Source organism: Scandinavium sp. NPDC088450 (assembly GCF_044900545.1).
Taxonomy (GTDB): domain Bacteria; phylum Pseudomonadota; class Gammaproteobacteria; order Enterobacterales; family Enterobacteriaceae; genus Scandinavium.
The window spans coordinates 232,485-288,937 of sequence record NZ_JBJDNI010000002.1 but is presented as its reverse complement, the minus strand read 5'-3'; the positions used below and the strand labels follow the sequence as shown (position 1 = coordinate 288,937).

At 54.8% G+C, this 56,453-nt stretch carries 55 protein-coding genes; 36 read left to right on the top strand and 19 right to left on the bottom strand.

The features are described from left to right. Positions 1–170: 170 nt before the first annotated feature. Positions 171–416 carry a sulfurtransferase TusA gene (gene tusA / locus ACI2I2_RS03915; RefSeq protein ID WP_330984139.1) on the bottom strand — a complete coding sequence of 82 codons (246 nt, stop codon included), beginning with the start codon at positions 414–416 and terminating at the stop codon, positions 171–173. A gap of 169 nt (positions 417–585) precedes the next feature. Between tusA and ACI2I2_RS03910 the strand changes: the two genes are divergently transcribed. The 21 genes from ACI2I2_RS03910 to acpT all read left to right on the top strand — a co-directional run bounded on the left by ACI2I2_RS03910 (position 586) and on the right by acpT (position 18,376). Beyond that, positions 586–1,251, top strand: coding sequence for a 7-cyano-7-deazaguanine/7-aminomethyl-7-deazaguanine transporter (locus ACI2I2_RS03910; RefSeq protein WP_404656713.1), 666 nt, complete (start codon positions 586–588; stop codon positions 1,249–1,251). Positions 1,252–1,324: 73 nt separating this feature from the next. Next, complete coding sequence (locus ACI2I2_RS03905) at positions 1,325–1,882, top strand: DcrB family lipoprotein (protein ID WP_330984137.1); 558 nt, start codon at positions 1,325–1,327, stop codon at positions 1,880–1,882. Between the two features lie 283 nt (positions 1,883–2,165). Next, positions 2,166–3,215, top strand: coding sequence for an AI-2E family transporter (locus ACI2I2_RS03900; protein ID WP_404656712.1), 1,050 nt, complete (start codon positions 2,166–2,168; stop codon positions 3,213–3,215). Positions 3,216–3,567: 352 nt separating this feature from the next. After that, complete coding sequence (locus ACI2I2_RS03895) at positions 3,568–3,960, top strand: hypothetical protein (RefSeq protein WP_404656711.1); 393 nt, start codon at positions 3,568–3,570, stop codon at positions 3,958–3,960. Positions 3,961–4,172: 212 nt separating this feature from the next. After that, on the top strand, positions 4,173–4,895 hold the full coding sequence (locus ACI2I2_RS03890) for a beta-ketoacyl synthase chain length factor (RefSeq protein WP_404656710.1): 723 nt from the start codon (positions 4,173–4,175) through the stop codon (positions 4,893–4,895). Next, positions 4,874–5,677 carry a lysophospholipid acyltransferase family protein gene (locus tag ACI2I2_RS03885; RefSeq protein WP_404656709.1) on the top strand — a complete coding sequence of 268 codons (804 nt, stop codon included), beginning with the start codon at positions 4,874–4,876 and terminating at the stop codon, positions 5,675–5,677. The genes ACI2I2_RS03890 and ACI2I2_RS03885 overlap by 22 nt, the downstream gene beginning before the upstream one ends. Before the next feature lie 33 nt (positions 5,678–5,710). Beyond that, positions 5,711–5,968 (top strand): phosphopantetheine-binding protein, encoded by a 258-nt coding sequence (locus ACI2I2_RS03880; RefSeq protein ID WP_330984132.1) that lies wholly within the window; start codon positions 5,711–5,713, stop codon positions 5,966–5,968. A gap of 13 nt (positions 5,969–5,981) precedes the next feature. Further along, positions 5,982–6,233 carry an acyl carrier protein gene (locus ACI2I2_RS03875; protein ID WP_404656708.1) on the top strand — a complete coding sequence of 84 codons (252 nt, stop codon included), beginning with the start codon at positions 5,982–5,984 and terminating at the stop codon, positions 6,231–6,233. A gap of 5 nt (positions 6,234–6,238) precedes the next feature. Continuing rightward, positions 6,239–6,820: a hypothetical protein gene (locus ACI2I2_RS03870; RefSeq protein WP_404656707.1), complete on the top strand. Its 582-nt coding sequence runs from the start codon at positions 6,239–6,241 to the stop codon at positions 6,818–6,820. Next, positions 6,817–8,169 (top strand): AMP-binding protein, encoded by a 1,353-nt coding sequence (locus ACI2I2_RS03865; protein ID WP_404656706.1) that lies wholly within the window; start codon positions 6,817–6,819, stop codon positions 8,167–8,169. The genes ACI2I2_RS03870 and ACI2I2_RS03865 overlap by 4 nt, the downstream gene beginning before the upstream one ends. Further along, entirely contained in the window at positions 8,166–8,519 is a 354-nt protein-coding gene (locus ACI2I2_RS03860; RefSeq protein ID WP_404656705.1) for a hydroxymyristoyl-ACP dehydratase, read from the top strand. Before ACI2I2_RS03865 ends, ACI2I2_RS03860 begins: the two co-directional genes overlap by 4 nt. Continuing rightward, on the top strand, positions 8,510–10,189 hold the full coding sequence (locus ACI2I2_RS03855; protein ID WP_404656704.1) for a glycosyltransferase: 1,680 nt from the start codon (positions 8,510–8,512) through the stop codon (positions 10,187–10,189). The genes ACI2I2_RS03860 and ACI2I2_RS03855 overlap by 10 nt, the downstream gene beginning before the upstream one ends. A 3-nt stretch (positions 10,190–10,192) precedes the next feature. After that, positions 10,193–10,615: an acyl-CoA thioesterase gene (locus ACI2I2_RS03850; protein ID WP_404656703.1), complete on the top strand. Its 423-nt coding sequence runs from the start codon at positions 10,193–10,195 to the stop codon at positions 10,613–10,615. Beyond that, positions 10,612–11,217: an outer membrane lipoprotein carrier protein LolA gene (locus ACI2I2_RS03845; RefSeq protein WP_404656702.1), complete on the top strand. Its 606-nt coding sequence runs from the start codon at positions 10,612–10,614 to the stop codon at positions 11,215–11,217. The genes ACI2I2_RS03850 and ACI2I2_RS03845 overlap by 4 nt, the downstream gene beginning before the upstream one ends. After that, positions 11,186–13,507: an MMPL family transporter gene (locus ACI2I2_RS03840; RefSeq protein ID WP_404656701.1), complete on the top strand. Its 2,322-nt coding sequence runs from the start codon at positions 11,186–11,188 to the stop codon at positions 13,505–13,507. The genes ACI2I2_RS03845 and ACI2I2_RS03840 overlap by 32 nt, the downstream gene beginning before the upstream one ends. Positions 13,508–13,615: 108 nt before the next feature. Next, a complete protein-coding gene (locus ACI2I2_RS03835) occupies positions 13,616–14,197 on the top strand; it encodes a DUF3261 domain-containing protein (RefSeq protein WP_404656700.1) in 582 nt (193 codons plus the stop codon). A gap of 1 nt (position 14,198) precedes the next feature. Beyond that, a complete protein-coding gene (locus ACI2I2_RS03830; protein WP_404656699.1) occupies positions 14,199–15,368 on the top strand; it encodes a beta-ketoacyl-[acyl-carrier-protein] synthase family protein in 1,170 nt (389 codons plus the stop codon). Beyond that, positions 15,365–15,841, top strand: a complete 477-nt coding sequence (locus ACI2I2_RS03825) for a 3-hydroxy-fatty acyl-ACP dehydratase (protein ID WP_404656698.1) — start codon at positions 15,365–15,367, stop codon at positions 15,839–15,841. The genes ACI2I2_RS03830 and ACI2I2_RS03825 overlap by 4 nt, the downstream gene beginning before the upstream one ends. Beyond that, positions 15,838–16,569 (top strand): 3-ketoacyl-ACP reductase FabG2, encoded by a 732-nt coding sequence (locus tag ACI2I2_RS03820; RefSeq protein WP_404656697.1) that lies wholly within the window; start codon positions 15,838–15,840, stop codon positions 16,567–16,569. Before ACI2I2_RS03825 ends, ACI2I2_RS03820 begins: the two co-directional genes overlap by 4 nt. Then, entirely contained in the window at positions 16,566–17,795 is a 1,230-nt protein-coding gene (locus tag ACI2I2_RS03815) for a beta-ketoacyl-ACP synthase (protein WP_404656696.1), read from the top strand. Before ACI2I2_RS03820 ends, ACI2I2_RS03815 begins: the two co-directional genes overlap by 4 nt. Positions 17,796–17,797: 2 nt before the next feature. Next, entirely contained in the window at positions 17,798–18,376 is a 579-nt protein-coding gene (gene acpT, locus ACI2I2_RS03810; RefSeq protein ID WP_404656695.1) for a 4'-phosphopantetheinyl transferase AcpT, read from the top strand. A gap of 81 nt (positions 18,377–18,457) precedes the next feature. Here the strand turns inward: acpT and arnF are convergent, their stop codons facing one another. The 7 genes from arnF to arnB are packed head-to-tail and all read right to left on the bottom strand — an operon-like array spanning position 18,458 to position 25,821. Then, positions 18,458–18,829 (bottom strand): 4-amino-4-deoxy-L-arabinose-phosphoundecaprenol flippase subunit ArnF, encoded by a 372-nt coding sequence (gene arnF / locus ACI2I2_RS03805; protein WP_404656694.1) that lies wholly within the window; start codon positions 18,827–18,829, stop codon positions 18,458–18,460. Next, the gene (gene arnE, locus ACI2I2_RS03800; RefSeq protein ID WP_404656693.1) at positions 18,829–19,167 is read right to left on the bottom strand and encodes a 4-amino-4-deoxy-L-arabinose-phosphoundecaprenol flippase subunit ArnE; all 339 of its coding nucleotides are present in this window, start codon (positions 19,165–19,167) and stop codon (positions 18,829–18,831) included. The genes arnF and arnE overlap by 1 nt, the downstream gene beginning before the upstream one ends. Continuing rightward, positions 19,164–20,819 (bottom strand): lipid IV(A) 4-amino-4-deoxy-L-arabinosyltransferase, encoded by a 1,656-nt coding sequence (gene arnT, locus ACI2I2_RS03795; protein WP_404656692.1) that lies wholly within the window; start codon positions 20,817–20,819, stop codon positions 19,164–19,166. The genes arnE and arnT overlap by 4 nt, the downstream gene beginning before the upstream one ends. 5 nt (positions 20,820–20,824) lie before the next feature. Further along, positions 20,825–21,721 (bottom strand): 4-deoxy-4-formamido-L-arabinose-phosphoundecaprenol deformylase, encoded by an 897-nt coding sequence (gene arnD, locus ACI2I2_RS03790; RefSeq protein ID WP_404656691.1) that lies wholly within the window; start codon positions 21,719–21,721, stop codon positions 20,825–20,827. Beyond that, entirely contained in the window at positions 21,718–23,700 is a 1,983-nt protein-coding gene (gene arnA / locus ACI2I2_RS03785) for a bifunctional UDP-4-amino-4-deoxy-L-arabinose formyltransferase/UDP-glucuronic acid oxidase ArnA (protein WP_404656690.1), read from the bottom strand. The genes arnD and arnA overlap by 4 nt, the downstream gene beginning before the upstream one ends. Then, positions 23,697–24,680, bottom strand: a complete 984-nt coding sequence (gene arnC / locus ACI2I2_RS03780; protein WP_330984167.1) for an undecaprenyl-phosphate 4-deoxy-4-formamido-L-arabinose transferase — start codon at positions 24,678–24,680, stop codon at positions 23,697–23,699. Before arnC ends, arnA begins: the two co-directional genes overlap by 4 nt. Before the next feature lies 1 nt (position 24,681). Next, entirely contained in the window at positions 24,682–25,821 is a 1,140-nt protein-coding gene (arnB, locus tag ACI2I2_RS03775) for a UDP-4-amino-4-deoxy-L-arabinose aminotransferase (protein ID WP_404656689.1), read from the bottom strand. Positions 25,822–26,333: 512 nt separating this feature from the next. Between arnB and ACI2I2_RS03770 the strand changes: the two genes are divergently transcribed. The 5 genes from ACI2I2_RS03770 (at position 26,334) to ACI2I2_RS03750 (ending at position 30,966) form a co-directional block, all read left to right on the top strand. Continuing rightward, complete coding sequence (locus ACI2I2_RS03770; protein ID WP_404656688.1) at positions 26,334–27,227, top strand: LysR family transcriptional regulator; 894 nt, start codon at positions 26,334–26,336, stop codon at positions 27,225–27,227. Between the two features lie 251 nt (positions 27,228–27,478). After that, positions 27,479–28,039 (top strand): LuxR C-terminal-related transcriptional regulator, encoded by a 561-nt coding sequence (locus ACI2I2_RS03765; protein ID WP_404656687.1) that lies wholly within the window; start codon positions 27,479–27,481, stop codon positions 28,037–28,039. A 415-nt stretch (positions 28,040–28,454) separates the two neighbouring features. Then, on the top strand, positions 28,455–29,372 hold the full coding sequence (locus tag ACI2I2_RS03760; protein ID WP_404656686.1) for a LysR family transcriptional regulator: 918 nt from the start codon (positions 28,455–28,457) through the stop codon (positions 29,370–29,372). Then, positions 29,365–30,219, top strand: a complete 855-nt coding sequence (locus ACI2I2_RS03755) for a LysR family transcriptional regulator (protein WP_404656685.1) — start codon at positions 29,365–29,367, stop codon at positions 30,217–30,219. The genes ACI2I2_RS03760 and ACI2I2_RS03755 overlap by 8 nt, the downstream gene beginning before the upstream one ends. A 231-nt stretch (positions 30,220–30,450) precedes the next feature. Next, complete coding sequence (locus ACI2I2_RS03750) at positions 30,451–30,966, top strand: NlpC/P60 family protein (protein WP_404656684.1); 516 nt, start codon at positions 30,451–30,453, stop codon at positions 30,964–30,966. Here ACI2I2_RS03750 and ACI2I2_RS03745 read toward each other — a convergent pair. Then, positions 30,959–31,138: a hypothetical protein gene (locus tag ACI2I2_RS03745; RefSeq protein WP_404656683.1), complete on the bottom strand. Its 180-nt coding sequence runs from the start codon at positions 31,136–31,138 to the stop codon at positions 30,959–30,961. The genes ACI2I2_RS03750 and ACI2I2_RS03745 overlap by 8 nt on opposite strands. Positions 31,139–31,281: 143 nt before the next feature. After that, positions 31,282–32,475 (bottom strand): NAD(P)/FAD-dependent oxidoreductase, encoded by a 1,194-nt coding sequence (locus tag ACI2I2_RS03740; RefSeq protein WP_404656682.1) that lies wholly within the window; start codon positions 32,473–32,475, stop codon positions 31,282–31,284. Positions 32,476–32,704: 229 nt separating this feature from the next. On the opposite strand from ACI2I2_RS03740, the gene pitA reads away from it, so the two are divergent. Continuing rightward, positions 32,705–34,204: an inorganic phosphate transporter PitA gene (gene pitA, locus ACI2I2_RS03735; RefSeq protein WP_404656681.1), complete on the top strand. Its 1,500-nt coding sequence runs from the start codon at positions 32,705–32,707 to the stop codon at positions 34,202–34,204. 65 nt (positions 34,205–34,269) lie between these two features. Here pitA and uspB read toward each other — a convergent pair whose 3' ends face one another. After that, positions 34,270–34,605, bottom strand: a complete 336-nt coding sequence (gene uspB, locus ACI2I2_RS03730; protein ID WP_330984106.1) for a universal stress protein UspB — start codon at positions 34,603–34,605, stop codon at positions 34,270–34,272. Positions 34,606–34,914: 309 nt separating this feature from the next. On the opposite strand from uspB, the gene uspA reads away from it, so the two are divergent. Then, positions 34,915–35,352: a universal stress protein UspA gene (gene uspA, locus ACI2I2_RS03725; protein WP_253381264.1), complete on the top strand. Its 438-nt coding sequence runs from the start codon at positions 34,915–34,917 to the stop codon at positions 35,350–35,352. A 93-nt stretch (positions 35,353–35,445) separates the two neighbouring features. Here uspA and rsmJ read toward each other — a convergent pair whose 3' ends face one another. The 3 genes from rsmJ to ACI2I2_RS03710 form a co-directional block, all read right to left on the bottom strand. After that, the gene (gene rsmJ / locus ACI2I2_RS03720; RefSeq protein ID WP_404656680.1) at positions 35,446–36,198 is read right to left on the bottom strand and encodes a 16S rRNA (guanine(1516)-N(2))-methyltransferase RsmJ; all 753 of its coding nucleotides are present in this window, start codon (positions 36,196–36,198) and stop codon (positions 35,446–35,448) included. Positions 36,199–36,205: 7 nt separating this feature from the next. Continuing rightward, positions 36,206–38,248 (bottom strand): oligopeptidase A, encoded by a 2,043-nt coding sequence (gene prlC, locus ACI2I2_RS03715; RefSeq protein WP_404656679.1) that lies wholly within the window; start codon positions 38,246–38,248, stop codon positions 36,206–36,208. Between the two features lie 203 nt (positions 38,249–38,451). Next, positions 38,452–39,717: a phosphatase PAP2 family protein gene (locus ACI2I2_RS03710; RefSeq protein ID WP_404656678.1), complete on the bottom strand. Its 1,266-nt coding sequence runs from the start codon at positions 39,715–39,717 to the stop codon at positions 38,452–38,454. Positions 39,718–39,874: 157 nt separating this feature from the next. Between ACI2I2_RS03710 and ACI2I2_RS03705 the strand changes: the two genes are divergently transcribed. Together ACI2I2_RS03705 and gorA are read left to right on the top strand one after the other, a co-directional pair. Next, positions 39,875–40,717 carry a 23S rRNA (adenine(2030)-N(6))-methyltransferase RlmJ gene (locus ACI2I2_RS03705; protein WP_404656677.1) on the top strand — a complete coding sequence of 281 codons (843 nt, stop codon included), beginning with the start codon at positions 39,875–39,877 and terminating at the stop codon, positions 40,715–40,717. 70 nt (positions 40,718–40,787) lie between these two features. Further along, positions 40,788–42,140: a glutathione-disulfide reductase gene (gorA, locus tag ACI2I2_RS03700; RefSeq protein ID WP_404656676.1), complete on the top strand. Its 1,353-nt coding sequence runs from the start codon at positions 40,788–40,790 to the stop codon at positions 42,138–42,140. Between the two features lie 32 nt (positions 42,141–42,172). Here gorA and ACI2I2_RS03695 read toward each other — a convergent pair whose 3' ends face one another. Then, positions 42,173–43,264 (bottom strand): serine hydrolase domain-containing protein, encoded by a 1,092-nt coding sequence (locus tag ACI2I2_RS03695; RefSeq protein ID WP_404656675.1) that lies wholly within the window; start codon positions 43,262–43,264, stop codon positions 42,173–42,175. Positions 43,265–43,642: 378 nt separating this feature from the next. On the opposite strand from ACI2I2_RS03695, the gene ACI2I2_RS03690 reads away from it, so the two are divergent. Further along, a complete protein-coding gene (locus ACI2I2_RS03690; RefSeq protein ID WP_404656674.1) occupies positions 43,643–45,298 on the top strand; it encodes an alpha,alpha-trehalase in 1,656 nt (551 codons plus the stop codon). A gap of 1 nt (position 45,299) precedes the next feature. On the opposite strand, the gene ACI2I2_RS03685 is transcribed toward ACI2I2_RS03690, so the two are convergent. Next, positions 45,300–46,889 carry an STY4199 family HEPN domain-containing protein gene (locus ACI2I2_RS03685; protein ID WP_404656673.1) on the bottom strand — a complete coding sequence of 530 codons (1,590 nt, stop codon included), beginning with the start codon at positions 46,887–46,889 and terminating at the stop codon, positions 45,300–45,302. Positions 46,890–47,035: 146 nt separating this feature from the next. On the opposite strand from ACI2I2_RS03685, the gene ACI2I2_RS03680 reads away from it, so the two are divergent. Beyond that, positions 47,036–47,566, top strand: coding sequence for a GNAT family N-acetyltransferase (locus ACI2I2_RS03680; RefSeq protein WP_404656672.1), 531 nt, complete (start codon positions 47,036–47,038; stop codon positions 47,564–47,566). Positions 47,567–47,663: 97 nt separating this feature from the next. On the opposite strand, the gene ACI2I2_RS03675 is transcribed toward ACI2I2_RS03680, so the two are convergent. Next, complete coding sequence (locus ACI2I2_RS03675; RefSeq protein ID WP_404656671.1) at positions 47,664–48,422, bottom strand: SDR family NAD(P)-dependent oxidoreductase; 759 nt, start codon at positions 48,420–48,422, stop codon at positions 47,664–47,666. 118 nt (positions 48,423–48,540) lie between these two features. Here ACI2I2_RS03675 and ACI2I2_RS03670 point away from each other — a divergent pair, with 118 nt between their 5' ends. The 3 genes from ACI2I2_RS03670 (at position 48,541) to ACI2I2_RS03660 (ending at position 52,133) form a co-directional block, all read left to right on the top strand. Beyond that, on the top strand, positions 48,541–49,440 hold the full coding sequence (locus tag ACI2I2_RS03670; protein WP_404656670.1) for a LysR family transcriptional regulator: 900 nt from the start codon (positions 48,541–48,543) through the stop codon (positions 49,438–49,440). A gap of 80 nt (positions 49,441–49,520) precedes the next feature. After that, positions 49,521–50,549, top strand: coding sequence for an inner membrane protein YhjD (yhjD, locus tag ACI2I2_RS03665; protein WP_404656669.1), 1,029 nt, complete (start codon positions 49,521–49,523; stop codon positions 50,547–50,549). 261 nt (positions 50,550–50,810) lie between these two features. Continuing rightward, on the top strand, positions 50,811–52,133 hold the full coding sequence (locus ACI2I2_RS03660; RefSeq protein WP_404656668.1) for an MFS transporter: 1,323 nt from the start codon (positions 50,811–50,813) through the stop codon (positions 52,131–52,133). 113 nt (positions 52,134–52,246) lie between these two features. On the opposite strand, the gene ACI2I2_RS03655 is transcribed toward ACI2I2_RS03660, so the two are convergent. After that, entirely contained in the window at positions 52,247–54,289 is a 2,043-nt protein-coding gene (locus tag ACI2I2_RS03655) for an AsmA family protein (RefSeq protein ID WP_404656667.1), read from the bottom strand. A gap of 67 nt (positions 54,290–54,356) precedes the next feature. Continuing rightward, complete coding sequence (pdeH, locus tag ACI2I2_RS03650) at positions 54,357–55,130, bottom strand: cyclic-guanylate-specific phosphodiesterase (RefSeq protein ID WP_404656666.1); 774 nt, start codon at positions 55,128–55,130, stop codon at positions 54,357–54,359. Between the two features lie 237 nt (positions 55,131–55,367). Between pdeH and ACI2I2_RS03645 the strand changes: the two genes are divergently transcribed. After that, on the top strand, positions 55,368–56,297 hold the full coding sequence (locus ACI2I2_RS03645) for a sugar kinase (protein ID WP_404656665.1): 930 nt from the start codon (positions 55,368–55,370) through the stop codon (positions 56,295–56,297). Positions 56,298–56,453 lie beyond the last annotated feature (156 nt).

Below are 56,453 nucleotides of genomic sequence, written 5' to 3'. Positions count from 1 at the left end.
TCGTCTCCAGAGGAATTAGTAAAACGCTGTTTTATTTTTGCGTTTAAAAAGTAGCCTGGAGAGAAGAAAGGGACGGTGAGAGGGGTCACAAAAGAAACAATAATGAAACGTCGGTTTAACGATTTGATAACGATATTTCAGGGCAGATCACAGAATCCGCCCTCACGTACTCAGTGGTTTTTACGAATCAAATACTGATAAGGCAGGCTGTCGGTTTGCTGAGCAATCAGTTCGTGTTCCATGAAACGGCAAAAACCCGGAATATCGCGGGTGGTGGCCGGATCGTCGGCGATAATCAGCAGGGTCTCGCCAACAGGCATGGTGCGTACGGTTTTACGCACCATCATTACCGGCTCAGGGCAACGCAGGCCCTGTGCATCCAAAGTGTGGTCCGCCGCAGAAAAAAGTTCGCTCATGGTGTACTCAGTTAGTCAAAAAAACCGCCCTAGTTTACCGCCACCGTTTTGTGAAGCAAGGCAGGTTAACGGTTGCGTGAAAATTAGCCATTGCAAAGCAGGCTAAACGCAGTATCATGCGGCGGTTTTTATTGGGTTCCCTCACCCCAACCACTAAAAAGGTCACAATATGACGTCGTTTTCTCAAACTCAGCGCGTAAAAGCGTTGTTCTGGCTTTCGCTTTTTCATTTGCTGGTGATCACCTCCAGTAACTATCTGGTGCAGCTGCCGGTCTCCATTTTTGGTTTTCATACCACCTGGGGCGCCTTCAGTTTTCCGTTTATCTTCCTTGCCACCGATCTGACCGTGCGTATCTTTGGCGCGCCGCTTGCCCGCAAGATTATTTTCGCGGTCATGGTGCCTGCCCTGCTGATTTCGTATGTCATCTCTTCCCTGTTCTACATGGGCGAGTGGCAAGGTTTTGCTGCGCTGGGTAGCTTTAACCTGTTCGTGGCTCGTATCGCGGCAGCAAGCTTTATGGCCTATGCGCTGGGGCAAATCCTCGACGTGGGCGTGTTCAATCGCCTGCGCCAAAGCCGCCACTGGTGGCTGGCACCCACTGCGTCCACGCTGTTCGGCAATATCAGCGACACCGTCGCCTTCTTCTTTATTGCTTTCTGGCGCAGCACCGACCCGTTTATGGCGACGCACTGGAAAGAAATCGCGCTGGTCGATTACAGCTTTAAGGTGCTTATCAGCATCGTCTTCTTCCTGCCGATGTACGGCGTGTTGCTCAATATGCTGTTGAAAAAGCTGGCAGATAAGTCTGAAATCCGGGCTTTTCAGCACGGTTAAGAGTTCATTACACAGGTTGTGATAAGATAGCCGGATGTGCCATTAATGGCCGTTTATCGAAAGGAAGATGTCAATGCGCAATTTGGTGAAATATGTCGGTATTGGCCTGCTGGTGATGGGTCTTGCCGCCTGTGATAACAGCGACAGCAAAGCCCCTGCACAGGGCGCATCCGCTGAGAGCAATGCAGCGGCTCAGCCAGTGAGTCTGCTGGATGGCAAACTCAGTTTCTCCCTGCCGGCCGATATGACCGACCAGAGCGGCAAACTGGGCACTCAGGCCAACAACATGCACGTCTATTCTGACGCCACCGGCCAGAAAGCGGTGATTGTGATTGTCGGCGACAACACCAATGAAGATTTGGGTGTCCTGGCTCAGCGTCTGCAAGAACAACAGCGCGGTCGCGATCCACAGCTGCAAGTTGTGACCAACAAATCCATCGAGCTGAAAGGCCACACCTTGCAGCAGCTCGACAGCATTATTTCTGCCAAAGGCCAGACCGCTTACTCCTCCGTTGTGCTGGGTAAAGTGGACAACAAACTGCTGACCCTGCAAATCACCCTGCCTGCTGACGATCAGCAGAAAGCGCAGACCGCAGCGGAAAACATCATCAATACCATCGTCATCAACTAACGCAGTCTGCTGACGACAAGGCCCCCGGTTTCACGACCGGGGGCTTTTTTTTGCTTTATCGCAAATAAGCGTGAACACATGTGACATCAGCGCTCAAGCCGGGTGGCGGCTTCGCCTTACGCCGGCCTACGGATTGTCGCTTTTGTAGGCCTGGCAAGCGTAGCGCCGCCGGGCAATTTACAGCCAAAAAAAGGTTCATCGGGCTTCCTTCGGCTTCGCTTTCGGATAGTTACCCCGCAGCAACGCACTACACTTAATGCCGATAGCTCATAAGGAAAGCACCATGAATACATCTGCCGCTGATAAAGCGGGCCTGCATATCTTGTTAAAACTTGCCTCACTGGTGATCATCCTCGCCGGGATCCACGCCGCCGCCGACATTATTGTTCAGCTCTTATTGGCGCTGTTTTTCGCCATTGTTCTCAATCCTTTAGTCACCTGGTTTATTCGTCGCGGCATATCACGCCCGGTTGCGATCAGCATTGTGGTCTTCGTGATGCTCTGCGTACTCACGGCGCTGTTCGGCGTACTGGCGGCGTCGAGCAATGAATTTATTGCCATGCTGCCGAAGTACAACAAAGAACTGACACACAAGCTGCTCGCCCTGCAGGATTCGTTGCCGTTTCTGCATATGCACATGTCGCCGGAGCGCATGTTGCAGCGCATTGATTCCGACAAAATGATGACCTTCGCCACCACCATGATGACCGGGCTTTCCGGGGCGATGGCGAGCATTGTCCTGCTGGTGATGACCGTGGTGTTTATGCTGTTTGAGGTACGTCATGTGCCTTACAAACTGCGATTCGCGCTGGTGAATCCGCAGATTCATATCGCCGGTTTGCACCGCGCGCTGAAAGGCGTGTCGCATTATCTGGCGCTGAAAACGCTCATTAGCCTGTGGACGGGCGTGATCGTCTGGCTTGGTCTGGTGCTGCTTGGCGTGCAGTTCGCGCTGATGTGGGGCGTGCTGGCCTTCTTACTGAACTATGTGCCCAACATTGGCTCGGTGATTTCGGCCATTCCGCCGATGATTCAGGCTTTCTTGTTTAATGGCTGGTATGAATGTCTGTTGGTCGGCGCGCTGTTTTTGGCGGTGCATATGGTGCTGGGCAATATCGTCGAGCCACGAATGATGGGACACCGGTTAGGGATGTCGACCCTGGTGGTGTTCTTATCGTTGCTGGTTTGGGGATGGCTGCTGGGCCCGGTCGGCATGTTGCTGTCCGTTCCGCTCACCAGTGTGTGCAAAATCTGGATGGAAACCACCAAAGGCGGCAGCAAGCTGGCGATCTTGTTGGGGCCAGGGCGACCGAAAAGCCGGCTTCCCGGATAGCCGACGGAGATAAACAAAACTACCTGTTCAGGTAGTTTTGTTTTCTCTTAATGCAGAAATGAATAACCCCCTAACTAAAATCCACCTTTATAAAATTTACATTTTACGTAATGAATATTAACCAGGATATTAACAGCCATTCTTGTTGCAGCGCCGCACACACTCACATATCATTTTACAACCCGCTATCATTGGCAACTGGGGATTAATAAAAGAAGACTTTATTAACCCTAAAATAACGAGAAAATCGCTAATGATGGGCAATGGGTAAATTTTCACCGGCCGTTGATAAAAGGTTTGGATATTGCCGGGTTTAATAACGCATCGATTCAGGTATGGAATGGAGTTATTGATGAAAAAGTTAGTGAAATGGTTTGCTGCCGCCCTGATGGTCGGCGTAATGGCGGGTTGTGTTTCCCGCACGGAGCCGATTGAAACCGTGCAAAGCCCGGTTACCAGCGGTCACACTGAAGCTCAGGTTCGCACCGCTATTTTAAAAGCTGGCCTCAACCGCCAGTGGATTATGACCGATGCCGGTCCTGGGGTAATTAAAGGCCGCCAGCAGGCTCGCGACCATACTGCCAATATTATCGTGCAGTATTCTGCCAACAGTTACATCATCAAATATGACAGCAGTATCAATCTGATGGCATCAGGCGGGCAAATCCACCGCAACTACAATCGCTGGGTGCATAACCTGGATAAAGATATTCAGCTTTATCTCTCTACCGGCGCACAATTGTAATCCAGATAAGAGGAATATCGGGCCTTATGGGGCCGATATTCATCCTCAGACTGAAACTGTTTGCGAGTTTAAGACCACTCTGCCTTATCTCTGATCGCTTACGCATCAATAACATTGTAGGATGTAGGCGCGAAGAACAATATGCCGCATGAATACACCAATAATAAGTGGCATCACTTTATTTAACGTACTGATAGCTCAGGCCCGCACCGATGAAATACTCATTAACCCTAACCGACTGGCAGGCCCGCGCGCCTGGCTTAAGCGACCCAGCCCACTGGCTCGACTGGGCACGTAGCACTGGCGAAATAGACTCAGCCGCCCCGCAGGGCAAACTGACTGCGCTGCCAATGATGACGGCTCGTCGCCTAAGTTCCGGTAGCAAGCTGGCTGTGGAATGCGGTCTGGCGATGCTGAAAAACCATGCCATTGATGCCGTGCTTTACACCAGCCGCCACGGCGAGCTTGAGCGCAACTACCGCATTCTGGAAGCGCTGGCAAAACAGCAGCCGGTTTCCCCAACAGATTTTGCCCTGTCGGTGCACAATTCTGCCGTCGGCAATCTGACTATCGTCGCACAGCAACCGATTGTTTCTTCTTCTCTTTCAGCCGGAAAAGATACCTTCCAGCAAGGGCTGCTGGAAGTCGTCAGCCTGCTTCAGGCGGGCTACAAACGGGTATTAATGGTTGATTTTGACGGTGCAGTGCCTGCGTTTTATCACCATGACTTGCAGGCCTCGATGCCAACGTGGGCCTACGCGGCGGCGTTCGTGTTTGAAGCTGGAAATCAGCTTAGCTGCACCACGCGAGCCGGTGGCGATGAGACAGAAAGCGGATTACCGCAAAGCCTGACTTTCCTGCGTCATTATTTGAATCAGGACCATGAATTTACCGTCAGCGGCGAAGTGGCCCAATGGTGCTGGAGCCACGCATGAAGGCGGTCAGTTCACCGTTCAACCGCGTCTGGCGCATCTTCGCCACCGGATTCTGCTTTTCACTGTTCGGTATCGGCGGCCTGCTGCTTTCGCTGATTTGGTTCAACATCCTGCTGGTGTTGGTGCGTGACAGCACACGCCGTCGCCGCATCGCCCGTCGCAGCATCTCGGCCAGCTTTCGCTTTTTCCTGTGGGTGACCAAAGTGATGGGCGTGCTGGATTACCGTTTTCACGGCGAAGCGATCCTGCAAAATGAGCGCGGCTGCCTGGTGATTGCCAACCATCCTTCGCTGCTCGATTACGTGCTGATTGCCTCTGTGATGCCCGAAACCGACTGCATGGTGAAAAGCTCGCTGCTGCGAAACCCATTTATGAGCGGGGTTATCCGCAGCGCTAACTATCTGATTAACAGCGAAGCCGACAGCCTGCTGCCCGCCTGTGAAGAACGTTTGGCTCGCGGCGACACCATTTTGATTTTCCCGGAAGGCACCCGCACGCGCGTGGGCGAACCGATGACGCTGCAACGCGGCGCCGCCAATATTGCCGTACGCTGCACCAGTGATGTCCGAATTGTGACGATTCGCTGTAGCCAACGTATGCTGGATAAACAAAGCCAGTGGTATGATGTGCCACCGGTAAAACCCATATTTGACGTGAATGTTTGCGAGCGTATCGCCATCACTGACTTTTATGATGCAAACTTACAAGAACCGGCGCTGGCCGCACGCCAGCTCAACCGACTGTTTTTGTCTCAATTGCAAAAGACAGACCCGGAAACATGACCGGGAAAGCACCTTCTTTGGCAGGAATTAATGATGCAAGCCCTTTATCTTGAACTCAAAAATCTCATTATTCAGACCCTGAATCTTGATGAATTGTCAGCGGATGATATCGACACCGATGCCCCTCTCTTTGGCGATGGCTTAGGCCTGGATTCCATTGATGCGCTCGAGCTTGGGCTCGCGGTGAAAAATCAGTATGGCGTGGTGCTTTCAGCAGAAAGCGAAGAGATGCGTCAGCATTTCTACTCCGTTGCCACACTGGCGTCCTTTATCAGCGCTCAGCGCGCCTGAAGACGAGTCCGTTATGACTGAACAAGAAACCATTTATCAGGAAGTCGCTGACCTTCTGCACAAGCTGTTTGAAATCGACCCGCAGTACATCAAACCTGAAGCCCGCCTGTATGAAGATCTGGAGCTGGACAGTATCGACGCCGTCGATATGGTCGTCCATTTGCAGAAAAAAACCGGCAAGAAAATTAAGCCTGACGAATTCAAATCGGTCCGCACCGTTCAGGATGTGGTCGACGCCGTAAGCCGTCTGCTGCACGACGAGTAACGAACATGCGCGGCTCACGCTCGCTGCCGCTGATGCGGCTGGCGACAGGTGCCATTGTGCTTGCCTGGCCTTTGCTGGTTGGCTTTGGTCTGGCGCACAACGGGCTGCACTGGCTGCTGCCGACCATGGCCTTGCTGCTGTTATTGCGTCTTTTCCAGGTGCGTAAACAAGCCGGGCCGATGCGTGGCGTGTTGCAGGTCGTGGCGCTCGCGGGCATTGCCCTGTGTACCGCCAGTGCCTTACTGAAGGCTCATCAGCTGCTGCTGTTTTATCCGGTAGTGGTCAATCTGGTGATGCTGGCGGTGTTTGGCGGTTCGCTGTGGAGCCACATGCCGCTGGTCGAGCGTCTGGCGCGCCTGCGTGAACCCGACCTGCCGCCCGCCGGTGTGCGTTATACCCGTCAGGTCACCCGTGTCTGGTGCCTGTTTTTTATCGTCAATGGATCAATCGCCCTCTTCACCGCACTGCATGGCGACATGAAGCTGTGGACGGCATGGAACGGCGTGATGGCCTACCTGCTGATGGGAACCCTGATGGCCGCTGAATGGCTGGTTCGCAGGCGCTTGATGAAAAGAGAACAACCATGAATTACCCCCTTCCGCTGGCACAGTGGCTGAACCCCACGCGGCCTGACGACACGGTCGTTGCCTGGCTCGGTGAACACCACTGGACGCTCGGCGATTTACGTCGCGACGTGAGCGTTCAGGTGCAGGCGTTGCAGGCTCAGTCCGGCGAACGTTGGGCGCTGTGTTTCGAAGACAGCTATCTGTTTATCGTGGCGCTGCTGGCCTCGCTGCACGCGGGCAAAGTTCCGGTGATCCCAGGGCATTGCCGTGAGTCATTGCTCAATGAGCAACAAGACCTGTTTGATGGCGTGATGAGCGAAACGACGCTCCAGTGGGAAGGGCCGCACCTTGCAGTGACCGCCACGCCAACGTCATTCGCGCACAGTGACATCATCCTGCCGCCGATTGCGGCAGACAGCTACGTGGAACTGTTTACCTCAGGCTCCACCGGACAGCCGAAGCAGATTATCAAGCCTGTCGCGCTGCTGGACGAAGAAGCCCGAATGCTGCATACGCGTTTCGGCCCACGGCTGGCAGGTTGTCGCGTTGTGGCCTCCGTTGTGCCGCAGCATCTGTATGGCCTGACGTTCCGCATTTTCCTGCCGATGGCCTGCGGAATGCCTCTGCATGCCTCGATGCTGTATTACGCTGAACAGCTGAGTGCGCTCGCGCCTCAACACCGTTATGTCTTTATCAGCAGCCCGGCGTTCCTGAAACGGCTGGACGCCAACCTCACGCCGCCACCGGTAGAGATGATCCTTTCAGCGGGCGGCATGCTGCCGTGGAAAGAGGTCAAAGAGACCCAAAGCTGGCTGAACGTCTGGCTGGACGAAATTTACGGCAGCACCGAAACCGGCATTATGGCCTGGCGACAGCGCGTGGATAACAGCACTTCCTGGCAGCTGTTCCCGGAAGTGACGCTGCGAGCGGAAGGCGAAGAATGGCGGCTGTTGTCGCCTCTGCTGAACGACCCGGAAGGCATGTTGCTCGACGATCAGCTTGAGCTGGTCGACGACGGTTTTCGGCTTGTCGGACGACGCGGGCGCATTGTCAAAATTGAAGAAAAACGCGTCTCCCTCAGCGAGATTGAACGCCGCCTGATGGCGCTCGAAGGCATTGTCGATGCTGCTGCGGTGCCCGTTTCGCGAGGTGGTCGTCAGGGCATTGGCGTAGCGCTGGTGCTCACAGAACAAGCTCGTCAACAGTGGCAGGAGAACGGTGGTAAAGCGCAGGAACAGGCGTGGCGACGTGCGCTGATGCCAGTGCTGGAATCTGTCGCGGTGCCTCGCTACTGGCGAGTCATCGATGAGATACCCGTGAACACCCTGAACAAGCGTGTCTATGCGCAATTGCAGGAGCTATTTTCGTGAAACCTCGTGAAATTGAACGCCTCCAGGCGCAGCCTCAGGAACTGGCGGTTGTGCTGCATCTCGACCCGGATTTGTTCTGGTTCCAGGGGCATTTCGACGTGCAGCCTCTGCTTCCCGGCGTGGCGCAGCTCGACTGGGTGATGCACTACGCCATCACGCTGCTGGCCCCTGGCTTTCGCTTTCACAGCATTCAGAACGTGAAATTCCAGGCACCGCTGCTGCCGGAAACCACTGTCACGCTGACGCTTTCCTGGCTGGCGGAAAAACAGCTTCTCAGCTTCAGCTACCAACGTCATGAAGGCGAATTACGCCACACCGCCAGCAGCGGAAAGATTCGGTTATGTCAGTAACGTTTACGCCCTGCATCCTGATCCCCTGCTACAACCACGGCGCGATGATGGCGAGCGTGCTTACGCGCCTGTCCGCATTTCAGATGCCGTGCATTGTGGTGGATGACGGCAGCGACACCGCCACTCGCGAGGTGCTCGAAGCGCTGGCGGCTGAGCACGATAACGTGACGCTGGTGCGCCTGGCAGAAAACGCAGGCAAAGGTGCGGCGGTGATCCGCGGGCTGGAAGAGGCGCAACGCGCAGGCTTCAGCCATGCCGTGCAGGTGGATGCCGATGGGCAGCATGCGATTGAAGATATCCCGCGCCTGCTGGCGATGGCCGAAAAACACCCGGAAGCACTGATTTCTGGCAAGCCTGTTTACGATGATTCTGTGCCACGCTCACGTCTGTATGGACGTTACGTCACTCACGTCTGGGTGTGGATTGAAACGCTTTCCTTGCAGCTTCAGGACAGCATGTGCGGCTTCCGTGTTTACCCGGTTGCCCCCACGCTGAAGCTGGCAAGCCGCGTCGCACTGGGCAAACGTATGGATTTCGACACCGAAGTGATGGTGCGTTTGTACTGGCAGGGCAACACCAGCTATTTCGTGCCCACGCGCGTCACTTATCCTGAAGACGGGTTGTCGCACTTTGATGCGCTGAAGGACAACGTGCGTATTTCATGGATGCACACCCGCCTGTTCTTCGGCATGTTACCGCGCATCCCTTCGCTGTTGTTCCGCCGTCGCACACAGCACTGGGCGCGTCAGCCGGAAGCCAAAGGGCTGTGGGGCATGCGGCTGATGATTTGGGTGTGGAAAACCTTTGGTCGCGGGGCCTTTTCGCTGCTGCTGTGGCCAGTCATTGCCGTGTTCTGGCTGACCGCAAGCGTGCCACGTCGAGCCTCTCAGCAGTGGATTGCGAAAGCCAAACGCGAGCTGGATGTCCGCCAGCAACCGCAGCCCGCTCGCTTCAACAGCTTCCATCACTTTATGCGCTTCGGCCATGCGATCCTCGATAAAATCGCCAGCTGGCGCGGGGAACTGAAACCTGGCCGTGACATTGTGTTCGCACCGGGCGCACAGGTTGCTTTAGACATGTCGGCCCCGCAGGGCAAGCTGCTGCTGGCCTCGCATCTGGGTGATGTCGAAGCTTGTCGGGCGCTTTCCACCCGCACCATTAACGCGCTGGTGTTCAATGAAAACGCTCAACGTTTTAAGCAGGTGATGGAAGAGAATGCCCCGCAATCGGGTATCAACCTGATCTCCGTCACTGACGTCGGCCCCGACACCGCAATGCTGCTGAAAGAGAAACTCGATCAGGGCGAATGGGTGGCGATCGTCGGCGATCGCATTGCGGTGAACCCGCAACGCGGCGGTGACTGGCGGGTTATCTGGAGCAATTTCCTGGGCACGCCAGCGCCCTTTCCACAAGGCCCGTTTATTTTGGCCTCGGTGCTGAAATGCCCGGTGCTGATGATTTTCGCCCTCAAACAACAGGGCAAATTGCAGGTGCACTGTGAGCCGTTCGCTGATCCGCTGATCCTGCCGCGCGGTGAACGCCAGCAGGCACTGCAAAACGCCGTCGACCATTATGCCCAGCGCCTGGAGCATTACGCGCTGCTGTCGCCGCTCGACTGGTTTAACTTTTTTGATTTCTGGCAGCTGCCGGATGCTACGGATAAGGAGTAACGGGTGCTGAACGATCCCCGCTTTACCACCGAAGTGACCATCACCGTCCCGTTTCACGACGTCGATATGATGGGTGTTGTCTGGCACGGCAACTACTTCCGCTACTTTGAAATTGCCCGCGAGGCGCTGCTCAACCAGTTCGATTACGGCTATCGCCAGATGAAAGAATCGGGTTACGTCTGGCCGGTGGTCGACACCCGCGTGAAGTATCGCGATGTGGTGACCTTCGAGCAAACCATCCGCGTGCGTGCGAAGCTGGAAGAATATGAAAACCGCCTGCGCATCGGCTATGAAATTTTCGACGCCGCAACGGGCAAACGCACCACCACTGGCTACACCATTCAGGTCGCCGTCGAAGAGAAAACCAAAGAGCTGTGCTTCGTCAGCCCGCCGGTTCTGTTTGAACGCATGGGAGTATCAGAATGAAACTGTGGCCATTAGTCGCTCTGCTGCTGTCACCGCTGGTGCACGCCGTGACGCTGGAAGAACTTCAGCAGCGTTTCACCGAGCAGCCGATAGTCCGCGCTCACTTCGACCAGACCCGCACCATCAAAGAGATGCCGCAACCGCTGCGCTCACAGGGCGAAATGCTGATTGCCCGCGATACTGGCCTGCTGTGGGATCAGACCTCGCCGTTCCCGATGAGCATGATGCTGGACGACTCGCGCATGGTGCAGATCGTTAACGGTCAGCCGCCGCAAACCATTACAGCCGACAACAACCCGCAGATGTTCCAGTTCAATCATCTGCTGCGCGCACTGTTCCAGGCCGACCGCAAAGTGCTGGAGCAAAACTTCCGCATCGATTTTAAAGATCAGGGCAACGAGCGCTGGACGCTGAAGCTCACCCCCATCACCACGCCGCTGGACAAGATTTTTACCTCTATCGATCTGGGCGGAAAAACGTATCTGGAATCCATCCAGCTTAACGATAAACAGGGCGATCGCACCGACATCACCCTCTCGAATCAACGCCTGACTCCCGCCACTCTGACCGATGACGAACGCAAGCGCTTTGCCGCCCAATAACGCCCGCCGCGCCGCCTTTGGCTGGCTGGCGCTGTGCCTGATCCTGGTTGCGGCCTTAGCGCTGCTGTTACCGCGTGCGCGCCTGAACAGCAGCGTGCTGGCGATGCTGCCAGCGCAAAGTATGGGCGCTATTCCACCCGCCCTGAGCAACGGGTTTATGCAGCGCCTCGACCAGCAGGTGGTGTGGTTAGTCAGCCCCGGGAAAAAGGCCGATCCGGCTGTCGCGCAGCGCTGGCAAACGCTGCTGGCGCAATCTGGTCAGCTTCGGGAAGTGAAAGGGGCGATGGACGCTAACAGCCAGCAAGCGTGGGGAGAATTCTTCTTCAAACACCGCAATGGCCTGATTGACCCGACGACCCGCGCCCGCCTGCAACAAGGCGGCGAAGCACAGGCGCAGTGGATTTTGTCTCAGCTTTACTCTGCGTTTTCTGGCGTCAGCGGGAAAGAACTGAACAATGACCCATTGATGCTGATGCGCGGCTCGCAGCTCGCGCTGGCGCAAAACGGGCAGAAGCTCCGCCTGATGGACGGCTGGCTGGTCGCGCAAGACAGCGCAGGAAACTACTGGTACTTACTGCACGGCGAACTGAACGGTTCTTCGTTCGACATGCAGCAAACCCATGCGCTGGTCGGCAAACTGAGCGCGCTGGAAACAGAGCTTAAAACGCAGTATCCGCAGGCACAGCTGCTTTCGCGCGGCACGGTGTTCTACAGCGATTACGCCAGCCAACAGGCGAAACATGACGTGTCGACGCTCGGTGTGGCGACCCTTCTCGGGGTGATCCTGCTGATTGTGCTGGTGTTCCGCTCGCTGCGCCCGCTGCTGCTGTGCTTAGTTTCGATTGGTATTGGCGCGCTGGCGGGCACGGTAGTCACCCTGCTGCTGTTCGGCGAGCTGCACCTGATGACGCTGGTGATGAGCATGAGCATCATCGGCATTTCCGCCGACTACACGCTCTATTATCTGACCGAACGCATGGTGCATGGCGAAATGTCCTCCCCGTGGGAAAGCCTGCTCAAAGTGCGTAACGCGCTACTGTTGGCACTGCTGACCACCGTGGCGGCTTATCTGATCATGATGCTCGCGCCCTTCCCGGGCATTCGCCAGATGGCGGTGTTCGCAGCCGTTGGCTTAAGCGCTTCCTGCCTGACCGTGATTTTCTGGCATCCGTGGCTGTGCCGCGGTTTACCGGTTCGCCCGGTGCCATTGATGGCGATAATGCTGCGCTGGTTGGCGGCCTGGCGTCGCAACAAAAAACTGTCGGTCGGTTTGCCTGCCGCGTTGGCGCTGTTTTCACTGGTCGGCCTGTCGAAACTGCAAGTGAACGACGATATCGCTCAGTTGCAGGCGCTGCCGCAGCACTTGCTGGCACAGGAAAAACAGATAACCAGCCTGACCGGACAGAGCGTCGACCAGAAATGGTTTGTGGTGTATGGCGACACAGCACAACAAACGCTGGAACGTCTCGAAGCCTTCACGCCACAGCTTAAAAATGCGCAGCAACAAGGCCTGTTCACGCAATACCGCACCCTGCCGCTCAATTCACTGCAACGCCAGCAGCAAGATTTACAGCTGCTAAAACAGGCCGCGCCGGGCGTGGTCACTGCGCTACAAACTGCCGGATTGCAGACTGTCACGCCTGATCTCACGCCCATGCCAGTGAGCGTGGATGAGTGGCTGAAAAGTCCGGCCAGCGAAGGCTGGCGACTGCTGTGGATAACGTTGCCGGATGGCAAAAGCGGCGTGCTGGTGCCGGTTGATGGCGTGAAAGATAGCGCTGCCCTGCAAAAGCTGGCAGACAGTGCAACGGGCGTAGCGTGGAACGATCGCAAAGCCTCTTTCGATGCGCTGTTCTCGCTGTATCGCACTATTTTGACGGCGCTGCTTGGCGTGGCGCTGGTGATTATCGCCGTAGGCGCAATGCTGCGTCTTGGCTGGCGCAAAGGGCTGATTAGCCTTGTGCCTTCGGCTTTGTCGCTCAGCTGCGGGCTGGCCGTTTTAGCGTTCAGCGGCCATTCCGTGAACCTGTTTTCCCTGCTGGCGCTGGTGCTAGTTCTTGGGATCGGCATCAACTACACCCTGTTTTTCAGTAACCCGCGCGGGACCCCGCTCACTTCCATGCTGGCTATTGGGCTGGCGATGATGACTACGCTGTTAACGCTAGGCATGCTGGTGTTCAGCGCCACTCAGGCGATCAGCAGCTTTGGCATTGTGTTGGTGAGCGGTATTTTCACCGCCTTCCTGCTGTCGCCGCTGGCGATGCCGGGTAAAAAGAGAAAGCAATCATGAGACTCCGGGCATTGCCGGGCCTACGACCGGATGGATTTTGTAGGCCGGGTCAGCGCCAGCGCCACCCGGCAATCAAGCCACCCGGCACCGCCGTTTTGAGGTAACACGATGATAAGTAGACTTTTACGCATGGCTGCTGTTGCGGCGGTGCTGATCCTGACGGGCTGTAGCCACTCTTCCGGTGATGAAAACGGTCGCCCTCAGGCCTGGCTTCAGCCGGGCACGCAGGTCACGCTGCCAGCGCCAGGGATCACTCCTGCGGTCAATTCACAGCAACTGCTGACCGGCACGTTCAATGGCAAGACGCAGTCGCTGCTGGTGATGCTCAACGCCGATGACAAAAAGCTGACGCTGGCAGGCCTTTCCTCTGTCGGCATTCGCCTGTTCCTCGTCACCTATGATGACAAAGGCATTCACACCGAGCAGTCGATTGTGGTGCCACAACTTCCCCCCGCCAGCCAGGTATTGGCTGACGTGATGCTGAGCCACTGGCCTGTGAGCGCCTGGACGCCGCAACTGCCGAAAGGCTGGACGCTGAAAGATGACGGTGATAAACGTGAACTTCGCAATGCGAGCGGCAAGCTGGTGACGGAAATCACCTACCTGCAGCGCAAAGGAAAGCGCGAGCCAATCAGCATTGAACAGCACGTCTTTAATTACCACATCACCATCCAATATCTGGGCGACTGAGATGATCTACATTGCTGCCGCAGGCATGATTAACGCGCTGGGCCGAACCCCGGATGAGATCGCCGCCAATTTAACCGCAGGCGTCGCGCCCGGTATGCGCCCGCGCGACGGCTGGCTTCAGGGTGATGTGAGCGCCGTATTAGGCGGCGTGGACGGCGAGTTGCCAGAAATCCCCGATGAGTTTGCCAGCCACCGCTCCCGTAATAACCAGTTGCTGCTGGTTGCCCTCGAACAGATTCAGCCGCAGGTTGATGAGGCCATTGCCCGCTTTGGTCGTGACCGCGTGGCGGTGATTTTAGGCACCAGCACGTCAGGGCTTGATGAAGGCGATACGCACGCGAATCTGAAGCTGAATGGCAAAGAGAGCGAGGCGTGGCGCTATCCGCAGCAGGAACTGGGCGACCCGTCGCGTTTCCTGCGCAACTGGCTGAAGCTTGAAGGCCCGGCTTACACGCTCTCTACCGCTTGCTCTTCCAGCGCGCGCGCAATAATCAGCGGACGCCGTTTGATTGAAGCGGATCTCGTGGACGTGGCGATTGTCGGCGGGGCCGATACGCTGAGCCGCATGCCGGTGAACGGTTTCAATAGCTTAGAATCGTTATCGACCACGCTGTGTCAGCCCTTTGGCCGCGACCGCTGCGGCATCACCATTGGCGAAGGTGCTGCGCTGATGCTGCTGACTCGCGAGCCTCAGCCCGTCGCGCTGCTCGGCGTGGGCGAATCCAGCGATGCACACCACATTTCTGCTCCGCATCCTGAGGGCGAAGGCGCTATCCGTGCGATTCAGCAGGCGTTAAATGACGCAGGATTACAGCCGCAGGAAGTTGGCTACATCAATTTGCACGGCACCGCCACACCTCTCAACGATCAGGTGGAATCGAAAGTGGTTCACGCTCTGTTTGGCGAAAGCGTGCCTTGCAGCTCGACTAAACACCTGACGGGCCACACGCTGGGCGCGGCGGGGATCACCGAAGCGGCGCTGTGTATGCTGATTTTAGAACGCCACCTGCCGCTTCCCGCGCAGGATTTTAGCGTGTCACCCGCTGACACCACGCTGCCAGCCTGCGGAATTATCACTTCGCCACAGCCGCTTGAGCGCCCGACTATTTTGTCCAATTCCTTCGCCTTTGGCGGCAACAACGCCAGCATTCTGTTGGGGAGAACGGCATGAGCCACTATTTAACACCGGGTCATTACCTGCCCCACGACGCGCCGATGCTGCTGCTTGAGAGCGTTGAGAGCGTGACCGACGAACAAGCAATTTGCCGGGTAACGGTCAACCGGAGCGGCGTGTTAGCGCCGTTTATCGATGCCAATGGCAATCTGCCTGGCTGGTATGCGCTGGAGCTGATGGCGCAAACCGTTGGCGTCTGGTCTGGTTGGCATCGCATGCAGCGCGGCGAAGCGCAAATCTCTCTCGGCATGGTCCTCGGCGCACGCGAACTGAAATGCACTGCGGGCGAATTTCAGGCCGACAGTCTTCTGGACATCACCGTCACGTTGTTGATGCAGGACGAGCGCTTCGGCAGCTTTGAATGCGCCATCAGCGCTAACGGGGAAAAACTTGCCACCGGGCGAGTGAACACTTTTCAACCATCACAAGAAGAATTAACCACGCTTTTTCAACAGGGAGCGTCATCATGAGTCGTTCAGTACTGGTTACTGGAGCCAGTAAAGGCATTGGGCGCGCGATTGCGCTCAAACTGGCCGCTGACGGATTTACCGTCGGCGTGCATTTTCACAGCGATGCGCAAGGCGCACAGGACACCTTAACCACCATTGAAAGCGCGGGCGGCACGGGCCGTTTGCTGCAATTTGATGTTGGCAACCGCGAGCAATGCCGCGAAGTGCTGGAAGCGGATATCGAACAACACGGCGCATGGTACGGCGTGGTCAGCAACGCGGGCATCACTCGCGACGGCGCCTTCCCGGCGCTGAGTGAAGACGACTGGGACAGCGTGATCCACACCAACCTCGACAGCTTCTACAACGTCATCCATCCTTGCGTGATGCCGATGATTTCAACGCGTCAGGGCGGCCGCATCATTACTCTTTCATCCGTTTCCGGCGTGATGGGCAACCGTGGTCAGGTGAACTACAGCGCGGCGAAAGCCGGGATCATTGGCGCGACCAAAGCGCTGGCGATTGAGCTGGCGAAGCGCAAAATTACCGTGAACTGCATCGCGCCGGGGCTTATCGACACCGGCATGATTGCGATGGAAGAAGCCGCGCTGAAAGAAGCGATGAGCATCATTCCGATGAAGCGTATGGGTCAGGCCGAAGAAGTGGCCGGGCTTGCCAGCTATTTGATGTCGGATATCGCGGGCTATGTCACCCGTCAGGTGATTTCCATTAACGGAGGCATGTTATGACCCGTCGCGTTGTGATCACCGGGATGGGCGGCGTGACCGCCTTCGGCGAAGACTGGGAAGCAGTCTCTGCGCGCCTGCGTAATTATCAAAATGCGGTACGCAAAATGCCTGAATGGCAGGTTTACGATGGCCTGCATACGCTGCTTGGCGCACCAATTGACGACTTCACGCTACCTGCTCACTACACCCGTAAACGCATTCGTGCGATGGGTCGCGTGTCGCTGCTGTCCACTCGCGCCAGCGAACTGGCGCTGGAGCAGGCCGGACTTATTGATAATCCTGTGCTGACTAACGGTGAAACCGGAATTGCCTATGGTTCCTCAACAGGCAGCACTGGCCCGGTGAGCGAGTTCGCCACCATGCTGACCGAGAAACACACCAACAACATCACCGGCACTACTTACGTGCAGATGATGCCGCATACCACGGCAGTCAACACCGGGCTGTTCTTCGGCCTGCGTGGGCGCGTGATCCCGACGTCCAGCGCCTGTACGTCAGGCAGTCAGGCTATCGGCTATGCGTACGAAGCCATTCGCCACGGCTATCAGACCGTGATGGTCGCGGGCGGTGCAGAAGAACTTTGCCCGTCGGAAGCGGCGGTGTTTGATACCCTGTTCGCCACCAGCCAGCGCAATGATTCGCCAGCGACCACGCCATCACCGTTCGATGTAAATCGCGACGGCCTGGTTATCGGCGAAGGTGCAGGCACGCTGGTGCTGGAAGAACTGGAACACGCCAAATCGCGCGGGGCAAAAATCTACGGTGAAATCGTCGGCTTTGCCACCAACTGCGATGCGGCGCATATCACCCAGCCACAGCGCGAAACCATGCAGATTTGTATGGAGCAATCGCTGCGTCAGGCGGGTCTTGCGCCGTCCGATATCGGCTATATCTCCGCCCACGGCACAGCAACCGACCGTGGCGATATTGCAGAAAGCCAGGCGACGGTCGCCGTATTTGGCAACCAGACACCTATCTCTTCCTTGAAGAGTTATTTCGGCCATACGCTCGGCGCGTGCGGGGCGCTGGAAGCCTGGATGAGCCTGCAAATGATGCGCGAAGGCTGGTTTGCACCGACCCTTAACCTGCAACAGCCTGACGAACAATGTGGCGATTTGGACTACATTATGGGAGAGTCACGGGCTATCGACTGCGAGTTCTTGCAGAGCAACAACTTCGCCTTCGGCGGAATCAACACCTCGATTGTCATTAAGCGTTGGGAGTAACGATGTATCGGCTGTTCCTCGGGAAAATATCGACCCTTAGCCTGACGGCACTTCCGTCTGAGCTCGCAGAGCTTGCCCCGGAAGGAAAACGGCGCAATGCGTGGCTGGCTGGCCGTGCGCTGCTGTGCCATGCCGTCTCGCCTTTGCCGACTATTCACTATGGCGATCAGGGTAAGCCGGGGTTCGACGAGGATCACGCGCTGTGGTTCAACCTGAGCCACAGCGGCGACAACATCGCGCTACTGTTGAGTGATGAAGGTCCGGTGGGGTGCGACATCGAAGCGATTCGCCCACGCCCGCACTGGCAGCAGCTCGCCAACGCGACCTTTACCATCAATGAACACGCGGAGCTGGAGAAAGAGGCAGAAGAGCGCCGCCTGGAAAGGTTCTGGCGTATCTGGACGCGCAAAGAAGCGATGGTGAAGCAGCGTGGCGGCAGCGCGTGGCAGATAGTGAGTTTTGACAGCACCACGCCGTTGAATCTGCATCTGAGTGATTTACAGCATGAAGGATTGAGCCTGGCGGCGTGTACGCCAACGCCGTTTCATGTGACTGAGCAGGTGATTGAGCGGGTAGGTTGAGATTTCCCCCTCTCCCCAAAGGAGAGGGAGAAGTTTTGGTTCCCTCTCCCTGAGGGAGAGGGTTAGGGAGAGGGGGAAATGTTACCGCCGCACCGGCGCAAAAATCGTCATCACCCCAGCCATCACCAGCAAGACCCCCACCAGCGCTTGAAACGAAAACGCTTCGTGTTGAAAGAACACGGCTGCGGCCCAGACCGCGATGTAGCTGAGACTTAACAGGGCGTAGGCTTTTGACAGCGGCAGGCGTTTCAAAGCGAAGAACCAGCACACCATCGACGCCAGATAACCGAACAACCCTAATACCAGCAGGCCGCTTCCCGGTTGAAGGCTGATCAGATGCCAGATCAGATCGCCAATATCCCCGACTGGCGGTAGCAACAGCATCGCCGCTCTTAGCAGTAACTGTGCGCCGCTGACCAGAATGACGCTGAATAATGCCCAGACTAAACCCATCAGAGGCTACTCCCCAACACCAGAATTCCGCCGATTATCAGGCTCACGCCCAACCAGTGACGCACTGAAACGGGCTCTTTCCAGATAAATTTCGCCGCCAGCGTCACCCAGACAAAATTCAGGCTCAGCATCGGGTAAGCCACGCCGACCGGCAAGCGCTGCAACACCACTAACCACAGCGCCATGCCCGTCCCGAGCGTCACTAACGCCAGCCCAAGCCACAGGGCGATATGCTGCCCGCGCCGCCCGGCTTTCGCCGGACGGGTCGCTTGTTTCTGGCAGAGCTGCCCGGCGCAGCTCAACAGGCTTGCCAGCAGCAGAGAGAGGGTCGTTATCATTTTGGCAGATACTGCACGAACACCATTCGGCTCATCTTGTAGACGTTGTCCGGTTTCGGCAGATTCAGATCCTCAAGCTGTTGTCCTTTGTTGAGCTGAAGCACCAGCGATACAGGCCCTTCTTTACGGTGCTCTGCCAGCCAACCATCGAACTGATCGCTGTCGATATAGCGGTCTTTCGCATCCGGATAGGCCAGCCCATATTTTAGCTCGCCTTGCTGACGGAACAGGGTGATATCGCTGCGTTTCAACTCCCACGCCAGTCCTGCGGCCACACCGACGCTGTTGGTCAGAACGTAACGGCTCGGTGTCAGCTGTTCGCTCACAATATCAGTAATGAACTGTGGCTGCTTACTGTCGATAACTTTGTCCGGGATGGCAAAGCCAATCAGCAATGCGATACCCAGCGGACAGCACGCCGCCAGCGCCCAGCCCTTCACGCCATCACGGATGGACAACCAGCCGACCAGCGCCCAGACACCAAACCCAATCGCTGCCAGCAGGCATTTGTAGAGCTCAATGTTGCTCCATACTGGTTTGTGCAGCACGCCCCACGGCGAAACGACTAACACCGCGATCAGGCCGATTAAGCCAAAGCCGATATTAATCATGCCGTTGTAGCGCAGCGCCTTCGCACCTTTGTCTACCGCTTCCAGCGCATAACGCGCCATCAGAATAGCCAGCGGGGCAAAGCAAGGCAGGATGTAGGTTGGCAGCTTGCCCTTCGCGATACTGAAGAACAGGAACGGCATCACAACCCAGCCCAACAGGTAGAACGCGCCGCGTTGCGGTTCGCGCTCCTGCCAGCCTTTTTTCAGCGCGCCTGGCAGTAGCGCCAGCCATGGCAGGCTGCCTGCAATCAGGAACGGAATGTAGTACCAGAACGGGGCTTTATGTTGAGCATCACTCTTCGCGAAGCGCTGAATATGCTCGACCCAGAAGAAGTAGTTCCAGAAATCAGATTCGCGATGCGCGATTGCCAGACCCCACGGCAGCACCGTCAGGACGCAAACGACGATCGCCACCCAGCCCCAGAGCCACATTTCTTTCCAGCGTTTCTGCACAATCACCCACGGCAATACGCCTATGACTGGCACGGCCAGCGCGAGGAAACCTTTGGTCATGACGCCCATTCCGCACGCGATCCCCAGCAGCACGTAACCACCCAGTTTCCCGGCTGTGGTTTGTGCCTGCGTTGCGCCCCAGAAGCTGCACATTGCCAGCATCAGCCACAGGGAAATCATCGGGTCGAGCACGGCATAAGTGCCGATGCCGTAGACCAGGAACGCCGTCAGAAAGATAACAGCAGAGAGAATGGCGGTACGCTTATCCTGCCAGAGTTTCCACGCCAGCCAGGCCACCAGCAGCGCGGTGCAGGCCGTTGAGAACACCACGCCGAAGCGCACAGCAAAATTGCCATGGCCAAACAGCCACTGCCCGATACTGTTGATCCAGTAACCGGCAATCGGCTTTTCAAAATAACGCAGACCCAGAAAATGCGGCACAATCCAGTCGCCGGAAGCCAGCATTTCGCGGCTGATTTCCGCGTAACGGGTTTCGTCCGGCTGCCATAACAAGCGGAAATTCAACGGCAGCAAATAGTAGAGCGCGAAGAGAAACAGCAGTGATGCGCTGACACGTAAGGATTTCATCAGGCTTATCCCAAAAGTTGTTCTTGTCCTAACCAGCCTTCCCGGCCCGCCAGTTCGCCACGTACCACATTCCCTTTGGGTAGCGTCCTAAAGTCATCCGGCAGCAGTTCGCTCAGCGGGCAAAACTCGATGCCCTCGTCCTCCGCTTGTTGCAGGAGCTGCTCAAACTGTTCTGCGCCGATAATCCCTTCCACTTCAGCGTGAATGGTATACACCGGCACACCACGATCTTTATGGATGCGGTCAATCAGCCAGTCGTTAAATCCTTCAGCGCTAACCTCAACGCCCACGGCTTCATCCCAGGTCGGTAAAGTGACCGGGATCTGTACGGTGCCTGTTTTTCCATCCTCAAGAACAGGAAGGAAAGGACGAGTGCCGCGACAGTCGCTGTTGTAGAGGAAATCAAACCCTTCTTTGGCTTGCACTACCCGGCCATCTGCACGCCAGCCAGCAACCGCTGAGCAGGTCACGGGGGTCTGGATAATGGCTTCCAGCGCCTGCAATCCTCGGGCGATTTCCGCTTCCAGCTCAGGTTGACCCCACACACCGCTCCACATCTGCCAGCGATGGTGATCCCAGGCATGAAGACCCACTTCATGCGCCTGCGCCGTGGCGCGGATGATATCGGCATTTGGCGTGCCGATATTTTTACCCGGCCAGGCGGTGCCCGCGAGCAGGATGTCCCAGCCATACAGCGATGCTGCGCGTGAACGCAGCATTTTCCACAAGAACTTCGGCTTTAGCAGGCGCCACAAGTGGCGCCCCATGTTGTCAGGCCCAACGCTGAAAAAGAAGCTGGCCTGAATGCCGTGCCGCTGGAAAATGTCCAGCAGGCGCGGCACCCCATCGCGCGTTCCGCGAAAGGTATCTACATCAACGCGTAAGCCAACCTTCTGCCTCATTTTGGGGTTTCCGTTAACTCGACAGTGCGCAGGAAGAAGTCCAGGGTTTCTTCAACGGTCTGCTGCATTTCCACCGTCGGCTGCCAGTCGAGGCAACGTTTGGCATTGCGAATGCTTGGCTTACGGTGCTCAACGTCCTGATAGCCTTTCCCGTAGTAGTCGCTGCTTTCCACTTCACGGAAACCGGCGAACGGCGGGAACTGGTTACGCAGCGGGTGACGTTCGAAACAGTCGAGCAGCATTTCAGCCAGCTCTTTGATGCTCGCTTCGTTGTCCGGGTTACCGATGTTAACGATTTGCCCGTCGCAGCGCCCTTCTTTGTTTTCGATGATGCGGAACAGTGCTTCGATACCGTCGCTGATATCTGTGAAGCAACGCTTCTGCTTGCCGCCTTCGATAAGCTTAATTGGCGAGCCTTCAACCAGGTTCAGAATCAGCTGCGTAATCGCACGAGAGCTGCCGATACGCGCAGAGTTGAGGCTGTCCAGGCGTGGCCCCATCCAGTTAAACGGACGGAACAGGGTGAATTTCAGACCTGCTTTGTCGCCATATGCCCAGATAACGCGGTCCAGCAGCTGTTTGGACACAGAGTAAATCCAGCGCTGTTTGTTGATTGGGCCGACAACCAGGTTGGAGGTGTCTTCGTCGAAGTTCTTATCCGTACACATGCCGTACACTTCTGAAGTGGACGGGAAGATGATGCGCTTGTTGTACTTCACGCAGTCACGGATGATTTTCAGGTTCTCTTCGAAATCGAGTTCGAATACACGCAGCGGGTTACGGGTGTATTCAATCGGCGTGGCGATGGCGACCAGCGGCAGTACTACGTCACATTTCTTGATGTGATATTCAATCCACTCGGAGTGAATGCTGATATCGCCTTCAACGAAGTGGAAACGTGGGTTATCGAGGAAACGGCTGATCGCATCAGACCCGATATCCAGACCGTAGATTTCGTAGTTGTCGTCTTTCAGCAGGCGTTCAGTCAGGTGGTTACCGATGAAGCCGTTCACGCCGAGGATCAGCACGCGAGTACGACGCTTAACCGCCACAAACGGATAGCTGGACAGCAGCGCGCCAGTCACCAGGCCCAACGCCTGAGCCAGTTGAGCGCCCTGCATGTAAACGCCTTTGTCGCTCTGACCGGTCAGGATTTCCAGTGCGCCCTGACCACACGCGACGATCAGCGGAGAAGCGGAGATAACGGTGCCCGGTTTTGCTGCGGCGACATCGTGACGCACGCGAGATTTCCAGACGATAAATTTGTTGGTGCCGACGAAACCATACGCGCCCGGCCACGGATCGGACACCGCACGCACCAGGTTGTGCAGCGCTTCAGCAGGCTGTTCCCAGATAAGACGCCCATCTTCTGGCGTACGACGCCCCACCACAGTCGCCTGGCTTTCGTCCTGTGCTTTTTCAACGGTTTTGCCGTTCAGGATTTGCGGCAGAGCATCACGCAGCAGAGTCTGAGCAGCAGCACACAGTTTGCGATGCAGCGTCAGCGCTACGTCATTTTCTTCAATCGCGACCACGTTCTGCGCCACGATATCACCGGCATCGGCACGATTAATCATGCGATGCAGAGTGACACCCGTTTCTTTCTCACCGTTCACCAGCACCCAGTTCAGCGGTGCGCGACCACGATATTTTGGCAGCAGAGAACCGTGCAGGTTAAACGCGCCTTTCGCTGCGGTGTTGAGGATTTCATCACCCAGCAGGTTGCGGTAGTAGAAGGAGAAAATCACATCCGGGCTCATCTCGCGAATACGATCCACCCACAGCGGGTGGTTCACATCTTCTGGCGCGTAAACGCTGATCCCCTGCTCTGCCGCCAGGCGAGCAACAGACCCGAAGAAGTGGTTTTCACCGGCGTTATCCGGGTGGGTAAAGATGGCCGCGATGTCATATCCGGCGTCCAGCAGGGCCTGAATACCAGTGCAACCCATATCGTGATAGGCGAATACAACAGCTTTCATGAACGATCTTCCTCTTCAGTCGTCAGGCTTTCCTGACGGACAACACGTTGAATAAAATAGCGGGGGCGAGCACGGACATCGTTGTAGATGCGGCCGATATATTCCCCAAGTAAACCCATACCGACGAACTGCGCGCCGATGAACATAAACAGCACCGCGAACAGCAGGAACAAACCATCGCCTGCCCATTCAGCACCGAAGGCCAGGCGCAGCACGACCAGCAGCAGAGCGAAGGCGAAACCCGCCACCGCGATAATGCTGCCGACCACGCTCAACAGACGCAGCGGCGTGGTGGTCAGACAGGTCACCAGGTCGTACATCAGGTTGATAAGACGCATAAAACTGTATTTGGAATCGCCAAACTCACGCTCAGCGTGCATCACCGGGATCTCGACGGCGCGACGCGCAAAGGTGTTGGCGAGGATCGGAATAAAGGTGCTGCGTTCGTGGCAGTTGAGCATCGCGTCAACGATATGACGGCGATAGGCACGCAGCATGCAGCCGTAGTCGCCCATCGCTTTACCGGTAGTGCGCTGAATAAGGCGGTTAATCGTCTTCGAGGCCGTTTTACGGAAGATGCTGTCCTGGCGGTTCTGACGCACGGTGCCGACCACGTCATAGCCTTCATCGGCCTTTTCAACCAGACGCGGAATTTCTTCCGGCGGGTTTTGCAGGTCAGCATCCAGGGTAATGATCAGGTCGCCGGTGACATGGCTGAAACCGGCCATAATTGCCGAATGCTGGCCGTAGTTACGGTTCAACAACACCGCGACCACATGGCTGCCTGGCGCTTCAGCGGCAAGGCACAGCATGCGTGCGGAATCATCGCTGCTGCCGTCGTCGACTAACAGAATTTCATAGTCTCGGTTCAGCGTGGCGCAAGCGGCATCAGTACGACGAATCAGCTCTGGCAGGCTCTCCTGTTCGTTATAAACAGGGATAACCACCGAGACTTTTTTCACTTTCGGGGTTTCAAACATATCAATGTCCTGCGAGCTTACGGAGCGCAGAAATGACGCGGGTTGTGTCGTCATGAGTCATATCCGGGAAAAGAGGCAATGAACAGATACGCGCGCTGTTCCACTCCGTGTTTGGCAGAGAGAGATTCGGGTAGCGTTCGCGATAGTATTTTTGGGTGTGTGCCGCGCGGAAATGCAGGCCAGTGCCAATGCCCTGCGCTTTGAGCTGCTCCATCAGGCCGTCACGGCTGATGCCACAGCGTGCTTCATCCACACGAATGATAAACAGGTGCCAGGCGTGCTGGTGCGGCCAGGCAGGAATCGTCAGCGGCTGGAAGGGCGTATCGGCCAGCTCTTTCAAATAACGCTGAGCAATGGCTTCACGTTTACGGTTCGCTTCCGGGAGCTTGTTGAGCTGCACCAGAGCGATGGCCGCGTTGATGTCCGCCAGGTTGTATTTGAAGCCAGGGGAAATCACTTCCGCTTGCGGCGCACGGCCGTGAGTCTGACGGTCGTAGGCATCGACGCCCAGCCCGTGGAATTTCAGGCTGCGAATGCGATTAGCCAGTTGATCGTTATCCGTCACCACTAAGCCCCCTTCCGCGCAGGTCATGTTTTTGATCGCGTGGAAAGAGAAAATGGCGGTGCCTTTGCCCCCAACGTGGTGGCCTTTGTAGTAAGTACCTGCCGCATGGGCCGCATCTTCAATCACGGGAATGCCGTGTTGTTCCGCAACGGCGCGAATGCCGTCGATATCACACGGCGCACCCGCGTAATGAACAGGGATAATCGCTTTGGTTTTCGGGGTGATAGCCGCTGCAACCGCTTCCGGCGTCACCATCAGGGTGTCGTGGTCAACATCGATCATCACTGGCGTCGCGCCAAGCAGTTCAATCATGTTGAGGGTGGAAACCCAGGTTTGCGAGGGGGTAATGACTTCGTCGCCAGGGCCAATATCAAGCGCCATTAGCGTGACGTGCATCCCGCCGGTTGCGGAACTTACCGCTATCGCATGGCGATTTCCGGTCAGGGTGCAAAACGCCTCTTCGAGCTGCTGATTTTTTGGCCCGGTGGTGATCCATCCAGACTGCAGCACCTCTTTGAGCGCAGCGAACTCCTCGTCGCCCATTGAGGGACGTGAGAAGGGTAAAAATTCACTCATTGATTGTCCTCACCCAGACATTGGGAATTACACCACCATGGTGCGCTTGCGAAGTTAAACGAAATAAAAATAAAAGAGGTCAAACGGCACGGTTTTATAAACGCCAGTTCAATGCATTCAAAAGTAGTCAAAGTTTATTAGGATAGTATTAAGAAAGACCATGGCGGGTGAAAAATCAAGGCAAACTCAAATTTTTCATAGGGTTATGTGATGCACCTTTTTGTCAGTGAAATAAACTTTTATCGAAGCTTAATAAAACTGTCATCCTAAGGTTTTGTTAATAATGTCAATGAACGCTAAACGGAAAATATATTCTGCACACTATTTAATGAACTTCGTCACATTTCACATTTAATTCTCCGGCCATATCGGCCGCCTTAGCCCTGATACCTCGTGAAAAGCGAAATGCCTCCCTCCCTCCGATCAGGATTCGTCGAAGGCACAAAAGGAACGTCCGTCTCCACTGGCGTGAACTATCATTCAACTAATCAATAATATAACGAGAGAAAACTATGGCGGGCGACGGCCTGGATATGAAGGTCCTGAAAGCAATTCACGTGCTCAGCACCTGTGGAAGCGTGACCAGGGCAGCAGAAATTTTACAAGTCACCCCGGGCGCGGTGAGCTATCTCATCAACAAAGCCCGTAAAACAACGGGGTCAGCGCTGTTTTTTCGTACCCGCACCGGCATGGAGCCCAACACGCTGGCGAAAGAACTTAGCCAGCGTTATCAGAACATTAACCACGAGCTGAACGCTTCAGACAGTAACAATGCCTATGCCAGCCGAAGCATCGTGGTGAGTACCTATTCATTGGCTGAACTCATCCTGTCACATGCGGCACTCAACAGCGCTTCAACGTTGCCGATGCTGCACTTTCAACCACAACATGAGAGCGAGAATGAACGCCTGATTAAGCTGCGCAACAAGGAGGTTGATATTGATATCGGCACTCGCCTGCCGGTGGACCGATCCATCGTGCAGATTAAATTCATTGTCAGCGACACAGGCGTGCTGCTGAGCAAAGAACACCCGACTATCAAAGACAGCATCACTCTGGAACAATGGCAAAACAGCCGCCATGCCATCTGGGCTCGAGGAATGTACTTCTTCAGCGATGACATCACTAAAACCAATCAGTTTAATGAGCTCTTCCGGGATCAGAGTCTCTCTCTGGTTGCCAGTAGTTCCCTGAGCGTTGCGACGCTTTGCGCTTTGAGTGATTTGGTTATCTTGATGCCAAAAATTGTCGGCAATAAGCTGGAAAAAATACTTCCGGTAAAATGGCTTCCGGCACCAGATGAATTAACAATGCATTACGAATGTTTTCTACATTATCATCACAGTCACGCTGATAATAATAACCTAAGCGAGTTAATTACCTTTTTTCAACAAGCATTCAATTAATTAAAAATAACAATATATGTAACAGTATCTTTTGACCCCATGGCCCAAAACACCTATTTCATGATGAGAAACAACACATTGCAGTTTTATGAAATTTCATTTTAAACAATATCCCGGTTGCTAAGGGTTTACATGCCCAGCGAATGACATTACTGTTTTTGCGGATACTCCCCTCAGCCAGAAATTTAAAAATAAACATTACAACTCTGGCTTCAGGAATTTTACTTACCGCCCAGGATCTGAAATAAATTATGAATATCAGTTTTGTTAGTGATAATTTTTACCTGTGCGCAGGGATCGAATCGCAGGTGTTTGAGTCACACCAAATTGCCTGCAAATCTGACATCGACAGCTATCTCAACGGCTATAATCCCGCTAATTATCTGGTGGTGGGCATTGAGAATCTGTTTCTGCGTGATTACTTTATCAAGAAAGTGAATCAGCTGAACATCAAGTACATGGTGCTGATGCAGGATATCATAAAAGATCACTGCTTTAAGATTGGTGATGTCGTGTTCTCATCGATGGAGTGTACACCGCATTACATTCAGAAAATTGCCCGCTATTTCCCGAAACCACGGCAAAATGTGTTGACTCAGCGTGAACTGGATATCCTTGACGTCTTCCACCTGCAAAATGTCAAAATAGCCCGTGAGCTGGATATCTCACAGAAAACGGCCAGCGGACATCGCGTCAATATTCAACACAAGCTGCGCATGAAGTCGAAGAACACGCTGGCGATGCTGCGTATCAAAACCGCCATCTCACGCAGTAATGGATCTCAGCTCCACGGCCTACTCAGCCACGCCTGATTCCTGCTGAAAATCCTCAGAGAGATAACGTCTCCCTGAGGATTCATTCTGTCTATTTACGCCCCACCCTCGGTCAAAAACAGCCTACATTTCAATCGTAATGATGTGGAACTGAAAATACTGGCATTCCTCTTTTACAGGTATTTAAAAAAAGCTCTGACACTATTTAAAGCATTTAAAAAAACAAAAAAACGACCAAAATACACACAGTTAGCCTTTCAATTTATCGAAAAACCACAATGACTCAAAGGATGAAAGCGATCCGATATTGTGCTCGGGGAACGTTTACGAGTAGATTTCAGTCCATCCAGAAATATCTTAAGTCTGACGAGAATCATTGCTGACCAAAAACCTCGGTACACCCTGAAATGCGTGTCAGTTTTACCAAGAGCTCGATCCGCTGGAAATAAAAGACATGCATACTGAAATTGATCTGAAACTATTAAAAGTCATTAATACGCTGGTCGTCAGTGGTAGCGTCACCAAAACCGCACAGTTACTGAACCTGAGCCCGGGCACCATCAGCTATGCACTTAAGAAAGCGCGGAGCATTACTGGCGCGCACCTTTTCATCCGCACAAAATCAGGGATGAAACCCGATACCACCGCCAGGGAATTAAGCCAGCGCTATCAAAAATTCACCGGAGTGAAGAGTGAAACGGCAGAGACAGACGAAACAGAAAGCGGCAATCGCTTAACGTTTATGACTTATTCGCCGGTCGAGATGATGATCGCTCGTGCAGTCAAAGAAATAGGCCCCAGAGAGAAAATCACCCACTTCTCTTTTCTTCCTTATGATTCCAATGTGAATCACAGGCTGGAAAAGCTGAAGAATGGGCAGGTGGATATTGATATTGGCGCCAAGCTGCCAGCCGATCCGCTTATCAATAAAATTAAGCTCTTCTCTTGCCCCGTGTCTGTTCTGGTGAATCGCAACGCCCCGTTTGAAACGCATCTAACACTCGATCAGTGGCAAAGCCGGAAACATGCGGTATGGTCCGTCCTTGCGGATTATTATTCTGATGACATCGCCGCCTCTCAAGCCGCGATGAAGCATATTGAAGAGCGTAACATCGCGATGATTTCCGCGAGCATCATCAACATGGTGACATTTTGTGCTTCCAGTGACTGCATCATGATGATCCCGGATTATTTTACCCGCACGCTGACCTCTGTCTTTTCAGTTAAACGTCTGGCAATGCCTCGTGAGCTGGCTATCCGCTATGACTGCTACATTCACTTCAATAAACAGCTGACTGAAAACGAAGAACTGATGACTGTCATTAGCGAAATTGTCACGCAGTTAAAATCCGAGATATTACGTCATGAATGACATTAGCATTCGTCAGTTAAAAATTATTAACGCACTGATCAAGTGTCAAAGCGCCGTGAAAGCGGCTCAGGAATTGAAGATATCCCCTTCGGCGATCAGTTACTCACTCAATCAGCTAAAAAAACAAACGGGGCAGGCGTTGTTTGTGCGCACGCGCAGTGGCCTCAAACCGAATGAACATGCGCTGGCGTTACAGAAAAAGTTTGAAGAAATTTCGCAACTGAGTTCGATCAAAAATGAATTTGTTATTGCGACCTATTCATTGATTGAGATGCTGCTGGCGGAACACATCCATTTAGGTAGCGATGCGTTGATGCACTTTACGACCATGGAGACCTGCCCAGAGGAGCGCCTGCGCAAACTGAAACACCGTGAAGTGGATATTGATATTGGCGGGAAGTTGCCAGACGACCGCGCTATCGTCTCCAGACGGTTTGTGCGTTCAGAAACCTGCATCCTGACGGCGGCCGATCACCCGCGCATCCAGCAACATTTCACGCTTGAAAACTGGCTCGAAAACGAGCATCTCAGTTGGCAACGTGGAGTGGGAAGCCTCAGGGGATTGGTGGATAAAGTGGATGTCCACCTGATGACTGAGCGTAAAATTGCCTGGACCAGCCCGAACCTGCTGGCACTGGCCTGGCACTGTTCTGCCTCAGAATACGTGATGATGATGCCAAGGATGTTCATTCCGTTTCTGCAAGCCCGCTTCCCCATTAAGGCTCATACGCCGCCTCCGGCGTTAGAAATGACCTTTGAATGTTATTTGCACTATCACCGGGCTATGGAAGAGAATATAAACGCGCTCAATCTGGACAAAATTTCTACTGCACTGAATGCGCTATGATAATGTGGGCGGGCAATTTTTCAGCCCGTTTTTAACAGACGTGGAACATCAGTACAAAATCCAGATTTAAATAAAAACCGTCGCGACACATTCAGGCTGAAGTGATATGCAACAAGGACTCTTTAGAATTACATATTTGCATATTTGACATTGCTCCCTGTACATAAAATAAGTAGCATCAATGGCTATTATTCACCCTAATTTATTAACACTTCATCATAAATTATCGCTATGTTTTTTCGTCTTCTTGTTCTTATCGGCCTTTTATGGGGTTTTCATTGTGCAGCACAGGCCGATAGCCTGCTGGTGCCTCATCACACCCAAGAATTCGCCCTCAAACCGACGAAAAAAGCCGGTAATCTTAAACGCCGTAAACGCCTGATGAATGAATATAAGAACTGGAAAGGCACTCGTTATCGCCTGGGTGGCAACTCTCATAATGCTATCGACTGTTCAGCGCTGACCAAACGGCTTTATCGGGAAGCTTTTGCGATTGATCTGCCGCGCACGACGACGGCACAGCTCAAAAAAGGGAAAAAAGCGAAGCAGCTGTCACCGCACATTGGCGATCTGGTGTTCTTTAAAACCGGGAGAGCACAAAAACATGTGGGGATTTACATCGGGGATAATCGCTTTATTCACGCATCACGCCGCAAAGGCGTCACCATTTCCGCATTGAGTAACCCCTACTGGAGCAATCATCTGTTAGCCGTTCGCCGTGTGCTGCCTGACACTGTAGTCAGATAAACTCTTCAACAAGCTGGGAAATACCGTAGCCAAATAACCAGCTGCTGCCAATCACCATCCCTTTCGCCGGCATGCTCATGCGCGCTATCACGTGTCTGGCTTTCAGATAGACAGCAAAAGAAATCAGGGCTTTGGCGGCAAAGGTAATCAGAAGAATAGCAAAAAGGCTCATGCGTGCTCTATAGAGTCGTCCGTGTCTGGGCTGCGAATGCTACCTCATGGATGCCCATGATGAAAGAAGGGAATTGTTTCGGAATTTTAAACAATTTGGATTCATTTGAACTCATCAAAAGTAACAATTCCCTTCCTTACGGCCTACGCCTCCACCAAAGCCTGAGCACAAGCCCAGGCGGACGCCCAGGCCCACTGGAAGTTGTAGCCGCCGAGCCATCCCGTTACGTCCATCACTTCGCCGATGAAATACAGGCCAGGTGCTTTACGCGCTTCCATGGTGCGGGAGGAGAGCTCGTTGGTGTCCACGCCGCCGAGCGTAACTTCTGCCGTGCGATAGCCTTCTGTGCCGTTGGGCTGCACTCGCCAGTTTGTCAGCGTTTCAACCAGCTGCTGCTGATCTTTGCTGTTGAGCTGTTTCAGCTGCACATCCGGAATTTGCCCTAAGAGTTGCAGGCACTCCACCAGGCGCTTCGGCAGTTGCATCGCCAGCGTGTTTTTCAGGCTTTGATTTGGGTGTGCTGCACGCTGCTCATTGAGGAACTCGTCCAGGTCACACTCTGGTAGCAGGTTGATGCTGACGAATTCACCCGGCAACCAGTAGCTGGAGATTTGCAGCACTGCCGGGCCAGACAAACCGCGATGAGTAAACAGCAGATTCTCGCGGAACACTGTGCCGTCGTCAGCGGTGATCACCGAAGGCACCGAAACGCCGGACAGCACCTGCAATTGTTCCAGCAACGGTTTATGCAGCGTGAATGGCACCAGGCCCGCGCGAGTAGGCAGAACGTTCAGGCCAAACTGCTCGGCAATTTTATAGCCAAACGGTGAGGCACCTAAACCCGGCATCGATAAACCGCCGCTGGCGATAACCAGCTTTTTCGCTGCCACTGCATCACCATTCAGCTGTAAAACGTAGCCTTCTTCGTCGCGCTCGACGCTGAGAATTTCCGTTCTCAGGCGCGTTGTGACATTGCCTTTCGCGCATTCGGCCACCAGCATATCGACGATTTGCTCCGCGGAGTCGTCGCAGAAAAGCTGCCCGAGGGTCTTCTCATGCCAGGCGATGCCGTACTTACCAACGAGATCGATGAAATCCCATTGGGTGTAACGCGCCAGCGCCGATTTGCAAAAATGCGGGTTCTGGCTCAGGTAAGCGGCGGGCTCAACATACATATTGGTGAAGTTACAGCGCCCACCACCGGACATTAAAATCTTTCGCCCAGGCTTTTTGCCGTTATCCAGCAGCAGCACCCGCGCACCGGCCTGCCCTGCCTGGGCCGCACAAAACATTCCCGCCGCGCCCGCGCCGACAACAATGGCATCAAACCTTTCCACAGACTTTTCCTCTTCTTTGAATGTCTGGAAGTGTAAATTTTACCGGCGGGTACGACCAGTAAGATTTTTTTCATCACTGGTCATGCCGTTGAAACATATAGGATAATTCCTGACGGCATTTTTACCGAAGTGAACAAATATCAATAAAAGTCTATATTTCTCTTTGCCCACGCTGCGTTTGTCCTGGATAATGCGCCGCGTTCATGTCCTCAAAATGGCGTAACGTCCTATGCTACATTTGTTTGCCGGCCTGGATCTCCATACCGGGCTTTTATTATTGCTTGCTCTGGGGTTTGTGTTGTTCTACGAAGCGATTAACGGCTTCCATGACACTGCAAACGCAGTAGCAACCGTCATCTATACCCGCGCGATGCGTTCTCAGCTCGCGGTGGTAATGGCGGCCCTCTTCAACTTCTTTGGCGTGCTGTTAGGCGGTCTGAGCGTAGCCTATGCGATTGTGCATATGCTGCCAACGGATCTTCTGCTGAATATGGGCTCTGCTCATGGTCTCGCCATGGTCTTCTCGATGCTGTTAGCCGCGATTATCTGGAACCTCGGAACCTGGTACTTCGGCCTGCCTGCATCCAGTTCGCATACGCTTATCGGGGCGATCATCGGGATTGGGTTAACCAATGCGCTGATGACCGGCACCTCGGTGGTTGACGCGCTGAACATCCCGAAAGTCATGGGGATTTTCGGCTCGCTGATCATCTCTCCGATTGTCGGTCTGGTTGTCGCGGGGGGGCTAATCTTCATCCTGCGTCGTTACTGGAGCGGCACCAAAAAACGCGCTCGCATTCACCTCACTCCAGCGGAACGTGAAAAGAAAGACGGCAAGAAAAAGCCGCCATTCTGGACCCGTATTGCGCTGATCCTCTCCGCTATCGGCGTGGCGTTCTCTCATGGCGCAAACGACGGGCAGAAAGGCATTGGCCTGGTGATGCTGGTTCTGATTGGTGTGGCACCGGCTGGTTTCGTGGTGAATATGAATGCGTCCGGTTACGACATTACCCGTACCCGCGATGCCGTGAACAACGTCGAAATCTACTTCCAGCAGCATCCTGACCTGCTGAAAAAAGTGACTGGCGTTGATCAGCTGATTCCTTCACCGGAAGCGACCACGACCACGCCTGGCGAGTTCCATTGCCACCCGGCAAATACCCTTAACGCACTGAATCGCGTGAAGGGCATGCTGGCGAACAATGTCGAAAGCTACGACAAGCTGAGCGTTGATCAGCGCGGCCAGCTGCGTCGCATCATGCTGTGCATCTCTGATACCACCGATAAAGTGGCGAAGCTGCCTGACGTGAGCGCCGACGATAAACGTCTGCTGAAGAAACTCAAAACCGACATGCTCAACACCATCGAGTATGCGCCAATCTGGATTATCATGGCCGTCGCACTGGCGCTGGGCATTGGTACGATGATCGGCTGGCGTCGCGTGGCGACCACCATCGGCGAGAAAATCGGTAAGAAAGGCATGACGTATGCGCAAGGCATGTCCGCGCAGATGACCGCTGCGGTTTCTATCGGTCTGGCAAGCTACACCGGGATGCCGGTGTCCACCACTCACGTTCTGTCGTCCTCGGTTGCTGGTACGATGCTCGTTGACGGTGGCGGATTGCAGCGCAGAACCGTGACCAACATTCTGATGGCCTGGGTATTAACCCTGCCAGCAGCAATCCTGCTTTCCGGTGGGTTGTACTGGCTCAGCCTGAAGCTTATCTAAGATTGCGGAAACGCTAAAAACGGGTCAGGAAACTGACCCGTTTTTTTATGCCTCAAGATCGTTAATCAGTGCCAGATAATCAGCGCAATCATGCTGACAATCACCAGCCCGCACAGCGCACTGGTCAACACAAACTGACGACGAACACGCTCACAGCGCCGGATAAACTCATCATCATGATGATCGCGGTAACGCTGCGCGTAGATGTACCACACCAGACGCACCTGCTTGCCAGGCTGACCATGGGAGGTAAAAAAGCCTCCGCCATCCACATACTGATAGAGCAAGGGATCGCAACCACGCAGCACCACCAGCAGCGCGCGCAATGATGAGAAGTAGCGCGCCATATTCACAACACAAACGATACACAAAGCCCAAAACAGTGCGACAGTGCTTACCATACCTCCTCCCCGGCGACCCGCCCACGGAGAACCCCTCCGGGACTACCGCAACCCGAAACTCGACAGACAGTCAGTGAAAGAGTGAGAAACCGATCACAGAACGTCAACCAATCGGCTCTTTTAATAGTGTAGGAGATCAGCGGATTTTTTTGCCACATCCTTAACCGCTATCAATTCTTCAAGAGGAAAGATTTGTTTAACTTATTGGTGATCAAGGCAGATTGACGTAGCCTGAGGGGAGTTTTAAGGTTGAGTTGTCTACACTTAAGGCATAACCACTTAGTCATCACTTAAGGAAGGAGTAACACTATGGCTTACAAACACATTCTTATCGCCGTTGACCTGTCACCAGAGAGCAAAGTCCTGGTCGACAAGGCTGTTTCCATGGCCCGCCCTTACAACGCGAAAGTTTCCCTGATTCATGTCGATGTGAACTACTCCGATCTCTACACCGGCCTGATTGATGTCAACCTCGGGGATATGCAGAAACGCATTTCGGAAGAGACCCATCACGCGCTGTCTGAGCTGTCCACCAACGCCGGTTACCCGATTACCGAAACCCTGAGCGGCAGCGGCGATCTGGGCCAGGTGCTGGTAGACGCCATTAAGAAATACGATATGGACCTGGTGGTTTGCGGTCACCATCAGGACTTCTGGAGCAAGCTAATGTCGTCTGCTCGTCAGCTGATTAACACCGTGCACGTGGACATGCTGATTGTCCCGCTGCGCGATGACGAAGACGAGTAAGTGATTGCCCGGTGGCGCTAGCGCTGACCGGGCCTACAAAGCCCCCTGACACGAAACGTAGGCCGGGTAAGGCGAAGCCGCCACCCGGCTTTTTTATTCCGGCGTGCCAGCATAAATATCAAACCGATGGCCCTTGGTGGTCACCGCATTGGTCGTCGCGACATCTGCCAGCGGCGGCGCATAATCCGGGCGCTTCACCACAACACGCTTGGTTGCCAGCTGTTGTGCAGGCACCAGCAAACCGTCAGCGTCTAAATCCGGCCCCACCAGCGACTGAAACACCCGCATCTCTTTTTTCACCAGCGCACTCTTTTGCTTATGCGGGAACATCGGGTCGAGATAGACCACTTGCGGGCGCGGCGTGATATCGGTCAGCGCCGTCAGGCTGGAGGCGTGGATCAGTTGCAAACGCTCCTGCAACCAGCCGCCAATTTCCGGGTCTGCGTAGCCACGCGCCAGCCCGTCATCCAGCAATGCCGCGACGACAGGATTGCGCTCCAGCATTCGCACGTGACAGCCCACGGAAGCCAGCACAAACGCATCGCGCCCAAGCCCGGCTGTGGCATCGACCACATCCGGCAAATAGCTGCCTTTAATGCCAACGGCTTTTGCCACCGCTTCACCGCGACCGCCACCAAATTTACGGCGATGCGCCATCGCGCCGCCTACGAAATCCACGAAGATCCCGCCGAGCTTTGGCTCATCGCGTTTACGTAATTCAAGATGCTCCGGCGTTAACACCAGCGCCATCAGGTTTTCGGCATCGTGCTCCAGCCCCCAACGGGCAGCAAGAACAGATAAGGCGCCATCGCTGGCGCCTGATTCATCCACTAAACAGATTTTCACGAAACGCTTAGCCCTTAATGCCGTAGTGCTCAAGCATCGCATCCAGCTGCGGTTCGCGGCCACGGAAGCGTTTGAACAGGGTCATCGGCTCTTCGGAACCACCACGGCTCAGAATGTTGTCGAGGAACGACTGCCCGGTTTCGCGGTTGAAAATGCCCTCTTCTTCGAAGCGCGAGAAAGCATCCGCTGCCAGCACGTCGGCCCACAGATAGCTGTAGTAACCCGCCGCATAACCACCAGCAAAGATGTGGCTGAACGCGTGCGGGAAACGGCCCCATGAAGGACCCGGTACCACGGCAACCTGCTTCTTGATTTCGGCCAATGTGTCGAGGATTTTCGCCCCCTGCTGCGGGTTGAACTCGGCATGCAGACGGAAATCGAACAGGCCAAACTCCAGCTGGCGCAGCACAAACATCGCCGCCTGGTAGTTCTTCGCGGCCAGCATTTTGTCCAACAACTCTTTCGGCAATGGCTCGCCGGTTTCGTAATGTCCGGAGATAAACGCCAGCGCGTCCGGCTCCCAGCACCAGTTTTCCATGAACTGGCTCGGCAGTTCGACGGCATCCCATGGCACACCGCTGATCCCGGACACACCGGCCGTTTCGATACGCGTCAGCATGTGATGCAGACCGTGGCCGAACTCATGGAACAGGGTGATCACTTCATCGTGAGTGAACAGCGCAGGTTTGCCATTCACCGGGCGGTTGAAGTTACAGGTGAGGTATGCGACCGGCTTTTGCAGCTCGCCGTTGGCTTTACGCATCTGGCCCACACAGTCGTCCATCCACGCCCCGCCGCGCTTGTGTTCACGCGCATACAAGTCGAGATAGAAGCTGCCGCGCAGTTCGTTTTTCTCGTCGTACAGCTCGAAGAAACGCACTTCCAGGCTCCAGACGTCGATATCGGTGCGCTCTTTGGCGGTGATCCCGTAAATGCGTTTCACCACTTCAAACAGGCCGTTAACGGCTTTATTTTCCGGGAAGTAAGGGCGCAGCTGTTCATCGCTGATGCTGTACAGATGCTGTTTCTGTTTTTCGCTGTAGTAAGCGATATCCCACGGCTGAAGCTCATCCACGCCAAACTCGGCTTTCGCGTAAGCACGCAGTTGCGCCAGCTCTTTCTCACCCTGAGGACGAGCGCGTTTTGCCAGGTCGGTCAGGAAGTCGAGCACCTGCTGCGGGTTTTCCGCCATTTTGGTGGCAAGCGATTTAAACGCGTAGCTTTCAAAGCCCAGCAACTGTGCCAGCTCGTGACGCAGCGCGAGGATCTCCTCCATCACCGGGCTGTTGTCCCATTTGCCCGCGTTTGGCCCCTGGTCAGACGCTCGAGTGGTGTAAGCGCGATACATCTCTTCACGCAGCGCCTGGTTGTCACAATAGGTCATCACGGGCAGGTAGCTTGGGATATCCAGCGTCAGCAGATAACCTTCCTGCTCTTTCGCTTCGGCCTGCGCTTTTGCGGCTGCCAGAGCGCTTTCCGGCATCCCGGCAAGTTCCGCTTCGTCAGTAATTAGCTTGTTCCAGCCCATGGTGGCATCAAGCACATTGTTGCTGTACTGGTTGCCCAGCTCAGAAAGACGCGCGGCGATTTCGCCGTAACGCTTCTGCTGCTCTTTTGGCAGACCAATACCGGATAATTCAAAGTCACGCAGCGCGTTATCTACCGCTTTTTTCTGCGCGGTGTTCAGACCCGCGTAATTGTCGCCCTCGCGCAAATCGCGATACGCCTGATACAGGCCTTCGTGCTGACCGACCCAGGTGCTGTATTCAGACAGCAACGGCAGCGTTTGCTCGTAGGCTTCGCGCAGTTCCGGGCTGTTTTTCACGGAATTCAGGTGGCTCACCGGGGAGAAAATACGGCCCAGCACATCATCCACTTCCGCAAGCTGCTGGCAGAGATTTTCCCAGCTATAAGGCGCGCCCTGCGCCACAACGCTTTCCACCGCCGCACGGCAATCATCCAGCGCTTTGGTGACGGCAGGCACGACGTGCTCTGGCTGGATTTTTGAGAAAGGCGGTAATTCGAAAGGCGTCAATAATGGATTGGTCATAAGCGCGGTCCTTTGAAAAAAGTGAATGTCACAGCGCACGTCCGGCGCTTTACCGATAAGAGTGAGAATGGGGTTAAGTGTAGAGGATTTCAATAGCGGAGGCGGTAAGACGCACAGCCTTGCCTGAATGAGCAGGCTTTTAATTTTAGCTCCCTCTCCCCGTGGGAGAGGGATGGGGTGAGGGCATCAGACCGCACCTGATCTCATTTCTTCCCCGCCACGTAAGCCGCAACAGGATCAACCCGCTGCCAGAACTGCTGCTCAGGCGTGCTGCCAGAAAGCGGGTAGCCCGCAGGCAAAGCCGTTTTCTGCAAAAGCTCCCGCCGCTTCGCCGCAGAAACATGAGGCAAGGCACTTTCAAGCAACACTTCTGCGCCCGGCGGAACCTTTATCCCGCTTTTCGCTACGTCCTGCTTCGGCAAATCCCAGGTCAGGGTGTAGCGATAAAAATCACGCATATCCGGATCGTGCCATGGATCGTCTTTCGCATCGGATCGAGCACAATCTGCCAGCGGCACACCACACTCTTTTTCCAATGCGGATCGAAGCTGATCCCTTGCCTCGTTAAACAAGCGGCGATAGTTGGGATCGTTCAGATAGTGCGTCAGATTGCTCAGGGCGACCATTCGCGAGCCCATGATATCCAAAGGATAATGCACACCGAGCACGACGCGAGAGTAGCCGTAGCGCGCACCGCGAACCATCAGCGCCTCATAGCGTTCGGGCAACATTTGCGCCAGCAACGTCGCATCCGTTACGCCGGTACTGGTATGTCCGCTGGGAAAAGAGCCGCCATCTGCGCTATAGGGATGCAAATCTTTGACGACCGTGTTATCCGGCACCAGATAAATACCGCTGCCCTGCACCAGGAAAGGCCGCTCGTAGCGAAAATATTTTTTGGCCGCCCCGGTACTGACTTCACTGGCTTTAATGAGTGCTGCCGCTTTACTGAGTTCGCCCTTGCCGTAAGCCGTCATAAACGCCCTGCCCAACCGCGGCCCCAGTGCATCGCTCAGGAACCATAAATAGCTAATCCCTTCAGCGTCCATCAGCGCCTGTCGCCGTAAGCTTTCGGTGGCATCCTGATTGATGATAATCACCGTTTGCAGGCTGGCCTTCAGCGTGACCTCCGGCAAGTCACTGAAGCCGGAAAGCAGTTGAATCCCCTGTTTTTGCAAAGCGGCAGTCTGGAAGTCATAGCCACTGGCTTTGAGCCAGGCAGTATCAGCCTGAGTGGACGACTGCGTGGCTTTCTCCAGATTGTCACGCGTCAGCGCCGGAGCGGTGCCCTGCAATGACTTACGCAGCGCCGCCAGCACCTCTTTTTCCAGGCTCACATACGCAGGCAGTTCAGATGCTTGCGAAACCCTGTCGGCCACTTCCGCCGAGCCGGGAATCGACATCTCTTTCGCCATACCGGGCGAGCTCATCAACAACACGGAAACCAAAAAGGCCAGACGATGATTCATGTTGAGTCCTGTCTTAACTAGCCATTACGCACGATGCCCCTCATAGTGTTGGTCGATTCTGTCATCCTTGCCAGCCCATCGTGAGGCTTCAGCGGTAATCTGCGGCAATCTGCGGTAAACTGTCGGCATCGTTTATTACTTCGGAACACCCGTATCCATGCTCAGTTATCGCCACAGCTTTCACGCCGGCAACCATGCCGACGTCCTCAAACACACCGTTCAGAGCCTGATCATCGAATCACTGAAAGAGAAAGAGAAACCGTTTCTTTATCTCGATACCCATGCGGGCGCCGGGCGTTATCAGCTGAGCGGCGAGCATGCAGAACGTACCGGTGAATATCTGGAAGGTATCGCGCGTATCTGGCAGCAGGATGATTTACCTGCCGAGCTGGAACCTTACATCAGCGTGGTGCAGCACTTTAACCGCAGCGGTCAGTTGCGCTACTACCCAGGCTCCCCGCTGATTGCTCGCCAGTTGCTGCGCGAACAAGACAGCCTGGAACTGACCGAACTGCACCCAAGCGATTTCCCGCTGCTGCGTTCAGAGTTCCAGAAAGACGAGCGTGCCCGCGTGGCGAAAGGCGATGGTTATCAGCAGTTGAAAGCGAAACTGCCACCCCAGTCTCGCCGCGGTCTGATCCTGATTGACCCACCTTACGAAATTAAAACCGACTATCAGGCGGTGGTTTCCGGGATCAGCGAAGGCTACAAGCGTTTCGCCACCGGCACCTACGCGCTGTGGTATCCGGTCGTCCTGCGTGCGCAGATCAAACGCATGATTAAAGAGTTAGAAGCCACAAGCATTCGCCGCATTCTGCAAATTGAACTGGCCGTCCGCCCGGACAGCGACCAGCGCGGCATGACAGCCTCCGGCATGATCGTCATTAACCCACCGTGGAAGCTCGAACAGCAGATGAACAACGTGCTGCCGTGGCTGCACAAAACGCTGGTCCCGAGCGGCACCGGCCACGCCACCGTCAGTTGGATCGTGCCAGAGTAATCGCAATCATCGGTGGAACCTATGGATTCCAGGTATACAATCGCGGCAATCAACGATTAAGGAAGAAGCTATGACTAAGCATTATGACTACATCGCTATCGGCGGCGGCAGCGGCGGCATCGCCTCCATCAACCGCGCAGCCATGTATGGCCAGAAATGTGCGCTGATTGAAGCCAAAGAGCTGGGCGGCACCTGCGTCAACGTGGGCTGCGTGCCGAAAAAAGTAATGTGGCATGCCGCGCAGATCCGCGAAGCCATCCATCTGTATGGCCCGGACTACGGCTTCGACACCACCATTAACCACTTCGACTGGAACAAGCTGGTTGCCAGCCGCACCGCGTATATCGACCGCATTCACACCTCGTACGACAACGTGCTGGGCAAGAACAATGTCGATGTAATCAAAGGCTTTGCGCACTTTGTTGATGCGAAAACCATTGAAGTGAACGGCGAAACGCTGACAGCCGATCACATTCTGATCGCCACCGGCGGCCGCCCGAGCCACCCGGACATTCCAGGCGTGGAATACGGTATCGACTCTGACGGCTTCTTCGAGCTGCCAGCGCTGCCAAAACGTGTTGCCGTTGTGGGCGCAGGCTACATTGCTGTCGAACTGGCTGGCGTGATTAATGGTCTGGGCGCTGAAACGCACCTGTTCGTGCGTAAACACGCGCCGCTGCGTAGCTTCGACCCAATGATTGTTGAAACGCTGGTTGAAGTGATGGCTGCTGAAGGCCCAACGCTGCACACCCACGCCATTCCGAAAGCGGTCGTCAAAAACGCAGACGGTAGCCTGACGCTGGAACTGGAAGACGGTCGCAGCCAGACGGTCGACAGCCTGATTTGGGCGATTGGCCGTGAGCCAGAAACCGACAACTTCAACCTGGCCGTGACCGGGGTGAAAACCAACGACAAAGGCTACATCGTTGTCGATAAGTTCCAGAACACCAGCGTGCCGGGCATTTATGCTGTTGGCGATAACACCGGTGCCGTAGAACTGACTCCGGTTGCCGTTGCGGCAGGCCGTCGTCTCTCTGAACGCCTGTTTAACAACAAGCCGGAAGAGCATCTGGATTACACCAACATCGCGACAGTGGTCTTCAGCCACCCGCCAATCGGCACCGTGGGCCTGACCGAGCCACAAGCGCGTGAGCAGTTCGGCGAAGAGGCCGTGAAGGTCTACAAATCTTCCTTCACCGCCATGTATACCGCCGTGACCTCTCACCGCCAGCCATGCCGCATGAAGTTGGTGTGTGTGGGCCCTGAAGAGAAAATCGTCGGTATCCACGGCATTGGCTTTGGTATGGACGAAATCCTGCAAGGCTTCGCAGTGGCGCTGAAAATGGGCGCAACCAAGAAAGACTTCGACAACACCGTAGCGATTCACCCAACCGCTGCGGAAGAATTTGTCACCATGCGTTAATCCCTAAGGCCCCGTTATAACGGGGCTTTTTATTATTCGGGCACGTTACGTTTTAAAAGCGCGTGCCCGATATAATTGCTCCAGTTAAAACTATTCTGCAACACCACCACCGCGCTTTTATTCGCTTTATCAAAACCGATATAGCTGGAATATCCGCCGATATATCCCACCTGATAAGTAATTTGCTGATCGCCGTAAGTATCAGTAATCCACGCAATATTGGCGGCTTCTTTTTCGCGAGGGAAATAGTCGGCACTGACATCGCGGAAGGTTTTATCCAGAGACGCATCACCCGTGGCACTGAAATGATCACGCGCGTATTCAATCAAATCGCGTGCATTACTGTAGAGGCTCGCCGCGCCAATCATGTTGTTGCTGAACTGCCAGTCTGGCGTAAGGGAACCGCGAGCGATAAATTTTGGCTGATCGCCAGCATGGCCTAATGCACGTAATGGATAGCTGCGCAGCGTTTCAGGCGTGAAACTGGAATTTTGCATCTTCAACGGCTGGAAAATGCGCTGCTCAGCCAGCGTTTCGATAGATTGCCCAGTCTGTACTTTCAGCACGTAGCCCAGAATGGCATAACCGATATTCGAGTAGCGGGGTTCATGGGTGAGCGGTGCGTTGAAGTTGCTCAGATAGCCCAGCACACTGTCGCTGTCGAGGTCGTGATAGAAGTTTTCGCCGTCGCTCAGATAGCGCAGCAAATGCTCAAGCGACAACAAACTCATCGGCTGGCGCGGTAAACCGGAGGTGTGCGTCACCAGTTGCAGAAGCGTGATTTTACGCGCGTCGTCACTCAGCGGCGTGCCCGGTGGTAGTAGCTTTTCCAGCGTGTCATCCCAGTGCAAACGCCCTTCGTTGACCAACAACGTGGTCACTTCCGCCGTGATCCCCTTGCTCAGCGATCCCAGCGCGAAAAGCGTGTCAGGCGTGATGGGATAGCGATGTTGTTCGTCGGTCACGCCATAGCAATAAAACTTCGCCGGGCCATCATCGTGGATAACAGCCACCACCATGCCGGAGACCTGTTTACTCTGCATGTACTCCGTCACCAGTTCGTTGACAGAAAGCGCGCGACCATTTTGCGCCACCTGCTTCACTTCACTGGAAGGCATATTCATTTGTGATAACGTGCCTGAGCAGCCACAGACAAGCGCAGACGCCATCAGCACAGGGAGTACAAGCCCTTTCAATACTGACCTTCCTGATAAAAAGAGAGATAAAGTGAGCGGGGGTAAACCGGGCACAAACCATAACGAGATTCACATTCGGTTGCAAAGTGAAAGCTCCGAAAGTGAAGGTGTACCGGTTCGCGACTTTTTCAGCGAATTTTTTGTGAATACATCGCATTAGGCCGCAATATCGCCGAAAGACTTCACACATTTTTGTGACGAAGTGCACGTTTTACGCCCCACCGATCGAAGCGAATGTCTAAGCTTAGTAGAGCGCCGGAGGAAACCGGCATTTTGTACTGACGTTATCCGGAGGTCATTATCACTATGCTCAACCAGAAATTACGTAACCCGGACACCGACGAAGTGCAGGCGCTGGCCGCTGAGCTTTGCTACCAGACGGATCCGTGCGAGCTGAAACTGGATGACATGATAGAAGTTGAGCCGGAACCGGAAATGATTGAGGGGATGCCCGCCTCGGATGCCCTCACCCCTGCTGACCGCTATCTGGAACTTTTTGAACGTGTTCAGGCAGCACGCATTTTTGCCGACAGCAAAACCTTCCCCGACTGCGCGCCAAGAATGGACCCACTGGATATTCTGATTCGTTTTCGCCAGCAGAAACGTCTGCCTGGCTTCAACCTGCGGGCGTTTGTTGAAGAACATTTCTGGCTGCCGGAAAGCCACGCCAATGAGTATGTCTCTGACCCCGAGAACACGCTCAAAGAGCATATCGAAAACCTGTGGCCGATCCTGACGCGTGAACCGCAGGATCACATTCCCTGGTCTTCGCTGCTGGCGTTGCCGCAGGCATATATCGTGCCGGGAGGGCGTTTTACCGAGACGTATTACTGGGATTCCTACTTCACCATGCTCGGCCTGAAAGAGAGCGGGCGCGAAGATTTGCTCAAGTGCATGGCAGATAATTTCGCGTGGATGATTGAGCGCTACGGCCATATTCCCAACGGCAACCGCACCTATTATCTGAGCCGCTCCCAGCCGCCGGTTTTCGCCCTGATGGTTGAGCTGTTTGAGGAAGACGGGGTGCGCGGTGCGAAGCGCTATCTTGACCATCTGAAGCTGGAATATGACTTCTGGATGGACGGCTCAGGCACGCTGCTGCCCAATCAGGCGTATCGTCACGTGGTTCGTCTGCCCGATGGCTCGTTGCTGAACCGCTATTGGGATGACCGTGATACGCCGCGCGATGAGTCGTGGCTGGAAGACGTGGAAACGGCTCGCCATTCTGGACGACCGCCCAATGAAGTTTATCGTGACCTGCGAGCCGGAGCGGAATCCGGCTGGGATTATTCCTCACGCTGGCTGCGGGACACCACCCGCCTGGCCAGTATTCGCACGACACAATTTGTGCCGATCGATTTGAACGCCTTTTTGTTCAAACTGGAAAATACCATCGCCAATCTTTCTGGTCTGAAGGGTGATAAAGAAACCGAAGCCGACTTTCGTCATAAAGCCAGTGAGCGCCGCGCCGCCGTGAACCGTTATTTGTGGGATGACGAGCAGGGCTGTTACCGCGATTACGACTGGCGACGTGAAGCGCTGGGGCTCTTTTCTGCCGCCAGCATGGCACCGCTTTATGTCGGCATGGCAACGCATGAACAGGCCGATAAACTGGACACCGCGGTGAGGACGCGCTTGCTGACGCCCGGCGGTATTTTATCGACAGAGTACGACAGCGGCGAGCAGTGGGATTTCCCTAACGGCTGGGCGCCGTTACAGTGGATGGCGATCCAGGGTTTCAAGCTGTATGGCAACGACGCGCTGGGCAACGAGATTGCCCGTAGCTGGTTGAAGACCGTCAATCACGTTTATCAGAAACATCACAAGCTGATTGAGAAGTATCACATTGGTACCAGCACGCCCCGACAAGGGGGCGGCGGTGAATATCCGTTACAGGACGGTTTCGGCTGGACTAACGGCGTGGTACGTCGCCTGATGGGGCTGTACGGCGAACCAGACTAACTTAGCGAATCGCATCGTAAATGGCTGACTGGATCGTCAGCCATTTTTTATTCTGCGTATCCGGCGAGGCATCCGCGCGTAATTTTGCTTGCGAAACGTTATAGCGCTGGCGCTCCACCACTGCTGGCGTGGTGCAAAACGCTTGCAGGTAAGATTTTCGCACCGAACTCAGAGATTCCCCGTTCGCCATGGCGTGCCCCAGCGTATTCATAAAGCGGCGGCACGGCTTCGGTTCATCCATTTGCAGGCGATAACGCAGCAACAGTTCAAGCACTTCGTCGTAGCGGAAGGATTGCGCCTGCTCTGTCCACGCCAGTTGCCAGGTCATACCGCCCTGTAAAAAAAGCGTTGTGACGCGGGTATCGTTACGATCAATAGCCGCGCGCAGACTGTTCACATCCCAGCTAATGCCCATGTTCGCCAGCTTTTCGCGCGGCGAAGGAGTCTCGCGCTCCGGCGCATCAATCAGTGCCTGAGTCTCGGGCTGACTGGTCGATTCTGCGGGCGTGGTGTTGCTGAACATCCACAGCGAAGCGAAGGCCATCACCAACACCACAACGCCCACCGTTCCCCACAAAATCGTTGAGATGAGCTGCTCGCGGTCTTCCGGCGTGCGCTTCTCCTGCTTCTTTGGCGGTTCAATGTTGTCACGAACCGGCAGATGATCGCCGCCCAGCGCCCGATCTTTCGTCCGTGCATCTTCCCAGAAGTGGTGCAGTTCGTTGCTGTCCACTGCCATAAATGCTGTCGGATTCACCCGGGTTCGCCCTTGCTCGAACGCTCGCTGCACCGGGCCTGCTATCTGATGGACAAAATTATCCAGTAGCGCGATTTCCGTGGTCGTGAGCGGACGCTGCGCCACCATGGCGTTGCGCATCCCCCGGCAATCTTCAAGAAACGCATGCAGCGTGACACGCTGTTCAGCAAGAAAAGTCAGCGCTGACGCTGAGTTGAATAAAGGGGAGTAGTGACGAGCAAACGCTTTTTTATCGACCACCAGCGAAGCCAGATCGCTGAACAGCATGCCGGACAAAATATCGCCCGCATCGCTGTTCGCCAGCCAGCGCCGGACGCTATCAGCGCCAAATTGAATTTTGAGGTGATTATTGAGTTTGGTGGCATCTGGCCAAGCCTGAGAAATCAACGCTTTAAGCGTCAACGTAAGAGCACGCATTTGCCGCTGAGCCTGCTCCTGGCGCGCATTACTGTCATCACCCGCAATAGAGGCAAACTTCAGCAGCGGTTGCTTTTCCCGCACGGCTTCCAGCACCGCCACAAAGCGTAAAGCCGCAATGAGCTGATTTTCGCTGACCGCCTGCCCACGCTCATACACCGGCACGACTTGCTGCAAGTGGCGTAACTGCACGGTGAAATCACTCAGTTCAGCATCATTAAGATTGAGCTTGCGAGCCACTGCCGCCCATCCGCCCAGATTCAAACGCGCCTGCTCCAGCTGCTCCAGAAACCAGCGAGGATCTTTCGCTTCAGAGGTGTGAACGTTCAGCAACGACAGAATTTCTGTGGCCGCCTGGCGAACCACGCCAAGGCAGTGTTCAAACTGGTCACCGGAGTAGTGCGATGCTGTGTGCATCCGTTTTCCTTATTGCAAGGCAGAGTATTTTCCCTGATAAACAACAGGGTTTTATTTTTGTTTTTAGACAGTTACAAAGTAGCTTAGCGCATCCGCTTCTGAGCTAATCCGTCTATAAACCGACAAAATTACCCGGAGTAATTACGATGATAAATCTCACGACCCCGCGCCTGACCTGCACAGCGTTGTGCGAAGCGGACTGGCCGTTCTTTTTGTCGTTGTACCAGAACCCTGCGGTGATGCGCTTTGTGATGGATGAGCTCAGCGAAACCGATATCCGTGAAGCTTTCGAACCCCGGCTTGCGGTCTGGACTCCGGGAGCAACTCACTGGCTTTGCCTGGTGGTTCGCGAAAAGGAGAGCAACCAGCCGTTGGGGCTGACAGGATTTATCCAGCGGGATGATGAGATAGCTGAGGTTGGATTTCTGTTCACGCCTGCTGCTCAGGGAAAAGGCTATGGTTTTGAGTCGCTTCAGGCGGTGTGTCATTTCGCCTTCACCGAAGGAAATATCAGGCGTTTGTCGGCAACGGTGACCGTGGGAAATGAGGCATCACGCCGTCTTCTGGAAAAAACAGGTTTTGTGCTGGAAGGCGAGTTGAGAGAAAGCTATCAGCTTGGCGGGAGATGGCATAACGACTGGTTGTTGGGGTTGCTGCGCAGCGAATTTCAAGGCTGAATGCCGGGCGGCACGCTGTTTGCCCGGCCTACACTGTCCGGGGCTCACAGGTTTTGTAGGCCGGGTAAGGCGTAGCCGCCACCCGGCACCGAAAGGATTACAGGAACATCCCGCCTGAAACCTCAACACGCTGTGCGTTCATCCAGCCGAGTTCATCACTGAGCAACGCTGCAATCGCATTGCCGATATCGTCCGGCAAGCCAACGCGACCCAACGCCGTCTGTGCAGCAATATGCTTGTTCATCTCAGCATTATCGCGCACACGCCCACCACCGAAGTCGGTTTCAATCGCACCCGGTGCAATGATGTTCACCGAAATTTTCCGCTCACCCAGTTCTTTTGCCTGATAACGCGTCAGCACTTCCATTGCGCCTTTCATCGAGGCATAAGCCGCGAACCCTGGCAGAGCAAAACGCGCCAGACCGGTAGACACATTCAGGATGCGTCCGCCGTCCTGAATCAGCGGCAGCAGGCGTTGAGTGAGGAAAAACGGGCCTTTGAAATGGATGTTCATCAGCTCGTCAAAGACCGCTTCAGAGGTGTCAGCAAATGCGCCGTACAACCCAATTCCTGCGTTGTTCACTAAATAATCAAATGTGTCACGCTGCCAGACATGCTTCAGTTGTTGCTGCACTTCTGTTGCGAAACGCTCGAACCCTGAGATTTCCCCGACATTCAATTGCAATGCCACAGCTTTCACGCCAAGTTGCTCAATTTCGTGCACAACTTTTTGCGCTTCCTGCTGGTTACTGTTGTAAGTCAGCAGAATATGAATTCCTTTCGCCGCCAGCTTCAGCGCCGCGTTTTTACCCAGGCCACGGCTGCCGCCAGTGATTAAAGCAATACGTTGAGTCATAACCCACCTCGTTTCCGGTTTGTGAACAGTGAGAAAGAGCTTATTAGGTGCTATAAAATCAATAAAGAGTGCAAACTACGTTTCATTGTTTCAGTGAGAACAACAAAAGGCGTTAGCTATGGATAAAATTCACGCAATGCAATTGTTCCTTCGCGTGGCCGAACTGGAGAGTTTTTCCCGCGCCGCCGACACGCTGGGCCTTCCTAAAGGTAGCGTATCGCGCCAAATCCAGGCGCTGGAAAATCTGCTGGGCGCTCGCCTTTTGCACCGCACCACCCGCCGGGTTCAACTGACTCAGGACGGCATGGTCTATTACGAACGAGCGAAGGATTTGCTCAGCAATCTTGATGAGCTGGACGGCATGTTCCTGCACGATCCCACCAGTATCAGCGGCCGCCTGCGGGTGGATATGCCGGTTGGCGTTGCTCGAAATTTAGTCATCCCAAAACTGCCTGCGTTTCTTCAGCAGTACCCGGGTATTGAACTGGAGCTGAGCAGCAGCGATCGGCTGGTCGATGTGATTCGGGAAGGTTTCGACTGCGTGGTGCGCGTGGGCACACTGAAAGATTCCGGATTAGTGGCTCGTCCGGTCGGCAAACTGACGGTGGTGAATTGCGCCAGCCCTGATTATCTGGAGCGTTTTGGCTACCCGGAAACGCTCGACGATCTCGCCAGCCATGCGCTGATTCATTACGCCGTGAACCTTGGCGTGCGCCCACAAGGGTTTGAGCTGAGCATGGATAACCAGACCCACTGGCTAAAAACCGGGGGCGTACTGACGGTCAACAGCACTGAAACTTATCATGCCGCGTGCCTTGCCGGACTGGGGATTATTCAGGTGCCGCGCGTGGGAGTGAAGGAAGCGCTGCGCAGCGGAAAGCTGGTTGAAATCCTGCCGCAGTATCGCGCAGAACCGATGCCAGTCTCGCTGATTTACCCGCATCGCCGTAACCTTTCCCGTCGCGTTCACCTGTTTATGGAGTGGTTAACGGAAATTTTAAAAAGCTATGTAGATTGATTGTCCTGAGGTTTTGTCAATTTTGGACGTCTCATCGGCTATAATTTCCGTTATGTTTTATAAAAAGGAATCACACCCTGATGACGCCGGATAACGACGCAAAACGCCCTACTCAGGATCTGGAGTACGATCCCGTCAGGAAAATGGATACCGGGGAGAAAGCCACTTCGGGGATTAAACAGCGTGCGACAGGTGCGCTGACCAAAGCCACAGGCACCGCGCAGAAAGTGCAGCGCCAGCCGATTATCGCGCATTTGATCCGTGCCGCTGAACGCTTCAACGACAGAATGGGCAATCAGTTTGGCGCGGCAATCACCTACTTCTCTTTCCTGTCGATGATCCCCATTTTGATGGTTTCCTTTGCCGCCGGGGGCTTCATTCTGGCCTCGCACCCGACGCTGCTGCAGGACATTTTCGACAAGATCCTGATTAACGTCAGCGACCCGACGCTTGCGGCCACGCTGAAAAGTACCATCAACACCGCCGTGCAGCAGCGTACCACCGTTGGGATTGTCGGGCTGCTGGTCGCGCTTTATTCCGGCATCAACTGGATGGGGAATTTACGCGAAGCCATCCGTGCGCAATCTCGTGATGTCTGGGAACGCACGCCGCAGGATCAGGAGAAAATTTGGGTTAAGTATTTTCGCGATTTCGTTTCGCTGATTGGCCTGTTGGTGGCTTTGATTGTCACGCTGTCTATTACGTCGGTTGCGGGCTCCGCACAGCAGATGATCATCTCCGCGCTGTATCTGGATTATATCGAGTGGTTGAAACCCGCGTGGCGAGTGATCGGCCTGGCGATTTCCATTTTCGCCAACTACCTGCTTTTCTTCTGGATTTTCTGGCGTCTCCCTCGCCATCGTCCACGGAAAAAAGCGTTAATCCGCGGCACGTTTATCGCGGCAATCGGTTTTGAAGTCATCAAAATCATCATGACCTGGACGCTGCCTGCGCTGGTGAAATCACCTTCAGGCGCAGCCTTCGGTTCGGTACTTGGCCTGATGGCTTTCTTCTATTTCTTCGCGCGCCTGACCCTGTTCTGCGCCGCGTGGATAGCCACCGCAGAGTACAAAGACGACCCGAGAATGCCGGGCAAAACACACCGCTAATCCTCTCGCCGGGGTGAAATCTCAGCCCAGCGCACATCCTTAGCAGATAAATCCAGATGGTAACTTTTCTTTAACCAAAAACTGGTTTTATCTGCTGATTATTCATTTATGTGAAGCATTTCATGGTTGCGAATTTCCCGGCCTGAAAATTATCCACTTTTTGTCTTTTTTTCGCCCATTCCCTGCCTTTGTTACACATTGAAATAGGGCTTTTGCTGTGCGTAATATGGCCCTTCGTTCGCCAAAAAATAAGAAAATGCTATGCAAACTGCTGCCACAACACTCGATCCTAATCAGGACATCGCCCCGGCTAACTCACGTAATAAGGTCATCGTCGCCTCGCTGATTGGCACCGCCATCGAGTTTTTCGATTTCTATATTTACGCCACCGCCGCGGTTATCGTCTTCCCGCACATCTTTTTCCCGCAGGGTGATCCTGCTGCTGCAACGCTGCAATCGCTGGCGACTTTCGCCATCGCGTTTGTCGCTCGCCCAATTGGTTCTGCGCTGTTTGGTCACTTCGGCGATCGCGTTGGCCGCAAAGTCACGTTGGTGGCTTCCCTGCTGACCATGGGCATTTCCACCGTAGTGATTGGCCTGCTGCCGAGCTATGAAACAATCGGCATTCTGGCTCCCCTGCTGCTGGCGCTGGCGCGTTTTGGTCAGGGTCTCGGCCTGGGCGGTGAATGGGGCGGCGCGGCGTTGCTGGCGACAGAAAATGCTCCGGCGAAAAAACGCGCGCTGTACGGTTCCTTCCCACAGCTTGGCGCACCGATTGGCTTCTTCTTTGCCAACGGCACCTTCCTGCTGCTCTCGTGGCTGCTGACCGACGAGCAGTTCATGAGCTGGGGCTGGCGCGTGCCGTTTATCTTCTCTGCCGTGCTGGTCATTATCGGCCTGTACGTGCGTGTTTCTCTGCATGAAACGCCGGTCTTCGCCAAAGTTGCCGCGGCGAAAAAACAGGTCAAAGTGCCAATGGGTACGCTGCTCAGCAAGCATTTGCGTGTGACCATTCTGGGCACCTTCATCATGCTGGCAACCTACACGCTGTTCTACATCATGACCGTTTACTCGATGACTTACAGCACCGCTGCCGTGCCGCACGGTCTGGGTCTGCCACGTAATGAAGTGCTGTGGATGCTGATGATGGCGGTGATTGGCTTCGGGGTAATGGTGCCGATTGCCGGCCTGCTGGCTGACCGTTTTGGCCGTCGTAAGAGCATGATAACCATTACCACGCTGATCATCCTGTTTGGCCTGTTCGTGTTCCAGCCGCTGCTGGGGTCAGGCAATCCGGCCCTGATTATGGCGTATTTGCTGCTGGGCCTGAGCCTGATGGGCCTGACCTTCGGCCCGATGGGCGCCCTGCTGCCAGAACTGTTCCCGACAGAAGTTCGCTACACCGGAGCTTCGTTCTCTTATAACGTGTCGTCGATTCTCGGGGCGTCTGTTGCACCGTATATCGCGGCATGGCTGACAGGGGCTTATGGTTTGGCGTATGTCGGTTACTACCTGGCGTCAATGGCGGCACTGACGCTGATTGCGTTGGTGCTGACGCATGAGACGAAGCATCAGTCTTTGTAAGATCTGAGCTGTCTGCACCCCCTCTCCCCTGCCCTCTCCCTCAATGGAGAGGGAGAAAATCAAAGACCGCGCCTGCCTGCCCCCTCTCCCTTTGGGAGAGGGGGAAAACCCGCCTACCGTTTCATCTGCGACAAAATCACATGGCACTGATTGGCATCACCCTCTGATGGCGAAATCAGTGCCAGCAACGCTGCGGCGGGTGTCACCAGTGTCGCCAGCGCTGCCGCCACCGCGCCACGTACAATCAGTGGGCCCGGTTTCACGCCGTAATCCGGATTTTTGAACGTGCCGCGAACATACAGCGGGGAACGCAGGGTAATGATACGAATGCCTTTGCTCTCCGGATCAATCGTCAAATCTAACTGCTCCGAGGCAAAGCTTGCCGTCCCCGTCACGTTTACCAGCGCATTCTCGGTATCGAACGCCAGGATTTGTGGGCGTGCAACGCCGTTGCGGATATCAACGTTGGCCGCCGCGCAGTTCACCCGCACTTCGTCATCGCCAAAGATTTGCCCGACAATAAAGTTGCCGACGTTCAGGCCGAGGATTTCCATCAGGTTGCGGCTGACCACGCCGTCATTCATCAGCAGCTTGAGATTGCCGTCGCTTGAGCCTAATAGCGCTGCCACGGAGTTGCCCGTCCCGCGCAATTGCGCATCGCCATTCATTTCACCCAGCGTTTTCTGCATCAGCTCAACATTGGGCATCAGCTCTTTCAGTCGCAGCCGTCTGGCCTGAATGTTGGCCTCGCCCTGCATTGGTTTTTTATTACCCGCCAGGTGGATTGTGGCGCTGATGGTACCGTTCGCCATGCCAAACTTCAGCGGTTGCAGGCGCAGGTCGCCGCGCTCAAGGATCACATGCGTAGAGAGATTACTCAGCGGCAGCGTGCTGCCATGCTCGATGTGTTGCCCTTTGAAGCGCACATCAGCGTCCATCACGTCCCATTTATCGGTCTCAAAGCGATCGTAGGGCAGCACTTTGCCGGCAGGCTGGGCATCCTTTTTCACTTCGGCAGATTTGGTGCCTTTACCGGAATCCACGCCAATCAGCGGGCCTAAATCCGCCAGCCGCAGTTGCTTCGACTCCATATCCCCTTCCAGTTTCGGGCGGGGCTTGCTCATGCTGTATTTCAGCGTGCCGTGAATATCGCTGTCGCCAATGCGCCCGTTGAAGTTGCGATAATCAAAGACCGAGCCTTTATCGGTATCGATTTTCGCCACCAGATGCCCGTCTGTTTCAAACGGCGGCGTGTCCGGCAGCACAATGCCCGTGAGATCATAAAGCTGTCCGAGCGAGTCGCCCGAGAACTTGAGGCGTAAATCGACACCGCCCATTTTCATCGGGTCATTCACTGTGCCGCTAAATGCCACGCGAGTATTGCCTGAGTGGAAATCGGCCTGCACCGGGAAAGGCGTGCCTTCGCTACGTAGCGCCAGCATGCCGCCAATTTTACCGGTGCCGGTTAACGGTTGGCCGTTGTAGCGCCCGTCAGCTTTCAGGCCAAAGACGTAGTCACCCGGTTTCGGGCCACTGTTTTTGCCTTTATCGCCCGTCACTTCACTGAATGGCAGCGGTTTACCCAGCGGATCGACGAAGATCTCTATGTTAGCCTTCGTCACTTTGTCATCGACTTTGATGCGGCCACGATCGAAGAGAATATTGTCCAGGCGGAATGACCATGAAGAGGGCTGCGCGTCTTTCGGATTGCCGGTGTCAGAGGCTAATTTGAACGTCCAGTTGTTGGTTTTTTCCGACAGGCGAATGATCCGCGCGTCCGGCTGGACCAGTTTGATCCACGGCAGATACACCGTTTTAGCCAACAATGACAACGGCGCGAGCGTCGCTTCGACACGCGGTAAATGCACCATGGTGATTTCGGGAATGTCTGGCGGGTTGCCAAGAATAATATCGTCGGCATGGACATGCGGCCATGGCACCCAGCTTCGCCAGCCGGTTTCCGTTGGCTGACGCTCCCAGACAATCCCCAAATCGCCACGGATCGCGAACGGGCGGTTGAGCTCCGCAGACACTTTCTGGTTAATGGTTGGCTTCAGACGGTTCCAGTCAAAGGTCGCGATAATGATGATAAGCAGGACGATGAGCAGCGCTAACGTCGCAAAAATGATGGCTAGCGTTTTGGTGGTTTTTGACATGCCGAGAGCACTCCTGTTTTGCCTCACCTTTCATGAATATAGTTGAGGCTGACAGAAAAACGGCAGATCAGGCCAGATTAAGCATCACTTCTTCAAGGGTGGCAATCGGCACCGGGCGGGATAAAAAGTAGCCTTGCGCCGCGTGAGCCGGGGATTGCTGAACGTCACGCCACTCTTCCAGCGTTTCAATCCCTTCCACGATTACGCCCTGGCAATAACGGTTCATCAGCTGGATAAGCAGCTCGAATAAATTGCGCCCTTCCGGGGTTTTACGCAGCATGATAAACAGGTCGCGGGCGACTTTGATGTAGTCATAACGTACTTCGCTGAGCGCCGAAAAGTTAGCCATTCCGGTCCCGAAGTCATCCAGCCACAGCGGGCCAAATTCGCAGATGGCGGCGAACGACGAATCCTGCGGCAGGCGAATGTGCTCCACCAGTTCGAAACGCAGCCATGGCGTGTTTTCGATTTGCGCTATCAGAGACGGGTCCTGACGCATCGCCAGCAGCGTTGGACCATCCACATTGACCGAAGCCAGAATGCCGTTGTGGCTGAAAAATTCCTGCTTTGCGGTCAGCACCGCCAGTTGTTCTTTGACGATGTCAATACGCTGGCGCACGGCCACTTCAGCGAAGTAGCGATCCGGAGCAATGCGCTGGCCCGGATGCTCCGGGTGCGTCACGACAGTCAATACTTCAACCGCCATCAGGCGACCATCGATTTTGTAGATGGGCTGGTAAGTATAAGCACGCTCACACTCCAGCCAATAGCGTCGCTCCTGAAGGCTTTCAATGCCTGCATCGGGAAGGCTTAGCCGCTGGATAACCTGCTTTAACTTCATCTCAGCTGTCCTGTTAATAGGGGGAATCTCTCGGAACTCGTCATTGAGTTATCGGCGCTGAGGGTGAGAACTTTATGTTCAACTCGTGGCATTTTGCGAATCTGTGCGGCAAGTTTCTGAGCCAGATACGCGCTAGCTCAAAAAAATAATGGAACGTTGTTTTAATATAGTTGACCCCCTAACAGCCACAGCGCAAACTAGCGCTTATTTTTTCCGATTTCGATAAGGCCTGAGACTATGTCTAAGAAAATTGCCGTCATTGGCGAATGCATGATTGAGCTTTCAGAGAAGGGTTCGCTGGTGAATCGCGGTTTTGGCGGCGATACGCTGAACACCTCGGTGTACATCGCCCGTCAGGTGAAACAAAGCAGCCTCCAGGTCAGCTACATTACCGCGCTGGGCACGGACAGTTTCAGCCAGCAAATGCTGGATGCCTGGCAGAATGAGAACGTCGACACCCGTCTGATTCAACGCATGGCTAACCGCATGCCGGGCCTGTATTACATCGAAACCGACGATACCGGTGAGCGCACGTTCTACTACTGGCGCAACGAAGCGGCCGCAAAATTCTGGCTGGAAAGCGAGGAATCTGGGGCTATCTGCGAAGAGCTGGCGACGTACGATTACCTCTACCTGAGCGGCATCAGCCTGGCGATTTTGAGCCCTGCCAGCCGTGAAAAACTCTTCTCGCTGCTGCACGAATGCCGTGCAAACGGCGGCCAGGTCATTTTCGACAACAACTACCGCCCACGCCTGTGGGCCAGCCGCGAAGAAACGCAGCAGGTTTATCAGCAGATGCTGGCCTGCACAGATATCGCCTTCCTGACACTGGATGACGAAGACGCACTGTGGGGCGAAAAACCAGTTGAAGAAGTGATTGCCCGCACCCACGCCGCTGGCGTGAATGAAGTAGTGGTGAAGCGCGGGGCAGATTCCTGCCTGGTGTCACTGGCGGGTGAAGCCGTTGTGGATGTGCCTGCGGTGAAACTGCCCAAAGAGAAAGTGGTGGATACGACGGCGGCAGGTGATTCCTTCAGCGCGGGCTATCTTGCGGTTCGTCTGACAGGTGGCGACACGAAAGCGGCTGCCGAGCGTGGGCACCTGACAGCCAGCACCGTGATTCAGTATCGCGGGGCGATTATTCCTCGTGAGGCGATGCCTGAGTAAAGAGAGTGAGGGCGAAGGCAACGTTCGGCTGACACCCTCTCCCTAACCCTCTCCCCAGGGAGAGGGAACCGTTCAGTGCAGTTTTTAATTTTCGCCCTCTCCAAAACCGTTCAGTGCAGTTTTGATTTTCGCCCTCTCCAAAACCGTTCAGTGCAG

Excerpts from the sequence above, each read along its gene's own strand:
- ACI2I2_RS03835 (WP_404656700.1), top strand. The coding sequence starts at position 13,616 with ATGATAAGTAGACTTTTACGCATGGCTGCTGTTGCGGCGGTGCTGATC.
- ACI2I2_RS03655 (WP_404656667.1), bottom strand. The coding sequence starts at position 54,289 with ATGTCAAAAACCACCAAAACGCTAGCCATCATTTTTGCGACGTTAGCG.
- ACI2I2_RS03765 (WP_404656687.1), top strand. The coding sequence starts at position 27,479 with ATGAATATCAGTTTTGTTAGTGATAATTTTTACCTGTGCGCAGGGATC.
- arnE (WP_404656693.1), bottom strand. The coding sequence starts at position 19,167 with ATGATAACGACCCTCTCTCTGCTGCTGGCAAGCCTGTTGAGCTGCGCC.
- acpT (WP_404656695.1), top strand. The coding sequence starts at position 17,798 with ATGTATCGGCTGTTCCTCGGGAAAATATCGACCCTTAGCCTGACGGCA.
- ACI2I2_RS03690 (WP_404656674.1), top strand. The coding sequence starts at position 43,643 with ATGCTCAACCAGAAATTACGTAACCCGGACACCGACGAAGTGCAGGCG.
- tusA (WP_330984139.1), bottom strand. The coding sequence starts at position 416 with ATGAGCGAACTTTTTTCTGCGGCGGACCACACTTTGGATGCACAGGGC.
- ACI2I2_RS03815 (WP_404656696.1), top strand. The coding sequence starts at position 16,566 with ATGACCCGTCGCGTTGTGATCACCGGGATGGGCGGCGTGACCGCCTTC.
- ACI2I2_RS03760 (WP_404656686.1), top strand. The coding sequence starts at position 28,455 with ATGCATACTGAAATTGATCTGAAACTATTAAAAGTCATTAATACGCTG.
- ACI2I2_RS03685 (WP_404656673.1), bottom strand. The coding sequence starts at position 46,889 with ATGCACACAGCATCGCACTACTCCGGTGACCAGTTTGAACACTGCCTT.
- ACI2I2_RS03910 (WP_404656713.1), top strand. The coding sequence starts at position 586 with ATGACGTCGTTTTCTCAAACTCAGCGCGTAAAAGCGTTGTTCTGGCTT.
- pdeH (WP_404656666.1), bottom strand. The coding sequence starts at position 55,130 with ATGAAGTTAAAGCAGGTTATCCAGCGGCTAAGCCTTCCCGATGCAGGC.
- ACI2I2_RS03895 (WP_404656711.1), top strand. The coding sequence starts at position 3,568 with ATGAAAAAGTTAGTGAAATGGTTTGCTGCCGCCCTGATGGTCGGCGTA.
- ACI2I2_RS03820 (WP_404656697.1), top strand. The coding sequence starts at position 15,838 with ATGAGTCGTTCAGTACTGGTTACTGGAGCCAGTAAAGGCATTGGGCGC.
- ACI2I2_RS03900 (WP_404656712.1), top strand. The coding sequence starts at position 2,166 with ATGAATACATCTGCCGCTGATAAAGCGGGCCTGCATATCTTGTTAAAA.
- ACI2I2_RS03680 (WP_404656672.1), top strand. The coding sequence starts at position 47,036 with ATGATAAATCTCACGACCCCGCGCCTGACCTGCACAGCGTTGTGCGAA.
- arnD (WP_404656691.1), bottom strand. The coding sequence starts at position 21,721 with ATGAGGCAGAAGGTTGGCTTACGCGTTGATGTAGATACCTTTCGCGGA.
- gorA (WP_404656676.1), top strand. The coding sequence starts at position 40,788 with ATGACTAAGCATTATGACTACATCGCTATCGGCGGCGGCAGCGGCGGC.
- ACI2I2_RS03865 (WP_404656706.1), top strand. The coding sequence starts at position 6,817 with ATGAATTACCCCCTTCCGCTGGCACAGTGGCTGAACCCCACGCGGCCT.
- ACI2I2_RS03660 (WP_404656668.1), top strand. The coding sequence starts at position 50,811 with ATGCAAACTGCTGCCACAACACTCGATCCTAATCAGGACATCGCCCCG.
- arnA (WP_404656690.1), bottom strand. The coding sequence starts at position 23,700 with ATGAAAGCTGTTGTATTCGCCTATCACGATATGGGTTGCACTGGTATT.
- ACI2I2_RS03830 (WP_404656699.1), top strand. The coding sequence starts at position 14,199 with ATGATCTACATTGCTGCCGCAGGCATGATTAACGCGCTGGGCCGAACC.
- ACI2I2_RS03880 (WP_330984132.1), top strand. The coding sequence starts at position 5,711 with ATGCAAGCCCTTTATCTTGAACTCAAAAATCTCATTATTCAGACCCTG.
- ACI2I2_RS03745 (WP_404656683.1), bottom strand. The coding sequence starts at position 31,138 with ATGAGCCTTTTTGCTATTCTTCTGATTACCTTTGCCGCCAAAGCCCTG.
- arnT (WP_404656692.1), bottom strand. The coding sequence starts at position 20,819 with ATGAAATCCTTACGTGTCAGCGCATCACTGCTGTTTCTCTTCGCGCTC.
- yhjD (WP_404656669.1), top strand. The coding sequence starts at position 49,521 with ATGACGCCGGATAACGACGCAAAACGCCCTACTCAGGATCTGGAGTAC.
- ACI2I2_RS03770 (WP_404656688.1), top strand. The coding sequence starts at position 26,334 with ATGGCGGGCGACGGCCTGGATATGAAGGTCCTGAAAGCAATTCACGTG.
- ACI2I2_RS03750 (WP_404656684.1), top strand. The coding sequence starts at position 30,451 with ATGTTTTTTCGTCTTCTTGTTCTTATCGGCCTTTTATGGGGTTTTCAT.
- ACI2I2_RS03890 (WP_404656710.1), top strand. The coding sequence starts at position 4,173 with ATGAAATACTCATTAACCCTAACCGACTGGCAGGCCCGCGCGCCTGGC.
- ACI2I2_RS03710 (WP_404656678.1), bottom strand. The coding sequence starts at position 39,717 with ATGAATCATCGTCTGGCCTTTTTGGTTTCCGTGTTGTTGATGAGCTCG.
- uspA (WP_253381264.1), top strand. The coding sequence starts at position 34,915 with ATGGCTTACAAACACATTCTTATCGCCGTTGACCTGTCACCAGAGAGC.
- pitA (WP_404656681.1), top strand. The coding sequence starts at position 32,705 with ATGCTACATTTGTTTGCCGGCCTGGATCTCCATACCGGGCTTTTATTA.
- ACI2I2_RS03645 (WP_404656665.1), top strand. The coding sequence starts at position 55,368 with ATGTCTAAGAAAATTGCCGTCATTGGCGAATGCATGATTGAGCTTTCA.
- ACI2I2_RS03670 (WP_404656670.1), top strand. The coding sequence starts at position 48,541 with ATGGATAAAATTCACGCAATGCAATTGTTCCTTCGCGTGGCCGAACTG.
- ACI2I2_RS03755 (WP_404656685.1), top strand. The coding sequence starts at position 29,365 with ATGAATGACATTAGCATTCGTCAGTTAAAAATTATTAACGCACTGATC.
- ACI2I2_RS03840 (WP_404656701.1), top strand. The coding sequence starts at position 11,186 with ATGACGAACGCAAGCGCTTTGCCGCCCAATAACGCCCGCCGCGCCGCC.
- arnB (WP_404656689.1), bottom strand. The coding sequence starts at position 25,821 with ATGAGTGAATTTTTACCCTTCTCACGTCCCTCAATGGGCGACGAGGAG.
- ACI2I2_RS03825 (WP_404656698.1), top strand. The coding sequence starts at position 15,365 with ATGAGCCACTATTTAACACCGGGTCATTACCTGCCCCACGACGCGCCG.
- ACI2I2_RS03845 (WP_404656702.1), top strand. The coding sequence starts at position 10,612 with ATGAAACTGTGGCCATTAGTCGCTCTGCTGCTGTCACCGCTGGTGCAC.
- ACI2I2_RS03875 (WP_404656708.1), top strand. The coding sequence starts at position 5,982 with ATGACTGAACAAGAAACCATTTATCAGGAAGTCGCTGACCTTCTGCAC.
- ACI2I2_RS03695 (WP_404656675.1), bottom strand. The coding sequence starts at position 43,264 with ATGAATATGCCTTCCAGTGAAGTGAAGCAGGTGGCGCAAAATGGTCGC.
- arnC (WP_330984167.1), bottom strand. The coding sequence starts at position 24,680 with ATGTTTGAAACCCCGAAAGTGAAAAAAGTCTCGGTGGTTATCCCTGTT.
- arnF (WP_404656694.1), bottom strand. The coding sequence starts at position 18,829 with ATGGGTTTAGTCTGGGCATTATTCAGCGTCATTCTGGTCAGCGGCGCA.
- ACI2I2_RS03855 (WP_404656704.1), top strand. The coding sequence starts at position 8,510 with ATGTCAGTAACGTTTACGCCCTGCATCCTGATCCCCTGCTACAACCAC.
- uspB (WP_330984106.1), bottom strand. The coding sequence starts at position 34,605 with ATGGTAAGCACTGTCGCACTGTTTTGGGCTTTGTGTATCGTTTGTGTT.
- ACI2I2_RS03870 (WP_404656707.1), top strand. The coding sequence starts at position 6,239 with ATGCGCGGCTCACGCTCGCTGCCGCTGATGCGGCTGGCGACAGGTGCC.
- ACI2I2_RS03705 (WP_404656677.1), top strand. The coding sequence starts at position 39,875 with ATGCTCAGTTATCGCCACAGCTTTCACGCCGGCAACCATGCCGACGTC.
- prlC (WP_404656679.1), bottom strand. The coding sequence starts at position 38,248 with ATGACCAATCCATTATTGACGCCTTTCGAATTACCGCCTTTCTCAAAA.
- ACI2I2_RS03675 (WP_404656671.1), bottom strand. The coding sequence starts at position 48,422 with ATGACTCAACGTATTGCTTTAATCACTGGCGGCAGCCGTGGCCTGGGT.
- ACI2I2_RS03885 (WP_404656709.1), top strand. The coding sequence starts at position 4,874 with ATGGTGCTGGAGCCACGCATGAAGGCGGTCAGTTCACCGTTCAACCGC.
- ACI2I2_RS03905 (WP_330984137.1), top strand. The coding sequence starts at position 1,325 with ATGCGCAATTTGGTGAAATATGTCGGTATTGGCCTGCTGGTGATGGGT.